Source organism: Microtetraspora fusca (assembly GCF_001570365.1).
In the GTDB taxonomy this organism is placed as follows: domain Bacteria; phylum Actinomycetota; class Actinomycetes; order Streptosporangiales; family Streptosporangiaceae; genus Microtetraspora; species Microtetraspora fusca.
In genome coordinates, this window is sequence record NZ_BBYK01000086.1 from 1 (window position 1) to 43,611 (window position 43,611).

38 protein-coding genes and 1 riboswitch are annotated in these 43,611 nt (G+C 72.1%); of the genes, 24 read left to right on the forward strand and 14 right to left on the reverse strand.

All coding sequences use genetic code 11. The features are described from left to right. Window positions 1–618 precede the first annotated feature (618 nt). Together AWQ68_RS38040 and AWQ68_RS38045 are read right to left on the reverse strand one after the other, a co-directional pair. Window positions 619–855: a helix-turn-helix domain-containing protein gene (locus AWQ68_RS38040; RefSeq protein WP_218007221.1), complete on the reverse strand. Its 237-nt coding sequence runs from the start codon at window positions 853–855 to the stop codon at window positions 619–621. A gap of 104 nt (window positions 856–959) precedes the next feature. Further along, the gene (locus AWQ68_RS38045) at window positions 960–3,890 is read right to left on the reverse strand and encodes an AfsR/SARP family transcriptional regulator (protein WP_169809065.1); all 2,931 of its coding nucleotides are present in this window, start codon (window positions 3,888–3,890) and stop codon (window positions 960–962) included. A 194-nt stretch (window positions 3,891–4,084) separates the two neighbouring features. On the opposite strand from AWQ68_RS38045, the gene AWQ68_RS38050 reads away from it, so the two are divergent. The 4 genes from AWQ68_RS38050 (at window position 4,085) to AWQ68_RS38065 (ending at window position 10,359) form a co-directional block, all read left to right on the forward strand. Further along, entirely contained in the window at window positions 4,085–5,113 is a 1,029-nt protein-coding gene (locus AWQ68_RS38050; RefSeq protein ID WP_066950904.1) for a pyridoxal-phosphate dependent enzyme, read from the forward strand. 61 nt (window positions 5,114–5,174) lie between these two features. Continuing rightward, window positions 5,175–5,909: a rhomboid family intramembrane serine protease gene (locus tag AWQ68_RS38055; RefSeq protein WP_066950907.1), complete on the forward strand. Its 735-nt coding sequence runs from the start codon at window positions 5,175–5,177 to the stop codon at window positions 5,907–5,909. A gap of 97 nt (window positions 5,910–6,006) precedes the next feature. Further along, on the forward strand, window positions 6,007–7,224 hold the full coding sequence (locus AWQ68_RS38060) for a DUF418 domain-containing protein (RefSeq protein ID WP_066950909.1): 1,218 nt from the start codon (window positions 6,007–6,009) through the stop codon (window positions 7,222–7,224). Between the two features lie 324 nt (window positions 7,225–7,548). Beyond that, window positions 7,549–10,359: an FAD-binding and (Fe-S)-binding domain-containing protein gene (locus AWQ68_RS38065; protein WP_066950912.1), complete on the forward strand. Its 2,811-nt coding sequence runs from the start codon at window positions 7,549–7,551 to the stop codon at window positions 10,357–10,359. Window positions 10,360–10,571: 212 nt separating this feature from the next. On the opposite strand, the gene AWQ68_RS38070 is transcribed toward AWQ68_RS38065, so the two are convergent. The 5 genes from AWQ68_RS38070 to AWQ68_RS38090 form a co-directional block, all read right to left on the reverse strand. Beyond that, window positions 10,572–11,216, reverse strand: a complete 645-nt coding sequence (locus tag AWQ68_RS38070) for an HdeD family acid-resistance protein (protein ID WP_084464863.1) — start codon at window positions 11,214–11,216, stop codon at window positions 10,572–10,574. Between the two features lie 219 nt (window positions 11,217–11,435). After that, a complete protein-coding gene (locus AWQ68_RS38075) occupies window positions 11,436–12,065 on the reverse strand; it encodes a GAP family protein (RefSeq protein WP_066950915.1) in 630 nt (209 codons plus the stop codon). Between the two features lie 45 nt (window positions 12,066–12,110). Further along, the gene (locus tag AWQ68_RS38080; protein WP_066950917.1) at window positions 12,111–13,340 is read right to left on the reverse strand and encodes a cytochrome P450; all 1,230 of its coding nucleotides are present in this window, start codon (window positions 13,338–13,340) and stop codon (window positions 12,111–12,113) included. Window positions 13,341–13,400: 60 nt separating this feature from the next. Then, a complete protein-coding gene (locus AWQ68_RS38085; RefSeq protein WP_066950920.1) occupies window positions 13,401–15,014 on the reverse strand; it encodes an FAD-dependent oxidoreductase in 1,614 nt (537 codons plus the stop codon). Between the two features lie 126 nt (window positions 15,015–15,140). Continuing rightward, window positions 15,141–16,199: a LacI family DNA-binding transcriptional regulator gene (locus AWQ68_RS38090; protein WP_066950923.1), complete on the reverse strand. Its 1,059-nt coding sequence runs from the start codon at window positions 16,197–16,199 to the stop codon at window positions 15,141–15,143. 161 nt (window positions 16,200–16,360) lie between these two features. Between AWQ68_RS38090 and AWQ68_RS38095 the strand changes: the two genes are divergently transcribed. Genes AWQ68_RS38095 through AWQ68_RS38125 form a run of 7 tightly spaced genes read left to right on the forward strand, consistent with a single transcriptional unit; the run spans window position 16,361 to window position 24,707 of the window. Beyond that, window positions 16,361–17,980 carry an ABC transporter substrate-binding protein gene (locus AWQ68_RS38095; protein ID WP_066950926.1) on the forward strand — a complete coding sequence of 540 codons (1,620 nt, stop codon included), beginning with the start codon at window positions 16,361–16,363 and terminating at the stop codon, window positions 17,978–17,980. A gap of 8 nt (window positions 17,981–17,988) precedes the next feature. After that, window positions 17,989–18,939 (forward strand): ABC transporter permease, encoded by a 951-nt coding sequence (locus tag AWQ68_RS38100; protein WP_066950929.1) that lies wholly within the window; start codon window positions 17,989–17,991, stop codon window positions 18,937–18,939. Continuing rightward, window positions 18,936–19,799 carry an ABC transporter permease gene (locus AWQ68_RS38105; RefSeq protein WP_066950932.1) on the forward strand — a complete coding sequence of 288 codons (864 nt, stop codon included), beginning with the start codon at window positions 18,936–18,938 and terminating at the stop codon, window positions 19,797–19,799. Before AWQ68_RS38100 ends, AWQ68_RS38105 begins: the two co-directional genes overlap by 4 nt. After that, window positions 19,799–20,767 (forward strand): ABC transporter ATP-binding protein, encoded by a 969-nt coding sequence (locus AWQ68_RS38110; protein ID WP_066950934.1) that lies wholly within the window; start codon window positions 19,799–19,801, stop codon window positions 20,765–20,767. Before AWQ68_RS38105 ends, AWQ68_RS38110 begins: the two co-directional genes overlap by 1 nt. Continuing rightward, window positions 20,760–21,635: an ABC transporter ATP-binding protein gene (locus tag AWQ68_RS38115; RefSeq protein ID WP_066950937.1), complete on the forward strand. Its 876-nt coding sequence runs from the start codon at window positions 20,760–20,762 to the stop codon at window positions 21,633–21,635. The genes AWQ68_RS38110 and AWQ68_RS38115 overlap by 8 nt, the downstream gene beginning before the upstream one ends. Beyond that, on the forward strand, window positions 21,632–23,047 hold the full coding sequence (locus AWQ68_RS38120) for an amidase (RefSeq protein WP_066950938.1): 1,416 nt from the start codon (window positions 21,632–21,634) through the stop codon (window positions 23,045–23,047). The genes AWQ68_RS38115 and AWQ68_RS38120 overlap by 4 nt, the downstream gene beginning before the upstream one ends. Window positions 23,048–23,078: 31 nt before the next feature. Next, window positions 23,079–24,707: an amidohydrolase gene (locus AWQ68_RS38125; protein ID WP_066950941.1), complete on the forward strand. Its 1,629-nt coding sequence runs from the start codon at window positions 23,079–23,081 to the stop codon at window positions 24,705–24,707. Between the two features lie 236 nt (window positions 24,708–24,943). On the opposite strand, the gene AWQ68_RS38130 is transcribed toward AWQ68_RS38125, so the two are convergent. Beyond that, on the reverse strand, window positions 24,944–25,843 hold the full coding sequence (locus AWQ68_RS38130; RefSeq protein ID WP_218007222.1) for an NmrA/HSCARG family protein: 900 nt from the start codon (window positions 25,841–25,843) through the stop codon (window positions 24,944–24,946). A 148-nt stretch (window positions 25,844–25,991) separates the two neighbouring features. Here AWQ68_RS38130 and AWQ68_RS38135 point away from each other — a divergent pair, with 148 nt between their 5' ends. The 4 genes from AWQ68_RS38135 (at window position 25,992) to AWQ68_RS38150 (ending at window position 28,547) form a co-directional block, all read left to right on the forward strand. After that, on the forward strand, window positions 25,992–26,600 hold the full coding sequence (locus AWQ68_RS38135; protein WP_245656521.1) for a TetR/AcrR family transcriptional regulator: 609 nt from the start codon (window positions 25,992–25,994) through the stop codon (window positions 26,598–26,600). A 178-nt stretch (window positions 26,601–26,778) separates the two neighbouring features. Further along, window positions 26,779–27,288 (forward strand): GNAT family N-acetyltransferase, encoded by a 510-nt coding sequence (locus AWQ68_RS38140; protein WP_245656523.1) that lies wholly within the window; start codon window positions 26,779–26,781, stop codon window positions 27,286–27,288. A 417-nt stretch (window positions 27,289–27,705) separates the two neighbouring features. Beyond that, entirely contained in the window at window positions 27,706–28,053 is a 348-nt protein-coding gene (locus AWQ68_RS38145) for a hypothetical protein (RefSeq protein WP_157546421.1), read from the forward strand. A 26-nt stretch (window positions 28,054–28,079) separates the two neighbouring features. Further along, window positions 28,080–28,547: an archease gene (locus AWQ68_RS38150; RefSeq protein WP_066950952.1), complete on the forward strand. Its 468-nt coding sequence runs from the start codon at window positions 28,080–28,082 to the stop codon at window positions 28,545–28,547. Between the two features lie 95 nt (window positions 28,548–28,642). On the opposite strand, the gene AWQ68_RS38155 is transcribed toward AWQ68_RS38150, so the two are convergent. From AWQ68_RS38155 to AWQ68_RS38175, 5 genes are all read right to left on the reverse strand, one after another. Beyond that, the gene (locus AWQ68_RS38155) at window positions 28,643–29,557 is read right to left on the reverse strand and encodes a GlxA family transcriptional regulator (protein ID WP_066950955.1); all 915 of its coding nucleotides are present in this window, start codon (window positions 29,555–29,557) and stop codon (window positions 28,643–28,645) included. After that, window positions 29,554–30,105 carry a cysteine hydrolase family protein gene (locus tag AWQ68_RS38160; RefSeq protein ID WP_066950957.1) on the reverse strand — a complete coding sequence of 184 codons (552 nt, stop codon included), beginning with the start codon at window positions 30,103–30,105 and terminating at the stop codon, window positions 29,554–29,556. The genes AWQ68_RS38155 and AWQ68_RS38160 overlap by 4 nt, the downstream gene beginning before the upstream one ends. A gap of 202 nt (window positions 30,106–30,307) precedes the next feature. Further along, on the reverse strand, window positions 30,308–31,111 hold the full coding sequence (thiD, locus tag AWQ68_RS38165; RefSeq protein ID WP_218007223.1) for a bifunctional hydroxymethylpyrimidine kinase/phosphomethylpyrimidine kinase: 804 nt from the start codon (window positions 31,109–31,111) through the stop codon (window positions 30,308–30,310). Further along, a riboswitch (TPP riboswitch) is annotated at window positions 31,103–31,197 on the reverse strand. It overlaps the preceding gene by 9 nt. Before the next feature lie 139 nt (window positions 31,198–31,336). Next, entirely contained in the window at window positions 31,337–31,864 is a 528-nt protein-coding gene (locus tag AWQ68_RS38170; RefSeq protein WP_066950960.1) for a P-loop NTPase family protein, read from the reverse strand. A gap of 88 nt (window positions 31,865–31,952) precedes the next feature. Further along, window positions 31,953–32,879 (reverse strand): pseudouridine-5'-phosphate glycosidase, encoded by a 927-nt coding sequence (locus AWQ68_RS38175; RefSeq protein ID WP_066950961.1) that lies wholly within the window; start codon window positions 32,877–32,879, stop codon window positions 31,953–31,955. 133 nt (window positions 32,880–33,012) lie between these two features. On the opposite strand from AWQ68_RS38175, the gene AWQ68_RS38180 reads away from it, so the two are divergent. From AWQ68_RS38180 to AWQ68_RS38195, 4 genes are all read left to right on the forward strand, one after another. Continuing rightward, window positions 33,013–33,939, forward strand: a complete 927-nt coding sequence (locus AWQ68_RS38180; RefSeq protein WP_066950964.1) for a LysR family transcriptional regulator — start codon at window positions 33,013–33,015, stop codon at window positions 33,937–33,939. A 117-nt stretch (window positions 33,940–34,056) separates the two neighbouring features. Next, window positions 34,057–34,743 (forward strand): urease subunit gamma, encoded by a 687-nt coding sequence (gene ureA / locus AWQ68_RS38185; protein ID WP_066950966.1) that lies wholly within the window; start codon window positions 34,057–34,059, stop codon window positions 34,741–34,743. Next, window positions 34,743–36,386: an urease subunit alpha gene (locus AWQ68_RS38190; protein WP_066950969.1), complete on the forward strand. Its 1,644-nt coding sequence runs from the start codon at window positions 34,743–34,745 to the stop codon at window positions 36,384–36,386. Before ureA ends, AWQ68_RS38190 begins: the two co-directional genes overlap by 1 nt. An 18-nt stretch (window positions 36,387–36,404) precedes the next feature. Beyond that, on the forward strand, window positions 36,405–37,385 hold the full coding sequence (locus AWQ68_RS38195; protein ID WP_066950993.1) for an agmatine deiminase family protein: 981 nt from the start codon (window positions 36,405–36,407) through the stop codon (window positions 37,383–37,385). A 97-nt stretch (window positions 37,386–37,482) separates the two neighbouring features. Here AWQ68_RS38195 and AWQ68_RS38200 read toward each other — a convergent pair whose 3' ends face one another. Next, window positions 37,483–37,998, reverse strand: a complete 516-nt coding sequence (locus AWQ68_RS38200) for an NUDIX domain-containing protein (protein ID WP_066950971.1) — start codon at window positions 37,996–37,998, stop codon at window positions 37,483–37,485. Window positions 37,999–38,115: 117 nt separating this feature from the next. Here AWQ68_RS38200 and AWQ68_RS38205 point away from each other — a divergent pair, with 117 nt between their 5' ends. The 5 genes from AWQ68_RS38205 to AWQ68_RS38225 all read left to right on the forward strand — a co-directional run bounded on the left by AWQ68_RS38205 (window position 38,116) and on the right by AWQ68_RS38225 (window position 43,517). After that, window positions 38,116–39,252 (forward strand): ADP-ribosylglycohydrolase family protein, encoded by a 1,137-nt coding sequence (locus tag AWQ68_RS38205; RefSeq protein ID WP_084464867.1) that lies wholly within the window; start codon window positions 38,116–38,118, stop codon window positions 39,250–39,252. 219 nt (window positions 39,253–39,471) lie between these two features. After that, the gene (locus tag AWQ68_RS38210) at window positions 39,472–40,968 is read left to right on the forward strand and encodes an alpha/beta fold hydrolase (protein WP_169809066.1); all 1,497 of its coding nucleotides are present in this window, start codon (window positions 39,472–39,474) and stop codon (window positions 40,966–40,968) included. A 127-nt stretch (window positions 40,969–41,095) separates the two neighbouring features. Continuing rightward, a complete protein-coding gene (locus AWQ68_RS38215) occupies window positions 41,096–42,322 on the forward strand; it encodes a sensor histidine kinase (protein WP_066950976.1) in 1,227 nt (408 codons plus the stop codon). Next, window positions 42,313–42,954, forward strand: coding sequence for a response regulator (locus AWQ68_RS38220; RefSeq protein ID WP_066950978.1), 642 nt, complete (start codon window positions 42,313–42,315; stop codon window positions 42,952–42,954). Before AWQ68_RS38215 ends, AWQ68_RS38220 begins: the two co-directional genes overlap by 10 nt. A gap of 23 nt (window positions 42,955–42,977) precedes the next feature. After that, window positions 42,978–43,517, forward strand: coding sequence for a hypothetical protein (locus tag AWQ68_RS38225; RefSeq protein WP_066950981.1), 540 nt, complete (start codon window positions 42,978–42,980; stop codon window positions 43,515–43,517). The last annotated feature ends 94 nt before the right edge of the window (window positions 43,518–43,611 follow it).

The window sequence follows — 43,611 nt, forward strand, 5'->3', positions numbered from 1 at the left end:
AGCTCGCGCCGGGCGATGCCGCGCGGCTCGGCCGCGGCCTCGGCGCGCAGGCCGCGCAGCTCGTCTACGGGGATGCCCAGGCGGCGGGAGTCGGCGTGTTCGGAGGCCAGCCGCTTCAGCGCGCGCAGAGAAGAGGTTCGGGGCATTGGGGGGTGTCCCTCCTGATCGTGTTGCGGAACAGAATGAAGATCAGGAGCCGCCGAGAGAAGTTAGCAACCTGTAGCCGATCGCGATGATCAATTGACATTACGCCGCATCTTCGACTGGGCGGCGATGTGATAAAGCGGGCGACGAGCCCGGAGACGCCTGACCGGCTCGATCTCCGTCGCCGGGCGGCACGGGGCTGCGCTTCTTTGCGGGCTGAATCACGCTGGTGCGTCGGCTCCGTCCGCTGTAGTTATCGCGCCCGCCCCAGCTCGCGCCGGCTCCAGAAGGGCGCACCACATTTCCCGAGGGCGGCCTCGGCGCCACGGCCACGCTGCTGCACGGCGGCGGCACATCCACAGGAGCGCCGGACCCCCACGGCCTCCCGCCGCGGGTCCCTACCCGGGGACGGCGCCGAGCAGGATTGCGAGGGCCGGGGCCAGCCCCGCGGTCCCGAACAGGAGCCAGGCCACGTCAGTCCCGGCGGCCGGGGATCCAGCCGCGGCGGGCGCACTCGGCGCCGGCCTGGAAGCGGCTCTCGACGCCGAGGTGGTCCAGGAGCTCCGACACCCTGCGGCTGTAGGTGCGCGGGGAGATGCCGAGGCGGTTGCTCGCCGTCTGGTCGGTCGCGCCGGTGAACAACTGCGTCAGCACGGCATGCAGGTGGTCGGGCAGAACTCTCCGGAACATCTCGTGTCGCGGATCACCCATTGACGTCTTCCTCTCCGCCGGGCCCCCGTCACACTCGTGTCGAACATCGGTCACGGTACGAAGAGATCGTTCCGGTGTCCTCTACGTCCGCTCTTTCCGCGCTCTCACAGCTCTTCGCGCGCCTGTTTCGTCCGGGCCTCCCAGAGGGCGAAGCCGAGTTCCTCCCACAGGAGCGCCGCCTGGTCGAAGCAGTCCTTCGCGCGGGCCGCCTCGCCCTCCTCGCCGTACCGGACGCCGAGGTGGTGCAGGGTCATCGCACGGCCGTACCTGTCCCCCACGGCGACGAAGATCTCCAGCGCCCGGGACAGGGCGGCGTGCGCGGCGTGCTTCTCGCCGCAGGCGCCGTACAGCGCGCCGAGGTCGGCGAGCGCGGCGGCCTCCCCGATCGGGTCGCCGCACTGGCGGAACAGGTCGAGGCTGCGTTCCAGGAGCGGCCTGGCCGGCGCGAGGCGGCCCATGGCGACGTGCAGCGCGCCGCGGTGGCGCAGCACGAGCGCGCCGCCCACCAGGTCGCCGAGGCTCTGGAACAGGCCGCCGCTCTCGTCGTAGCAGCGCAGGGCGACGTCGAAGCGGCCGAGGTCGCGGTGGACGGAGCCGAGCGTGTCCAGGGCCCGCGCGGCGCCGGCGAGGTCCTCGTGCTCCCGGAACACCGCGAGGACGCGGCGCAGCGCGCGCAGCGCCGTGCCCAGCCGCCCGGTCCTGCAGTGGGCGAGGGCGGCGCCGCACCAGGCGTGCGCCGCGCACCGGGGCTCGCCCAGCTCGGTGAAGATCCCGGCGGCGTTCTCCAGGCACCGCACCGCGTCGGCGTACCGGTCGAGGTCGAGGTACAGCTCGCCGAGCGAGCGCAGCAGGTGCGCCTCGCCGAACCGGTTCCCGGCCGCGCGGACCGTCTCCAGCGCGTGCAGGTTGACGTCCAGCCAGGCGTCCCTGTGCCGGCGGACCTCAAGGAACCGGCTGAGGCAGCAGCAGATCTCCCAGGCCGTCGCGTCCAGGCCGCGGGCGCAGATCTGGTCGGTCACGCTCGTCAGCGTCTGCCGTTCGGACTCGAACCAGGCGAGCGGATCGGCGAGCAGCCGTTCCACCTCGAGGTCCGGCATCGGCGTGCGGGGCGCGGTGCCCCGGGCGAGCCGGGCGAGGCCGCCGGGCAGCCGGGCCTGCGCCCGCTCCACGAGGAACAGGAACCGGCCGAAGACCCGCTCCAGCGCCGGGCGCACGACCTCCTCGGGCTCCTCCTCCGCGCGCTCCCTGGCGTACAGGCGCAGCAGGTCGTGGATCCGGTAGCGGACGACCCCGGACTCCTCCACCCCCGCGACGTCGATCAGCCGGACCTCGACCAGGTGCTCCAGCTGCTCCTCGGCGAACGCGTCGCCGGTCCCGAGGAGCGGCCCGGCGACCCAGCCGGCGAACGTCGGCGCGTCCAGGAGGCCGAGCAACCGGAAGAGCCGGGCGGTCGGCTCCCCCAGCCCCTGGTAGCTGAGCGCGACGCTCGCCCGTACCCCGATCTCACCGGCGACCAGCGCGTCGAGCCGGCCGTGCTCGTCGTCGAGCAGGTCGGCGAGCCTGGCCAGGCTCCAGTGCGGGCGGCTGCCCAGCCGGGCGCCCGCCGTCCTGATCGCGAGGGGCAGCCGCCCGCACAGCTCGACGACGCGGTGGGCCTCGGCCCGGTCGCGGGCGCGCTCCGCCCCGACGGTCCGCTGGAGCAGCTCCACCGCCTCCTCCTCGGCGAGCACGTCGAGGTCGAACGGCCGCGCGTTCTCCAGCCCGCCCACCCTGCGCCGGCAGGTGACGATCACCGCAGGGCCGTCCCCGGCCGGGAGCAGGGGCCGGATTTGCCCCTCGCTTCCCGCGTTGTCCAGCACGAGCAGGACCCGGCGGCCCGCCATGTGCGCGCGGTAGAGCGCGCAGCGCTCCCCGGGGTCCTCGGGGATGTCGCCGTCCCGGACGCCGAACCGGTGCAGCAACTGGGCCAGGACGGCCGCGGGCTCGGCCGGCCGCCGGTCGAGCCCGCGCAGGTCCACGAAGAACTGCCCGTCGGGGAAGCGCTCGCTCAGCAGGTGGGCCACGTGGACGGCGAACGCGGTCTTGCCGACGCCCGCGCGACCGGTGACGGCGGCGACGGGCAGCGCCGGGCCGTCCGGCGAGCCGGACAGGAAGCCCGCCAGCGCCTCGACCGTCGCGGCCCGGCCGGTGAAGTCGGCGACGTCGGGGGGCAGCTCGCGCCGGCCGGGACCGCCCCGGGCCATCGGCACGACGGGCGCCTTGGGCGCGGCCAGGTCGAGGTGCGGCGCCGAGGTGAGGATGGCGCGGTGCAGCTCCTGCAGCTGCACCTTGGGTTCGAGGCCCAGCTCCGCCACGAGCAGGCGGTGGCCGTCCCGGTAGGTCTCCAGCGCCTCGGCCTGCCGGTCGGAGCGGTACAGCGCGAGCATGAGCTGGCCGCGCAGCCGCTCGTTGAGCGGGTGGCGGGCCACCAGGATCTGCAGCTCGGGCACGAGCTGGCGGTGGCGGCCGAGGGCCAGGTCGGCCTCCACCCGCTCCTCCACCGCGACCATCCGCAGCTCCTCCAGCGTGGCCGCGGCGGCCCGTACGCCCGCGACCTCCACGTCGCTGAAGGCGGGGCCGCGCCACAGGGCGAGGGCCTCCTCCAGGAGGCGCGCGGCCGCCTCGACGTTCCCTCCCGAGAGGAGGGCGCGCGCGGTCTCCACCGCGGCTCCGAACCGACCGAAGTCCAGCGACTCGGGGTCGGCCAGCAGCATGTAGCCCCCGGGCCTGGTGACGATCTGCGAGCCGTCCGCCCGGTCGCCCGAGCCGTTCATCAGGGTGCGCAGCCGCCAGACCCGCGTCTGGATCTGGCCCAGGGCCGTCTCCGGCGGCTCCTCCCACAGCTCGTGGATGATCTGCCGGACCGGTACGACGCGATTGGCGTTGAGCAGCAGAATCGCCAGAAGTCCCCGCTGGGTGCTGCCGCCGGGCGTCCGCGTCCGGCCGTCCACGGAGATCTCCAGAGGGCCGAGCGCGCGAAAGTTAACGCGATTCACGAACAGATCATGACAAAGTGACGCAATCTGTGAAGACCCATACTCCACATGTCTCGGCATTAGCAGAAGGCATTTCTAGCCAACGGGACACCGGCGGCCCCACTCGGTTGGCGAGAAGTCGCCAACGCCCTTCCCGATCTCCTCGCGGAACTCGATCCTGCAGGTGAACAACCGAGGAGTCATGAGGTGCTGCGATGGTGTCCCGCCTGGAGATACTCCGCTCCGCGCTGGTCGGCACCCCCGTGGCCCTCCTCCGGGTGAGCCTGCGCGGCCGCACGCACGGGGTGCTGCTGAAGCTGGAGAGCGGCAACCCCACGGGATCCATCAAGGACCGCACCGCCGCCGGCCTGCTCATGGCCCTGGACCGGACCCGCCCGCTCACGCCCGGGACGGTGGTGGTCGAATCCACCTCGGGCAACCTCGGGCTCGGCCTCGCCCGGCTCCTGGCGCACCTCGACTGCCGGTTCATCGCCGTCCTCGACCCCAACACGCCCCGCGCGACGCGGCGGGCGCTCGCCGCGAGCGGTGCGGAACTGCACGACGTGGACCGGCCGGACGGCCGCGGCGGCTACCTGCTCACCCGCCTGCAAGCCGTACGCCGGCTGCTGGAGGAGAACCCCGGCTACCGGTGGACCGACCAGTACGACAACCCGGCCAACCCCCAGGTCCACCGGGAGACCACCGGCCCCGAGATCGCCCGGCAGGGCGGCCCCGAGCTGGACGCGGTCTACATCGCCGTCTCGACCGGCGGCACGCTGGCCGGCGTCGCCGCGCACCTGCACGGCCTGGGCCGGGGTGTGCGCGTCGTGGCCGTCGACGCGGAGGGCTCCCTCGCGACCGGCCCCGCCGCCGGCCCCCGCCTGATCAGCGGCATCGGCGCGAGCCGCCGGTCGCTCTTCCTCACCCCCGGCACGTACGACGACGCGCACCGGATCCCGGACGGCGAGGCGATCGCGCTCTGCCGCATGGTCCGTGCCGACACCGGGCTCGGGCTCGGCGGTTCGAGCGGCAGCGTCGTCGCCGCGTGCCTGCGCGACCTCGGCTCCCCCGGCCCGCCGCGGCACCCGCTGTGCCTGTGCGCCGACGCCGGCGACACGTACGCCGACACGCTCTACGACGCCGGCTGGCTCGCCCGCAACCGGCTCGCCGAGGCGACCGCCGAGGCCGAGGAGAAGCTGCGCGCCGAGGGCGTGCGATTCCACCTGGAGGGCCCGTGCCGGTGAACGCCGGCGAGCCCGCGTCGGCCGCGCCCGGCCCTCCGACGAACCCCCCGAAGGAGACCTCATGAGCAACGACCAGGTGACGGGCGCCCCACGGGAGCAGGCGGCGGAGCCCGGCGCGGCGGCGGGCGGCGGAGGCGGAGGCGAGCGCCGCCTCGTGATGAAGGCGCTCATCGCGATCAACGCGATGGTCGCGCTGATCACCAGCGTCATGATCGTCGCCGCCGACGGGTTCTCGCCGTCCGGCCTGCTGCTCGACGGCGTCAGCTCCCTGCACGAATGGGGCGAGATGAGCGGCCGGGCCGTGGACGGCGGCGAGTACTGGCGGCTGGTCACGACCATGTTCCTGCACTACGGCCTGCTGCACCTGCTGGCCAACATGGTGCTGCTGTGGCTCGCCGCCCGGAAGCTGGAGCCGGTCCTGGGCTCGGGCCGGTTCCTCGTGGTCTACCTGCTGTCCGGGCTCGGTTCCTCGACCGCGATCTACTACGCCGACCACTCCGTGCTCACCGCGGGCGCCTCCGGCGCCGTCTTCGGGCTGTTCACGGCGCTGCTCGTGGCGAGCCTGCGGCTGAAGCTGAACCTGTGGCTGCCGCTGATCCTGCTGGCGTTCGGCGTCGTCACCACCTTCGCGCTCCCCGGCATGTCGGTCGCGGCGCACGCGGGCGGCCTGCTGGTGGGGGCGGTCGTGGCCTGCGGGTACCTCCTCGCCCGCCGCGACGCGGTCAGGCTCGCCGTCCCGATCGCGACGGCCGTCGTCCTGCTGGTCCTGGTCGCGCTCCAGCCGGTGCTCGCCTGACCCCGGCCTCCGCCGGGACCGCTGCCCGGCCCCGGCGCGCCCGAGGCCCCGCCGTGAGGGCCTCCCGACCGGCCCCCTCCCGCCAGGAAGGACACGCATGAGCACGCTGCCCCAGAACCCCCCGATCTCCCAGGTCTCCTCGGTGCGCCGCCTCGCCGAGGTGGACATGCTCCGCGGCTTCGCCCTCTTCGGCATCCTCGTCGTCAACATCTTCTACATGGCCTCGCCGTACGGGACGTACGGGGTGCCGGACCCGCAGTTCGTCGGGCCGATCGACACGATCTCCCGGCTGGTGGACGACACGTTCTTCACCGAGAAGTTCTACCTGTTCTTCTCGTTCCTCTTCGGCTACTCGTTCATCACGCAGATGGAGGCGGCCGAGCGGGCCGGCGTCTCCGTGGTGAAACGGTCCCTGCGCCGCTTCGGCGCGCTCTTCCTGCTGGGCGCCTTCCACGCGATCGTGCTGTGGCGGGGCGACATCCTCACCGTCTACGCCGTGCTCGGCCTGATCCTGCTCGCCATGCGCAAGGTCGCCCCCCGCACCGCCGTCAAGGCGGCGATCATCGTGCTCACCGCCTTCGTCGTGATCTACCTGCTGCTCGCCGGGTTCGCCTGGTGGGCCGAGTCCGTCGGCAGGAACACCGCGGTCAACGTGTTCGACAACCCGCAGGAGATGATCGCCGGATATCGCGGCGGTCCGCTCGACGTCGTCAAGGAGAACCTCACGCTGCTTCCGGGGATGCTCAGCGGGCTCTGGTTCATGCAGGGCGGCAGCGCGCTGGCGATGTTCCTGCTCGGCTTCGCCGCGGGCCGGGAGCGCAAGCTGGAGAACCTCCCCGACCACTGGCTGACCAGGGCGCAGTGGGTCGGCTTCACGATCGGCGGCCTCGGCTCCCTCGCCGTCGCGCTCAGCCACCTCGCCCACGGCGCCGACAGCGGCGTGTACGTCTCCCTCGACCTGGCGGTGACGACCGTGGCGGCGCCGCTGCTGGTGGCGGCCTACGCGGCCACGCTGCTGCGGGTCATCCGCGCCCACCCGGCGGTCGGCAGGGCACTCGCCCCCGCGGGCCGGATCTCGGCGACCAACTACGTCGGCCAGTCCCTGGTGACGGCGCTGCTGTTCACCGGGTACGGCTTCGCGCTCTTCGGCAAGGTCTCGCCTCCGCTGCTGATCGGCATCGCGGCGGCGATCTTCGCCGTCCAGCTCGCGGTCAGCGCCTGGTGGACGCGCAACCACCGGTACGGCCCCGCCGAGTGGTGGCTGCGCTCGGTCACCTACGGCCGGACCCGCCGCCCGGCGACCGCCCGCGGATAGCCGACTGCGGCCGGAACACGGCGGCGGGGACCCCCTCCCCGGTATTGATTGGCCTCGCTGCGCTCGGCGGCTCGGGGCGCCTTGAGGCGATGTCTTCCCTCGTCGCTCGGAGTCGCTCGTTCCTCGCTCCCCACTCGCTCCTCAGTCCAGACACCGCCGCGCCCCTCGCGACCCGCCCGTGTGTTCGACGTCACCTGTCGGCCGGGTAATCTATGTCGGCCTCGCGGATTCACCCCCGACACCGACCCGGAGATCCACGTCGACCCGCGCCGACAGGCGAGGCGGACAGCCGCCTCCGGACGAACGCAGACGAACGAAGAGATCATGAGCGTCACCCACTCCGAAACGCCGCGGCGACTTACCACGCCGGACCCCGCCGTTTTGGCGGCCGTCCAGGCCGCCGTGCCGGGGATCACCCGCTCGCGGGTGAGCGACCGGCTGGGCATGGCCCACGACGCCTCGCACTACCTGCTCACCCCGCAGGCGATCCTGGTACCCGAAAGCGCCGAGCAGGTCGCCGCGATCATGCGGACCGGCCTGCCACTGACCTTCCGTTCCGGCGGCACCAGCCTGTCCGGCCAGGGCGTGAGCGAGCACCTGCTCGTCGACACCCGCCGCAACTTCCGCGGCATCGAGGTCCTCGACGACGGCGCCCGGGTCCGGGTGCAGCCCGGCGCCGTGCTGCGCCAGGTCAACGCCCGCCTCGCGGCCTACGGCCGCAAACTCGGGCCCGACCCGGCCAGCGAGTCGGCGTGCACGATCGGCGGCGTGGTCGCCAACAACTCCAGCGGCATGACGTGCGGCACCCACGCCAACACCTACCAAACCCTCGAATCGCTGACACTGGTGCTGCCCAGCGGCACCGTCATCGACACCGGCGCGCCCGATGCCGACGCGCGACTGCGCGCGCTCGAACCCGAGCTGGCCCGGGGCCTGGAGCGGCTACGCGACCGGGTCCGGGACGACGCGGAGTCGCTGCGCCGGATCAAGGCCCAGTTCTCCCTGAAGAACACCATGGGCTACGGACTCAACAGCTTCCTCGATCACGATTCGCCGGCGCAGATCCTCGCCCACCTCGTGGTCGGCAGTGAGGGGACCCTCGGCTTCGTCGCCGAGGCGGTCCTGCGGACGGTGCCGGCGAACCGGCTCGCCGCGACCGGCCTGCTGGTCTTCCCCACGCTGCGGGAGGCCATGGCCGCGATGCCCGAGATCGTCGCCGCCGGGCCTGCCGCGGTGGAACTGCTCGACGCCGAGTCGCTGCGGGCGGCCCAGACCGACCCGAAGGCCGACGACGTCCTGCGCACCCTGGATGTACGGTCGCACGCCGCTTTGCTGGTGGAGTGGCAGGAGTCGGACCCGGAGTTGCTCGCCGAGCGTGAGCGGGAGGCCGAGCGGGCCTTTGGCGGCCTGTCCCTGTCCGCGCCGGCCCGCCTGAGCAGGGACACCGGCGGCCGCGCCGCCCTGTGGCACATCCGTAAGGGCCTGTACGCCTCCGTCGCCGGGGCCCGCCCCAGCGGGACCACCGCGCTGTTGGAGGACGTGGCCGTCCCCGTGCCCGCCCTGGCCGACCTGTGTGACGAGCTGGCCGAGCTGTTCGCCCGGTACCACTACGAGCGCAGCGTCATCTTCGGGCACGCCAAGGACGGCAACCTGCACTTCATGCTCAACGAGCACTTCGGCACCGACCTGCAGCGTTACGCCGACTTCACCGAGGACATGGTGGAGGCCGTCCTGTCCCGTGGTGGCACGCTGAAGGCCGAGCACGGCACCGGCCGGGTGATGGCCCCGTTCGTGCGCCGCCAGTACGGCGATGAGCTGTTCGAGGTGATGCGTGAGGTCAAGCGGCTGTGCGACCCGGCCGGGACGCTGAACCCGGGTGTGCTGCTGACCGAGGACCCGCGCGCGCACCTGCGTGACCTCAAGCCGGTCGCGACGGTGGAGCCCGAGGTGGACCGGTGCGTGGAGTGCGGTTACTGCGAGCCGGTCTGCCCGAGCCGGGACCTGACCACGACCCCGCGTCAGCGGATCGTGCTGCGCCGCGAGCTGGCGGCGGCCGAGGCGGCCGGTGACCACGCGCTCGCCCGCCAGCTCAGCGAGGAGTACGGTTATGACGCGGTGGACACCTGCGCGGTGGACGGCATGTGCGCCACGGCCTGCCCGGTGTTCATCAACACCGGTGATCTGACCAAGCGGCTGCGCGCCGAGCGGCACGGCCGCGTGGCGCAGACCGCCTGGAAGAAGGCCGCCGATCACTGGGGCGCGGTCACGCGGGCGATGGACCTGGCCCTCGACGCGGCCGCGGTCGCGCCGCCCGCCCTGGCCGAGGGGGCCAGCCGGGCCGCCCGCGCTGCCGTCGGCGCGGACGCGGTGCCGCAGTGGAGCCGTGACCTGCCCCGCGGCGGGACGCCGCGTCGGCCGTCCCCGGTCTCGGAGGCGGACGCCGTCTATGTGCCGTCCTGCCTGAACACGCTGTTCGCGCCCGCGGACGGAGGCAGCGGCGTCATGGCCGCGCTGCACCGCCTCGCGGAGCGCGCCGGCCTGCGCCTGAGCGTCCCGGAGGACATCGCCGGCCTGTGCTGCGCCACGCCGTGGTCGTCGAAGGGCTTCACCGGAGGCTACGAGGCGATGCGCCGCCGGGTGCGAAAGGCGCTCGTGGCGGCCACCGACGGCGGCCGGATCCCGGTCGTCAGCGACGCCGCCTCCTGCACCGAGGGGTTCGAGCGGCTCGTCGCCGCGGCCTCGCCCGCCGTCCAGGTGCTCGACGCGGTGACCTTCGCGGCCGAGCGCATCCTGCCCCGGCTGCCCGCCGCCCGCCGCCTTCCCTCGCTGGCCCTGCATCCGACCTGCTCGTCGGTCCGGCTCGGCCTGGACGCCGCGATCACCCGCCTCGCCGAGGCGGTCGCGGAGCAGGTCGTGGTGCCCGACGGCTGGCAGTGCTGCGCCTTCGCCGGCGACCGTGGCCTGCTGCACCCGGAGCTGACCGCGTCGGCCACCCGCGCCGAAGCGGCGGCGGTGGCGGAGGGCGACTACGCGGCGCACGCCTCGGTCAACCGCACCTGCGAGATCGGGATGACCCGCGCCACTGGGAAGACCTACCACCACCTGCTCGACCTGCTGGACCAGGTCACCGCCTGACCCCAAGGTCACACTCCCGGACGCGCCTCGCTGGCCGCCGTCCGTGACGGGCGGCGCCTGCTCAAGGGACCCGGGTGAGGCGGACGAGGGCGCCGGCGTGGTCGGTGCCCGGCAGTTCGAGTGGGAGACCGTGGGCCGGCAGGACGGCTCCGTGGTGGATCGTCCCCGTGTCGTCGCGATAGCGGGCGTCCGAGTGGCTTCGAGGGCTGGATCTAGATCGTTCCGAACGGAGCCCCGGGAGCGCCCGCGTCCGTCAGCCGCCGGTCGAGGCGCCGGATCCACAGGGTGATGGCCACCGTCAGCGCACCCCAGGTGATGAGCCACAGGCCGAAGGTCCACGTGATGGCCACCAAGGTGATCCCGGGCCACAGAAGCAGGGCGAGCCCCATGAGAGCGGACAGGACCGCCAAGGCCGCCGCCCAGCCGCGCCCGCGCACGGACCGGTCGGTCAGCGCGATGACGAGCCCCACGATGCCGCTGATCAGCCAGAAGAGGCCGAAGAGGAGCGCCAGGATCGCGGCTGTGTGGAACGGGTCGCGCAGGACGAGCACGCCGACGACGAACGACAGCACGCCCAGCAGGGTGAAGAGGACGCGGCTGGCGCCGCTCACCTCGACCGCGACGACGGCCTGCGCTGTCCGGTACACGCCGTGGATGATCAGCTTCAGGCCGAAGAGGACGGCCACGACACCGATGGTGACGTTCGGCCACACCACGATGGCCACACCGAGCAGCACCGAGAGGATGCCGGCGGCCACTCCTATGCCCCAGACGCCCGTCGCCAGCCGTATGGTCAGCCGGTCGAACGCCGGTCCGCCGGCCGGTCCCGCCGCGCCCGGGGGTGTCGATGACGCCATGTGTTCCTCCTTGTCCGAGGGGCCCCGCCGCGGTCCGCCGGGCGGAGAGCGCCCGCGGAGCCCGTCCCCGGGGCCCGCTGTTTCAGCTGCCACGGTTGGCACGGCCTACGCCCCGCGGCCGCTCATTTTCCGGTCTCCGCTCACCGACGCTCCGGAAGCCCAGGTGGCGCGGACGCCGACGACCGGCAGCGGGCGCCCGTACGGGCCGGGCGACGCGGCTCACAGGATGAGCGCGATGAAGATCAGGCAGGCGAAGATGTTGATCAGCCAGCCGTGGGACTCCATCCACTCCCGGACCTTCGGCATGGCGCGTTCGGCGCGCCCGCGAAAGAGCAGGAGCCCCAGCAACGGCAGCGCCGCGACCGCCACCGTGGCCCCGATGAACGGCAGCACCGCGGCCGGCCCGGCACCGGTCTGCGCCAGGTTCGCCCCCACCGTCAGCATGACCAGAATGTCCGAGGGCATCAGCAGGATCACCAGGAAGCCGGTCGTGAACGCCTTCCACGGATCCGCCCCGAGGAGCTCCCTGAGCCACTTCGGCGGTTCCGCCGTGTCCCGCCGCACGTAGTTCTTCACCGCGACGGCGAGCAGCAGGGCGACGAGGCCGATCTGGACGGCGGTTCCGACCGATGATCCGGCACGGGAGGCCGGGGCCGGCGAGATCTCGCCGCCGATCAGCCCGAACAGGCCGCGGGCGATGGCGACGCCCACCGTCGTCGCGGCGGCGACGCCCACGAGGAACGCGAGCGAGCACGCGCGGGCGCGTTCGGCCGTCACCAGGATGATGGCGCACATGATCTGCGGTCCCATCATCATGGTGACGGCCAACGGGAGCACCTGGAGATTCACGGCTCTCCCCCTCCGCCGGGCCCGTCGGTCGTCTCCGCGCGCCGCTCACGTCCCCGGAGACGGGACGATCCCGTCGAACTCGATGAGCAGGTGCCTGGGTCCACGCAGCGCCGCGTTCTCCCGGTAGGGCGGCGGGTCGGCGACCAGCCGGGGGTTCTCCAGCCGGGAGGCGAGCGCGGACAGCGCGAGCTGCGTCTCCAGGCGGGCCAGCGGAGCGCCGAAGCAGAAGTGGATGCCGCCTCCGAAGCCGAGGTGTTCCTTGTCCGCCCGGTCGGGGTCGAACCGGTCCGGCTCGGGGAAGCGCCCGGGGTCGCGGTCGGCGGCGGCGAGCACGAGCGTGATCGTCGCTCCCTTGGGGATGGTGGTGCCGGCGATCTCGATGTCGTCCAGCGCGATGCGCTGGGGCAGCATCTGCACCGGCGGCTCGTAGCGCAGCAGCTCCTCGACCAGAGGGACGACGCGGCCGGGGTCGCGGCGCAGCCGGTCGAGCTCGGCGGGGTGGCGCAGCAAGGTCAGCATCCCGTTGGTGATGAGGTTGACGGTGGTCTCGTGACCGGCGACGAGCAACAAGGAGGCGGTGCTCAGCAGTTCGTCGCGCGACATGGCCCCTTCGGCGCCGTCGTCGGTGACCAGCGCGGACAGCAGGTCCCCGGACGGCTGCCGCAGGCGGGCCTCGGCCAGCTCGTTCAGGTACGCGCGCAGCTCCAGGCCGGCCTCCACGCGCCGCCGCTCCGCGGCTGCCCCGGCTCTCGGGTCGATCGCCTCGACCAGCGCCGAGGCCCACACGCGGAAGCGCGACTCGTCCTCGGTCGGCACGCCGAGCAGCCTGCAGATCGCCGTGACCGGCAGCGGGTAGGCGAAGTCGTCGACCACGTCCACCTGGGTCCGGCCCGCGAAGCCGTCGATGAGACCAACCACGATCTCGGAGAGCGCGCCCCGCAGGCCCTCGACGCGTCCGGGTGAGCGAGGCGGCCCGAAGTGCCGCATCGCCACGCGGCGGATCCGGTCGTGGTCCGGTGGATCACGACGGATGAAGGCGGGCGGCAGGCCGGGCAGGCTCTCCTCGCCCGCCGACCCGCCGCCGGCGACGTCTTCCTCGCGGATCGAGCTGATCCGCGGATCGTGCAGCAGCTCGACGATCTCGCGGTAGGTGCTGACCACGTAGCGGCCGTCGTCGCGCACGACCGGGGTCTCGCGCAGCTCGGCGTACAGCGGGTACGGATCGGCGCGGTTCGAGTAGTCCAGGATCCGCTTGAAGACGGACCTCTCGGCCATGGCGGCGCTCCTCGGCTTCGGGGCGGTCCAGATGTATACGGTGCAGCGCCGGCGCGGCGGTCACTGCGGGCGGCGCACCAGTGTGGCCCGCCGCTCGCTCGGGTCGTGGCCGGTCACCACGACGGTGGCGCCCTGGGCGACCCCGATGCGCGGCGGCACCTCCGCGGGCACCGGGAGCATCTCGGCGGGCCGGCCGACCATGGCGAAGTCCGGCGGGAACGGCGCGGCCCGCTCGATCATCCGCTGGTAGAACTCCAGCCACATGGCCTGGTCGAACGTGACGGCCGCGGTGACGCGCCCCCGGTACCCGTAGACCGCGACGAAGCGGCGCTCGGCGACCGAACCCTGCGCGATCACGACCTCGTCCGCGAACGTCGGCACCCCGACGGACTTGATGTTGATTCCGAACTGGTTGGACCAGAACACCGGCAGGGCCAGGTGCGCCCACCGCCGGGTCTGGTCGCTGACCATGTTGTGCGCCGCGATCTCCGCCTGGGCGACCGCGTTGCCCCAGTGCTCCAGGGCCAGGAACTGGAACTCGTACGCCGGATGCGGGAAGCGCGCGATGTCCCCGGCGGCGAAGATGTCGTCGGTCACCACCCCGTTGATGTCGAAGACGCGGCAGCCCGCGTCGCAGCCCACGCCCCAGACTCCGGCGGCCAGCCCCGCGTCCTCCAGCCATTCGACGTTGCGGACCGCGCCGAGGGCGACCACCGCCGTCTCCGCCTCCAGGGTGGTGCCGTCGGACAGGCGCGCGGCGCGCAGCCGCCCGTCCGCGTCGGCGTCGAGCCCCATGACGGTGGTGTCGCAGCGCAGGTCCACGCCGTGCTCCCGCTGGATCTCCGCCGCGATCCCGCCGATCACCTTGCCCAGCGCGCCGGCGAGCGGCGCCGCTCCCCGCTCGGCGACCGTCACCGGCCGGCCCAGCTCCCGGCAGACGGAGGCGACCTCCGACCCGGTGAATCCGGCGCCGATGACCAGCACCCGCCCGTTCCCGGTCTCGAGGCGCCGCCGCAGCCGGGTCGCGTCCTCGATCGTGCGCAGCACGCACACGCCGTCCAGCGCGGCCTCCGCCTCGTCGGGCCACGGCCGGGCACGCGCGCCGGTGGCGATCAGCAGGCGGTCGAACTCGACTTCCCGGCCGTCGGCGAGGCGCACCCGCTTGCCGGCCACGTCCAGGCCGGTCGCCCGCTGCCCCAGCAGCCATTCGGCGTCCAGGTCCCTCAGCCGGGGCAGCGTGGTGTGGTCCAGGGGCATCCGGCCGGTCAGCACCTGCTTGGACAGCGGCGGCCGGTCGTACGGCTCGTGCGACTCGTCCCCGATCAGGGTGAGCGAGCCGGTGAAGCCGTCCCTGCGCAGCACCGCGGCGGCCCGCACGCCGGCCAGCGACGCGCCCACGATGACGATCCGCCCGGAACGCCGGAACCCGTCCCCGGCGTCGGCGGCCGGATACGGGTACGGCCGGGGGCCCGGGACGTGCCCGGCGAGCCGGTCGACGTGGATCGCCTGGACCGGGCATGCCGCCTGCGCCCGCAGCACGTGCTCCCGCTGCTCGTCGCTCGGGTCGGGGTCGTAGAGCAGCGCCTCCTGCCCGGGCATCGCGAAGACGCCGGGCGCCGCGAAGACGCATTGCCCGTACCCCTGGCATCGGGTGAGATCGACGACGACGCGCATCGGGCACCTCCCTGCGCGCAGTGCAATCGGCGGCCGGCCACACGGCCGTGATCCGATTTACAGCGGTATGTCGAGAACCCAGCGGAAAGCCCGGGCACAGGACGCCCTTACCCCGGTCACGCGGGTCTATCCCCGCCGCGCGCCCCGCCGCTCGGGGACGGCCGAGGACGCGCGGACTCGGAAGTCGGCCGAGAACAGGTGGCCGGGGTCGCCCTCGCGGCCTTCGAGGCGGTCGACGAGCAGGTCCACCGCCGCTTGGGCGGTCTCGCCGGGCAGGAAGCTGAGCGTGCTGATCGGCGGGTCGGTGTAGCACGCCGCCGAGTCCTCCGTGGTGCAGACCAGCAGCAGGTCGCCGGGGACGGATCGGCCGAGCCTGCGGATCGTGTCCAGCAGGAGCGGCGGGCTGAGCTCGACCAGGGTGAACAGGGCGTCCGGCGGGGCCGGGGCGGCGAGCAGCTCGGTGACGGCCTGGAGCGTGTGCTCGACGCCGGGGGCGGGCAGGCAGGCGATCCGGGGCTCGCGTCCCCGCTCGGCGCACCACTCGTGGTACGCGCGGACGGACTGCTGGTGGAAGCAGGCCGTGGTCGCGCCGGCGACGACGGCGATCCGCTCGGCGCCCGCGGCCTCCAGGTGATCGAGGACCTGGCGTACGGCGGCGCCGTAGTCGAAGTCGACCCACCGGCCGGCCTCCCGCGTCTCGACCGGGACCTCCGCCAGGGCCCGGCGGTCGGCGACCACGGGGACGCCCGCGGCGAGGAAGTCCCGGACCATCGGGTCCCCCTCGACCGGGTCGATGACGAACACGCCGTCCAGCGGGATGTCCAGCCAGCAGTCGTCCGGCCCGTAGGTGGGCAGCAGGACGACGCCGTATCCGTGGGCGAGGGCCGCCTGGGTCGTCGCGGTGACGATCTGGGAGAAGTAGGCCAGGTCGGCGTAGACCCAGGGCGTCTCGACGTACTCGCGTGCCGCGAGGCCGAGCAGGCGGGTGTGCCCGGCGCGCAGCAGCCGTGCCGTGGCGTTCGGACGGTAGCCGAGGGCCCGGGCCACCTTCTGCACGTGCTCGCGCGTGGCCGCGGGGAGCCGCCCTGCCCCGTTCAGCGCGTCCGACACGGTCGTCTTGGAGACCCCGGCGGCGCGGGCCACGTCCACGAGGCGGACCCTCGGTGTGCGGTCTGACTGGCTCATGAGCGCGATCCTGTCATCCGGGCGGGCGCTCCGCCACCCGCCTGTATGCATTGCAGAATCGTTCCGCCGAACCCTTGTGCAGGAACGTTCCTTCACGAATACTCACAGCCACCTCTGCCGCACACCTGATCGTTGCGGCCCGTTCAGAAAGAGGTGGTCTGATGCGCACCTCCCGCTTCGCCGCCGCGACGACGCTGCTCGCACTCGCGGTCGCCGCCTGCGGCGGCGCCTCGCCCGCCGGCGAAGGTGGCGACTCCGCCGCATTCGAGATCACGAAGGACACCGCGCCGGCCAGGGGCGCCGTGGACACGGTGACCTGGTCGCTCTACGCCGAGCCGCAGTCCCTGGACTACGCGTACGCCTTCGACTACCACCCCAACACCGTGCTCGCCAACGTGTGCGAGCAGCTCATGCGGATCACTCCCGACCTGAAGGTGGAGCCCGGCCTGGCCGCCGCCGCGGCCAACCCCGACCCCAAGCGCTGGGTCTACACGATCCGCGACGGCGTGAAGTTCCACGACGGCTCCGCGCTCACCGCCGACGACGTCGTCGCCAGCATGCGCCGCCACATGGACCCCAAGGTCGGCTCGTACTGGGTCTCCGTCTACCAGAACGTCGACAAGATCGAGAAGACCGGGCCGATGGAGGTCACGGTCCATCTGAAGAAGCCCGACCAGCTCTTCAACGAGGAGATGGGCACCTCCGCCGGAACCATCGAGAGCGCCGCCTCACTGGCCAAGGAGGGCTACGGCACCCCGGACGTCGGAGTCGACTGCACCGGCCCCTTCTCGTTCGAGTCGTGGCAGAAGGGCCAGTCGATCACCTTCAAGAAGTTCGCCGACTACTGGGACAAGACGCTCGAACCCAAGGTGAACACGCTCAAGATGGTGTTCATCCCGGACCCCGCCGCCCGCGTCAACGCGCTGCTCGCCGGCGAGGTCGACGGCGGCTACCTGCTGCCGCCCCCCGGATTCGCCAAGCTCCGCACCGCCACCAACGGCGCGCTCTACTTCGGCCCCAACACGACGGCCGTGAGCCTGATCCCCACCGACCTCAAGGGCACGCTCGGTGACGTCAAGGTTCGCAGGGCGCTGTCCATGGCGCTCGACCGCGACGGGATCATCAAGGCCGCCGCGGGTGGAGCCGGCACACCGGCGAAGGCGCCGGGCGCCATCGGCGCCTGGGGAATCGCCCCTGACGCGGCCAAGGAGTACTACGCCGAGCTTCCGGCCCTCACCAGGGACGTCGCCGGGGCGAAGAAGCTGGTCGAGGAGGCCGGCGCCTCCGGCAAGAAGGTCGTGATCGCGACCAGCACGCTCTCGCCCGACATCAGCGTCATCGCCAACGCGGTGCAGTCGGCGGGTCAGGCCATCGGCCTGAAGGTCGAGCTGAAGGCGGTCGCCCCCGAGGCCTACACGGCGCTGTTCTCCGACCCGAAGGCCCGCGAGGGCATCGACCTGGTCATGACGATCTGGTACGACTCCACCCCCGACCCGCTGGAGTTCTACGGAATCCTGCGGACCGGGGACTTCTCCAACTACGGCGGCTACTCCAACCCCGAGTACGACGCCCTGGTCGACGAGGCCAACGCCCAGGCCGATCCCGCCGCACGCGCCGCGACGGTCGCCAAGCTGCAGGAGATCGCCGTTCGCGACGTCGTGTGGATCCCGCTGTACGAGCCGCCGCACACCATGTTCCTGAACAAGCGGCTCACCGGCGCGCCGACCAGCATCTCCCAGCTCGTCTACCCGTGGGCGGCTCGTCTGGGTTCGGCCGGTTGAGTCCGACCATGGCAGGCTTCCTCCTCCGCCGGATCGGCGGGATCGCCGTGACGTTGCTCGTCACATCGTTCCTGGTCTTCGGTTCGGTCCACCTCGCCCCCGGTGATCCGGCGTCCTTCCTCCTGGGAGGGCGCTCGGCGTCACCGGCCGCCGTCGCGGCCATCAAGGCGCAGTACCACCTCGACGACCCGTTCCTGGTCCAGTACACGAAGTGGATCGGCGGCGTCGTCACCGGCGACTTCGGCAAGTCCGCGACGTTCCGGCAGGACGTGGGCGGCCTGATCGCGGCCCGGCTGCCGACGACGCTGCTGCTCATCGGCTATGCCGGCGTGCTCATCCTGGTCGGCGGCCTGGCCTTCGGGGCGCTGGCCGCCCTGCGGCGGGGCGTCGTCGACCGGGCGGTCCTCGTCGGCACGGGCATCGCCACGGCCACCCCCTCGTTCGTCGCCGCGATCGGGCTGATCTCGCTGTTCTCCGTCCAGCTGGGCTGGTTCCCCGCCTTCGGCAACGGCGGCGGTTTCGGTGACCGGATCTACCATCTGACGCTCCCGGCGGCGGCGCTCGCCCTGACCTTCGTCGGCCTGCTGGCCCGGGTGACCCGTACGTCGATGCTGGAGGAGCTGGGACGCGAGCACGTCGAGGTGGCCCGCTCACGCGGGGTGCCCGGCTCGGACGTTGTACGGCGGCACGTGCTGCGCAACGCCCTCGGCCCGATCACCACCGTGACCGGAACGATCGTGGCCGGCCTGCTGGTCGCCACCTCGATCGTGGAGACCGCCTTCGGTCTCTCCGGGGTCGGCCAGTTGCTCGTCAGCTCCGTCACCGTCAAGGACTTCCCGGTCGTGCAGGCCGTCAGCCTGCTGGTGGTGCTGGCCTTCGTCACCGCCAACCTCGTCGTCGACCTGGTCCACCCGCTCATCGATCCCCGCCTGTCCCACGCGAAGGGAGGCGGAGCATGACCGCCGTGCCCCTCCAGCGGCGCAGATTGCTCGCGCCGCTGGCCCGCATCGCGGGAGGCGACAAACTGGTCACGGCCGCCCTCGCCGTGCTCGCCGTACTGATCGTCGCGGCGGTCTTCGCCCCGTGGATCGCGCCGCACGACCCCGACGCCGTGGACCTGTCCGCGACGTTGAGCGGCTCCACCCCCGAGCACCTGCTGGGCGCGGACCAGTCCGGCCGCGACGTCCTGTCCCGGCTGATCTTCGGCGCCCGTACGGGACTGCTCGGCCCGCTGGTGGTCGTGATCGTCTCGACGCTGCTCGGCATGTTGATCGGGGTGGCGGCGGCCTGGCACGGCGGGGTCGTCGACTCCGTGCTCTCGCGGGCCATGGAGCTCATCTTCTCCTTCCCCGCCCTGCTGCTGGCCATCATCCTGGTGGCCGTCTTCGGCGTCGGGCTGACCGCGCCGGTGATCGCGATGAGCGTCGCCTACGCCCCGTACGTCGGCCGGCTGGCCCGCAGCGTGGCCCTGCAGGAGAAGGCCCGCCCCTACATCCAGGCGTACAAGGTGCAGGGCTGGTCCGGCTGGGTGATCTGCGTGAAGCACCTGCTGCCCAACATCGCTCCGCTGATCCTCGCCCAGTCCGCGATCAACTTCGGGTACGCGCTCATGGACCTCGCGGCGCTCTCCTTCCTCGGCTTCGGTGTGCAGCCGCCCACCGCCGACTGGGGCGCGATGATCAACGAGGGCTCCCCGTCCCTGCTCCAGGGCGCGATGCTCCCCGCCCTCGCCCCCGGCGTCGCCATCGTGATCACGGTGGTCGCGTTCAGCATCGTCGGCGAGTCCATCGCCGACCGCGTCGCACGGCGGGAGCAGTGATGACCACCCGGCTACTGGAGATCGAGAACCTGACCGTGCGGCTCGCGGCCGGCAAGGCCGCGCGCCCCATCCTCGACGGGGTGTCCCTGCACGTCGAGCGCGGCGAGGCTGTGGGGCTCGTCGGCGAGTCCGGATCGGGCAAGTCCGTCACCTGCCGTTCGGTGCTGGGGCTGCTCCCCGAGGGCTCGCGGGCCTCGGGCGGCGTGCGGGTGGACGGAGAGGACATCCTCACGATGTCCTCCACCCGGCTTCGCGACCTGCGCCGCCGCGGCGTCTCGATGATCTTTCAGGATCCTCGGGCCTCCATCAACCCGATGCGCAGGATCGGCGACTTCGTCGCCGAGGGGATGCGGGCCGGCGGCGTGCCGCAGAAGGACGCTCTCAAACGGGCCGAGGAGTTGCTGGAGTCGGTCGGCATCCGTGAGCCGCGCGCGGCCCTGCGCAGGTACCCGCACGAGTTCTCCGGCGGCATGCTGCAGCGCGTGATGATCGCCGGCGCGCTCGCCGGAGGGCCCCGGCTGCTGCTGGCCGACGAGCCCACCACGGCGTTGGACGTCACCACCCAGGCCGAGGTCGTCTCGATCCTCACCGGGCTACGGGCCGAGCGCGACATGGGGATGCTCTTCGTCACCCATGACCTGGAGCTGGCCGCCGCGATCTGCGACCGCATCTACGTGATGTACGCGGGCCGGATCGTCGAGGCGCAGTCCACCGAAGGGCTCTTCAGCCGGCCGCGTCATCCGTACACCTCGGGGCTGCTGGCCGCGACCCCGCGTCTGGAGTCGGACCAGCCGCCGCACGGCGTCCCCGGGCGCCCGGTGTCACTGGCCGAGGCTCCGAGCGGATGCGCCTTCGCGGCCCGCTGCGCCCACGCCCGGCCCGGCTGCACCGAGCACGAACCCGGCCCACGGGAGATCGACGGCGCCCAGGTGGCCTGCCTGCGCGCGGAGGAGCTGATCCATGACTGAGTACGCGCTGGAGGTGGAGCACCTGCGCAAGACGTTCGGCGAGCACGTGGCCGTCGACGGTGTCTCCTTCGCGCTCCGGCCCGGCGGCTCCCTGGCCGTCGTCGGCGAGTCGGGATCGGGGAAGACGACGACCGCGCGGATGCTCGTCGGCCTGGAGCGACCGGACTCCGGCCGGATCCGCGTCGCCGGTCGGGACCGCTCGAACGCGGCCCGCGGCAGGGCGACCCGGCTGGCCCGCGCCCGCGAGATCCAGATGGTCTTCCAGGACCCCTACCTCTCGCTCGACCCGCGCGTCACCGTCGCCGCGTGCGTCGAGGAGCCGCTGCGCCTGCACTTCGCGATGACCCCGGCGGAACGGCGGGCCCGCCGCGACGAGCTGCTGGCGCGGGTCGGCCTCGGCGAGCGCGAGGCGGACGCGCTGCCCAGGCGGCTGTCCGGCGGCCAGCGCCAGCGGGTCGCCATCGCCCGCGCGCTGGCGACCGAGCCGAAGGTGCTGATCCTGGACGAGGCGACCGCCGCCCTCGACGTGTCCATCCAGGCCCAGATCCTCGACCTGCTGGCGGAGATCCGCCGCGACACCGGCGTCGGCTACCTGTTCGTCACGCACAACCTGGCGCTCGTCCGGCACGTAGCCGACGACATCCTCGTGCTCTACCAGGGACGCGTGGTCGAGTCGGGGCCGACCCGTGACGTGCTGACCGCCCCCGAGCATCCGTACACCCGCCTGTTGCTGCACTCCGTGCCGCGACCCGGGTGGGACCCCGCGGGGATCGCCGCCGACCGGCGCGCCCTCGCGACCGCGCTGCGGAAGACGCCGCCCGCCCCCGCCCCTGACCGGGCCTCCGAGAGAAGGAGTGTCACCCCATGACCGACCTCGCCTACCTGCCCGCGACCGAGGCCCTGCGGCTGTTCCGGTCCCGCGAGCTGTCCCCCGTCGAGCTGGTGACCGCCGTCATCGAGCGCGCCGAGGCCGTCGAACCCCAGGTCAACGCGCTCAGCGAGCGCACTTTCGAGGAGGCCCTCCTCCAGGCGAAGCAGGCCGAGCGCGCCTACCGCGACGGCTCGCCGCGCCCGCTGGAAGGGCTCCCCATCGCGGCCAAGGACGAGCAGCCGATCGCCGGCCGTCTCGCCACGGACGGCTCGCTCGCGTACGCCGACCACGTGGCCGAGGTGACCCACCCGATCATCGAGCGGATCGTGGCCGCCGGCGGCATCATTCATGCCCGCACGACGACGCCCGAGTTCTGCTGCGCGGCCTTCACGCACTCGAAGCTGTGGGGCGTCACCCGCAACCCGTGGAACCCCGACTACTCCCCCGGCGGCTCCTCGGGCGGCTCCGGCGCGGCGCTCGCCTCCGGTACGGCCACTCTCGCCACCGGCTCCGACATCGGCGGCTCGATCCGGATCCCCGCCGCCAACACCGGCACGGTCGGCTTCAAGCCGCCGTACGGCCGGGTGCCCGCGATGGCGCCGTTCAACCTGGACCACTACTGCCACGACGGGTCGATGGCCCGCACCGTCGCCGACTGCGCGCTGCTGCAGAACACCATCGTCGGCCCGCACCCGCATGACGTGGTCTCGCTCCGCCCGGCCGTGCACATCCCCGACCGGCTCGGCGACGTGACCGGGATGCGCATCGCGTACGCGCCGAACCTGGGCGACTGGGAGATCGAGCCGGAGGTCGCGGCCAACACCGAGGCCGTGGCCGACGCGCTGCGGGAGGCCGGGGCGATCGTCGAGGAGGTCGAGGTCGGGCTGCGCCGCGCCGACGTCTTCAGGGCCGTCTTCATCCATTTCGGCGCCATCTTCGGCCCCATGGTCACCCGGGTCGCGGCCGAGCACGGCGACCTGCTCAACCCCTACGCCCTCGCTTTCGCCGCCGACGCCGCGCGGGCGATGGAGGAGCCCGGCGCCTTCCTGACGGGGCTGGAGATGGAGGCGGCGATCTACCGGCCCATCGGCGAGCTGCTCGACCGCTACGACGCGCTGATCTGCCCGACCACAGGGGCGCCGGGCCTGCGCGCGGGCGAGGAGTACGTCGACACCAAGCTCAGCGTGAACGGCGTGGAGCTCGACAACTACCTGGAGTACTCGCTGACGCCGGTCTTCAACATCGCCAGCCGCTGCCCGGTGCTCAATGTCCCGTCGGGTCGCGCCTCCAACGGCGTGCCGACCGGCGTGCAGATCGTCGGCCGCGGCTACGACGACGCGACCGTCTTCCACGTCGGCGCGGCGGTCGAACGCGTCCGGCCCTGGGCGCACCGCCCCGAGTCGCTGTGATCCCTCCGCTCACGTCCCAAGGAGAAACCGCATGACCACCCCCGCCGACCTCGTCTTCCTCGGCGGCCCGGTGCACACGCTCGGACCGGTCCGCACCGCGGCCACGGCGGTCGCCGTCCGAGACGGCCGGATCGTCGCCGTCGGCGCGAACCCGGACGTCCGGCCGCTGATCGGCCGCGCCACCGAGGTCGTCGACCTGGCCGGACGCGCCCTGCTCCCCGGCTTCCAGGACGCCCACGTGCACCCCGTCCTGGCCGGCCTCACCATGATCCGGTGCGACCTGCACGACGCCCGTGACGCGGACGAGGCGGTCGCCGCCGTCCGCGCGTACGCCGAGGCGAACCCCGACGCCGAGTGGATCAGCGGAGGCGGCTGGTCCATGGAATGGTTCCCCGGCGGGACGCCGAGCAGGCATCTGCTGGACGCGGTGGTGCCGGACCGGCCCGTCCACCTGATCAACCGGGACGGCCACGGCGCCTGGGTCAACACGCGGGCGCTGGAGCTGAGCGGCGTCGACGCGGGCACGCCCGACCCGGCCGACGGGCGCATCGAGAGGGCGGCCGACGGCAGCCCGCAGGGCACGCTCCACGAAGGCGCGTCCCACCTGGTCGGTCGGCACGTCCCCGAACCGACCGCGGACATGATGCTGCGGGCGCTCCAGGCGGGCCAGCGGCGGCTGCACACGGCCGGCGTCACCGCCTGGCAGGACGCGATGGTCGATCCGAAAGTGCAGCGCGCCTACGTGGCCGCGGCCGAGTCCGGGCTGCTCACCGCGCGGGTGGTCGGCGCGCTCTGGTGGGACCGCGACAGGGGCGAGGAGCAGATCCCCGAACTGCTCGCGCGCCGAGGTGAGGCGGGCCGGTTCCGCGCCACCAGCGTGAAGATCATGCAGGACGGGGTGGCGGAGAACTTCACCGCCGCGATGACCTCCTCCTACCTCGACGGGTGCGGCTGCCGGACCGGCAACCGGGGGATCAGTTTCGTCGCCCCGGAGGCGCTGCGCGGGTACGTCACCCGCCTGGACGCCGAAGGCTTCCAGGTCCACGTGCACGCCGTCGGGGACCGGGCGGCCCGAGAGGCGCTGGACGCGTTCGAGGCGGCACGCGCGACCAACGGCGCGAACGACCACCGTCACCACATCGCCCACCTGCAGGTCGTGCACCCGGACGACGTGCCGCGGTTCGCCGCCCTCGGCGTCACCGCCAACATGCAGCCGCTGTGGGCGGCGCACGAGCCGCAGATGGACGAGCTGACCATCCCGTTCCTCGGCCCCGAGCGGGCGGCCTGGCAGTACCCGTTCGGGGATCTGGCCCGCGCCGGCGCCTCGCTCGCGGCCGGGAGCGACTGGCCGGTCAGCAGCCCTGATCCGCTCCTGGGCATCCACGTCGCCGTCAACCGGTGGCTCCCCGGCGAGCGCGCGGAGGCGTTCCTGCCGGAGCAGCGCCTCAGCCTGACGGCCGCCCTGGCCGCGTACACGATCGGCACGGCGCGGGTGAACCACCTGGACACTGGGACCGGCACCATCGAGAAGGGCAAGCTCGCCGACCTGGTCGTCACCGACCGCGACCCGTACGCGATCCCGGCCGGCGAGCTCGCCGAGACGTCGGTGCTGGCCACGTACGTCGAGGGCCGCCTCGTCCACACCGATCCGGCCTTCTGACGGTTTCCCGTGAAGACGCGCGGGCGAGGACGGCGCGACCTCGCCCGCGTCACGGCTCACGGCTGGACGGCTCGGCGGCGCTCTCCCGCACCGGGGCGAGCACGAGTACGAGGCGCGGCTGTGCGGCGGTTGGGCAGGGTCGCCGCTGCCGTGGTGCGGGCCAGTTCGGCGGTTTGAGCGCGGTCGGGGCTCGCCCGCCCAGATCCCAATGCGCCCGAGGGCGTGCTCGCGGGCTCTCACGGCTGCTGCTCCGTGGTGCGCCGGGTGGCCAGGAAGGCGGCGATCTGGGCAGCGCCAGTACGCTCCAGCCAGGTGCGCAGATCCATCGCCCCGGGGTGCATCCGGCGAGTGGCGGGGATGTCCGCGCGGTAGCCGCGTTCGTTGAGCCACTCGTAGGCGAACGCGAAGTCCTCGCTGAGGGCCCGGATCGCGTCGATCGGGATCTGGGCATACGGCAGCGGGTGTCCGAGCGCGCGCTCGATGGCCGCGGCGATCTGGACCGGCGTGAGCTCGTCCGCCGCCAGCGCGACCGCGCGGCCGATCCACTCCTCGGGCCGGGAGAACGCCAGCGCGGTGACGAAGCCGACATCGTCCACGGCCATGATCTGCTGAGGAACCTCGGGCGCGAGGGCGGTGGTCAATGCTCCGTCTTGCAGGGCGTATCCGCTCGTGAAGTTCTCCATGAAGGAGACCGGCCGCAGGATCGTCGCGGGTAAGCCGAGTCCGGCGATGTGCTGCTCGATCCGCCACTTGCTGATCAGGTTCCGCGGCAGCGTTTCGCTACCGTGACGGTCTGCGCCGGCAACCGAGGTGAAGACGAAATGCTCGACGCCGACGGCGTGTGCCGCCTCGGCAACGTTGATCCCCCAGCGGACCTCGTCGTCGGCGCTGAAGCCCGGCGCCGTGCCGGGAGAGCCGACGGTGGGCTGGACGCTGAACATGCCATAGGCACCGTGCGCTGCGGAGATCAAGGAAGCGACGTCCTCCATCTGCCCCCTCACGATGTGCGCGCCGATGCTCGCGAGCGCCTTGGCCGGCGCCCCGTCCGGATCACGCGTCAGCGCGCGCACCTGCCAACCGCTGCTCAGCAGGTGCTGTGTCACCGCCCGGCCCTGCAGACCGGTCGCCCCCACCACGACGATGGTCCTTGCTGTCGATTCCACGTCTCTCCTCGACCTCGTCCATGCCGACGAAGGCCGCATCCCCATAACTGGGGTGGCCCTCCGGTTACCGCTCGATACGATATGGAGGACCACCCCAGTTAGCAAGCCGTCAGGAGACCCCGTGCCCAAGGACGCAACCGCCCCGGCTCCGCGGCCCATGCGTGCCGACGCGCGCCGCAACTACAACCGCATCGTGGCCGCCGCCGAGACCGTCATCGCCGAACACGGCGCCGAGGCGTCCCTGGAGGAGATCGCCCGGCACGCCGGAGTCGGCTCGGCCACCCTCCACCGGCACTTCCCCACCCGGCAGGCCCTCCTGGAAGCCGTCTTCAAGAGCCGAGTGGAGGCCCTCTGCGCCAAGGCGCACGACCTGCTCTCCGACACCGACCCGGGAACCGCGCTCGTTACCTGGCTCCGCGCCGTCGGCGCACACGCTGTAGCCAACCGCGGCCTCGGGGCCTCACTGATGCGCGGGGCCCGCCACGGCGACCCAACCTTGGGAAACACCTGCCACACAATGATCGTCAGCGCCGGCGACGAACTCCTTGCGTGCGCCCGCCAAGCGAAGGCCGTACGCCCCGAGGCCACCATCAGCCAACTACTCAAACTCGTCAGCGCCATCGCCCTGGCCACCGAGGAGGAACCCGACGGCCCAACCCAGGCCGACCAACTGCTCAACCTCGCCCTCGACGGAGTACGCCTTCACCGAACGTCCCGGCCTCACGAGTGAGGCTCGACAAGAGCCCATGGTTGCCACGAAGAACTCGTTCCGGCAGAGCGCTGGTGATCCCAATCAATTCAGATGCGGATTGCCTACGGAGCCACGCCCATCCTCGGTCGCCCTTACTGCAAATTGATCGCAACTACTTTCTCTAGGCAGCAGGCTCCGGGCCCAGTAGGGTGATCGCGTGATCAGTGACGTGACGGTGTTCCCGGCCTCTCTGAACGACGGGGATGTGGTGGGCGAGATCCACGCGGAGTCGTGGAAGTCGGCCTACGCAGGCTTCTTCTCTCCGGAGTTCTTCGCAGAGGCGGTGCGGCAGCGCCGTCACAAATGGCATGACGTGCTCGCCGACAGCAAGGGGACGATCATGCTAGCCGCCCTGAACGGGCGACCATTGGCCTTCTCCTACTTCGGATCCTCGGCCGAGCGGCCGGAGGCGGCGGAGATCTTCGGCTTCTACGGCCACCCGGACGGCTGGGGAAGCGGTGTCGCGCGCGTCCTGATGACCGCTTCCCTGCAGAGGATGCGCGAGGACGGCGCCAGGCGGGTCCATCTGTGGACGCTACGGGACACGCCTCAGTCCCGCCGCTTCTATGTCAAGTGCGGCTTCACGGAGTCAGGCGTGGTCCGCGACCACGACTACGGCGACGGCAACCCGATCGAGCAGGTCGAGTACGAGCTGATCCTCCGCTGACAGCTCCAGCGTTTCCCCTTCTCGGTCGCCCCGAAGCGGCCCGTTTCCTTACCGCCCGCACGCTTGCGCTTTCACGTCGAAATTTCCGGCCGAATTCAGCCATTCGTATGGCGGTGCCCGATTCCCCGAATGCGTACGCGGGAACCACGACGCGACGCCGTGGGGGGAATACCTGGGGCGCGAGCGGTAGACCGACCGCGCACCGGGGACGCGACTCGCCCTCGGCAAGGGACTCCCTACTAGCCCTCGACCGGCCCGCAATCGCCGCCGAATCAACACGGCGTATAATTTGAATTAAAGAAATATACCCCCGCCGAAAACCACTCCCCCGCCGAAAACGGCCGGGACGTCGAAAACGAAGGGGGTGCCGGCGAAGAAAGCACGCCGCATGCCGTCCGGGAAAAGGTCGGAGAAACCATGAGGAGATACAAGGTCAGAACATTGATAACGCTGCTGCGTACGGAGGAGGGGGGACTGAAACACGAATTACCCAGCCCCACGCAGTCACTGGTGGTCCACGTACGCCGCCGCGAAGGGACCAAGATCCGTAGCCGCCTGTTCGAAACGGCGATCACGACCGACGACGACGAGCCGTTGATCCCCGGCGACAAGGATCGCTTGGTCACCATCCTCGTGACGGACGACAAGGCGAGCGAATATCTCCAGCCGGGTCAGCGATTCGACCTCTGGCCCGAACATGATCTGGGAGCCGGGTTCGGGAAGAACGTCGGGACGGGCATCGTCTCCCGGCGCGTGTTCGTCTGATCCGCGGAGTCTCGTATCCACGAATCATGCCCGACGGCGCCGGGCCGGCCGAAGAAGGGGTGGACAGCGTGAGCAGTGGGCACCGGGTGGTCCCGCACACAGCCGGCATCGCGCTGGAGGCGTGGGCGGACGGCCGGGAGGAGTGCCTGGCCGAAGCGGCACGGGCAATGGTGGAGACCTTCGCCGATGTCGGTGACGCGGTGCCGGACCGCTGCGACACCATCGCCCTGGCCGAGGAGACCGACGAAGAGCTTCTCATCGCACTGCTGGACGAGGTCGTCCGCGAGGTTGAGAGGTCCGGCCGGGTGGCGGTGGACGTGTCGATCGACGAGCGGACGGGCGCCACCGAGGGGCAGGTCGAGATGCGGCTGGCGACCGTCCCGATGGAGAGGGTCGTCCGAGCCGGCGCGTCACCCGCGCCGATCAGCAGCGAGGGCCTGCGGTTCGGCCGCGAGGCCGGGATGTGGCACGCCCACGTCGTGATCGGCCTCTGATCGCGGAAGCCGTTCCGTCTGCTCCGGGGAGGCGGACGGCGGCGATCGTCGCGATCGGAGACGCGGCGGTGACCGCGAGGGCGTCGCGGCAGTGGTCAGAAGAGCACTCTGGCGCGGAGGCGGCGCAGCATCCGGGCATCCTCGAAGCCGACCTCTCTGGCCGCGGTTTCCACCGTCATGCCACGGCTGACCAGGTGCTCCGCGCGTTCCAGCCGTAGCGTCTGCTGGTAGCGCAGCGGGGTGAGCCCACCGGCGGCGCGGGTGAACAGCCGGGTCAGGGTGCGTTCACTCACGCCGGCGGAGGCGGCCAGGTAGGCGAGCGGCAGCGGCTCGGTGTACCGCGCGTCGATGAGGTCCTGTACGCGGTGGACGGTGTCGTCCAGGTGGGAGCGGTGCCGCAGCATGGCACTGGCCTGCGGCTCGTGGCCGTTGCGGCGGGCGTAGACGACCATGGCCCTCGCCACCTGGGCGGCGAGGGCCGGGCCATGCCTGACGGCCAGCAGGTGTAGCGCCAGGTCGATGCCGCTCGCGATGCCCGCCGAGGTCACCACCCCGTCGTCGGCGGTGAACAGCACGTCCCGCATCACGATCGCCCGGGGATGCCGGGCCGCCAACTCGTCCTGGAGTTCGTGGTGCGTGGTGCACCGGCGCCCGTCCAGCAGCCCCGCCTGGCCCAGCGCCTCCGCCCCGGCGCAGACGCTGGCGACGGTGCCGCCGACGGCGTGGTGCGCCCGCAACCGCTCCAGCGCGGCCGGACTCAGTTCCGGCCCGCCACGGAGTGTGGGCGCCCGCCAGCCCGGCACCACGACCAGATCGTCGGGGCCCGGCTCCGGCCACTCGGTGTCCGCGATCAGCGGCAGGCCCTGCGCGCTGGGCACCTGCTCCTGCTCGGCGACATAACTGAGCAGGTAGGGCTGCCCGAAGTCCGCCGCCGTACCGAAGGCCTGGGCCGGCCCGGCCAGGTCGAGCAGGTGGACACCGGGCAGCAGGACGAAGACGACACGGCTCACGCGTCGGATGCTCCCAGCTCCGCCTCCAGTTCGGCCACCGTGGCGATCCGGGCGAACCGGTCGCGGAGGACCGCCTCCGTACGCTCGATGATCGCGTCGGCGCCGAGGTCACCGATCGGGTTCGTCGTGGTGGCGTCGGTGACGAAGACCATCCGGTAGCCGAGGTCGCTGCCCACACGGGTGGTGGTCTCCACACACTGCTCCGTGCGGATCCCGCAGACCAGCAGTTCGCGTACGCCCGCCCCGGTCAGCAGCTGTTGCAGGTTGGTGGTGGTGAAGGCGTTGTGGGAGGTCTTGCGCAGCACCGGCTCGCCGGGCCGCGGCCGCTCCAGCTCGTCGAGCAGGCGCACGTGCCCCAGGGCCGGGTCGAACACGTCCCCGCTGCCGGGTTCCACGTGCAGCACCCAGACCACCAGGTCGCCGTTGGCGCGGGCGAGGCGGACCAGCCGGTTGACCGGATCCGCGATCTTGGGGTTGGCGATCTGCTCCCACAGCGGGCGGGCACGGAAGGACTCCTGGACATCGATCACGATCAGCGCTCGGTTCATGTCCCTCATTCTGACCAGGGACGATACCGGAACGGCAGGCCCGATCTGGCCCCGTACCGGAACGATCCGGTCATCGGCGCCCCCGGCCCACACCATAGGGCGGCGTTCCGGGAAGGGACCAGGAAAACCGGAGCTCCTCATAGCGGGGCGCTTTTCCGGCTGGGGCGCGGGGCTTCCCAGATAGGACGTCCCGCGCTCGGGCTCACCAGATCGCGTGGAAGTGGTGGACCGGGCCGCGGCCGTGGCCGACGCCCAGAGTGTCGGCGGCGCGCAGCGCGCCGGTCAGGTACTCCTTGGCCGCGCGGACGGCGGCGAGCCAGTCCGCATGACGCGGCCGCAGCGCCGCGATCGCCGAGGACAGGGTGCAGCCGGTGCCGTGGGTGTTGCGGGTCGCGACGCGCGGCGCGGAGATCTCGATCACGCCGTCCCCCTCGCTGAAGACGTCCACGCAGACGTCGCCGTCGAGATGACCGCCCTTGAGCAGCACCCGCCGCGCCCCCAGCGCGTGCAGCCGCTTGACCTGCTCGCGCATCTCCTCGACGCCGGCCGCCTGGGGCTCGTCCAGCAGATCCGCCGCCTCGGGCAGGTTCGGCGTGATCAGGTCGACCCGGGGCAGGAGCTCCTCGCGCAGCGCGGCCACCGCGTCCTGTGCCAGCAGCCGGTCGCCGCTCTTGGCCACCATCACCGGGTCGAGCACCACGTACGGAGGCGAGAACCGGTCCAGCGCCGCCGCCACCGCCCGGACGACCGCGGCCTCCCCCAGCATGCCGATCTTCACCGCGTCCGCCGGGACGTCGGTCAGCAGAGTGTCCAACTGGGAGTCGACGAACGCGGCGGGCACCTCGAGGATCTCGCGTACGCCGGTGGTCGTCTGCGCGACCAGGCCGGTGACCACCGCCATGCCGTAGCCGCCGAGCGCGGAGAAGGTCTTCAGGTCGGCCTGGATACCCGCGCCGCCGCTGGGGTCGGTACCTGCGATCGACAACACCTTGGGGATGGCAGTCAACGATGACGTCCCTTCGCTAGTGCGAACTAGATCAGGTTCGACGGGTGTGATCTCAGCCCGATCCCCGGGCACCCCGCGTCGCGAGCAACCGTAACAGAGCGCCGAGCGGGGTCGATCTTCGCCCCTGACGCCGCGGGCGCGGTGGATCGGCCGCCCGCCCATCCCCCGGCAAGCGAGGCGCGGAACCCCGCCGCCGGGACGGCCGGGGCCCGTAGCGGCGGTGCGTCAGAGCCGGGAGCCCGCCGCGATCTCAGCCCTCCATCGGCGGACGGCCCTGCTGGAGCGCAGGTGGACGACGGTGAGATCGGGATGCCGGACCACGCGCTCGGCCGTCTCGCGTCTCCTGCGTTCGTACTGTGACCAGGACCAGCGGATGGGATGTCCGGGGTCCAGCCAGTCGCTGAAGCCCTCGCGGTTGCCGTTCCACAGCTCGCGCCGCGTCACCGCCCGGACGATCGAGCGCCACACGACGCGCCGCGTCACCGTGAGCCGGGGCAGGTCAAGCCAGACGACCGTGTCCGCCCGCTGCCACAGCAGATCCCCCAGGTCGTTGTGGTACTGGTCCTCGGTGACCCAGCGCGGTCCCGCCGAGAACGCCTCCACGTCGGACCGGAACTCCGGCCGCTTGCGCCAGCCCGGTCCGTGGTGCAGGGCGTCGAGCTCGTACTGGGGCGACTCCAGCGTCGCGGACAGCGCCGCGGCCAACGTCGTCTTCCCAGATCCGGAGATGCCGGAGATCAACACCCTGTCCATGGCACCTAATCTGGCCTATCCCGCCGCGGCAGGTCCAATCGCCGCCGCCCGCCCCGGGCTGAGGCGGGGTATCGGCCCGCCGGGCCGGCTACGCCCGGGCCGTCTCGGCGGACAGCGCCGCCGCGACCTTGGCGGCGAGCGCCACATTGCCGCGGTAGACGTCCACGTTGACCTCCAGGCTCCGCCCGCCCGTGTCCCGCTGGATGAAGTCGAGCAGGAACGGCGTCGCGGCGTTGCCGCCGATCCCCTGCCTGTCGGCCTCCGCCCAGGCGCGTCGCAGCACGTCGTCGAGCACCTCCGGCGGCAGCTGCCGCGACTCGTCGACGGGGTTGGCGAGCAGGACCGCCTGCCGCAGCCCCAGCTCGTCCCGGGCAGAGATGATCTTCGCGGCCTCCTCGGGAGAGTTCACCGAGTAGTGCAGCTCGTATCCGGAGTCGGAGACGTAGAAGCCGGGGTAGCGGCGGGTCCCGTACCCGATGACGGGGATGTTCAGCGTCTCGAACCGCTCCAGGGTCGCCCCGATGTCGAGGATCGACTTCACACCCGCGCTGATGATCGTGATGGGGGTCACGGCCAGCGTGGTCAGGTCCGCCGACTCGTCGAACGTCTCCGACGCCCCCCGGTGCACGCCGCCGAGCCCGCCGGTCGCGAAGACCCGCACGCCGACCCGGTCCGCCAGGTACGCGGTCGCCGCGACGGTCGTCCCGCCGTGCCGTCCGAGCCCGGCGACGACCGGCAGGTCGCGCAGGCTCACCTTGTCGATGTCGTCGGTCTCCGACAGCGTCGCGATCTGCTCGGCGGTCAGCCCGACCGTGGGGACGCCCGCGAAGACGCCGATCGTCGCGGGGACGCCGCCCTCCGCCCGGATCCGCTCCTCCGCCTCCAGGGCGACCGCCAGGTTCCGGGGCCGAGGCAGCCCGTGGGTGAAGATCGTGGATTCGAGCGCGACGACGGGCGCGCCGGCCTCCAGCGCGCGGGTGACGTCGTCGGAGACGTGGATCGCAAGACGTGACATACGTTCAGACCTTCTTCGAGCAGACCTTCTTCGAGCCGCCCACGAAGCGTCACGTGAGCATGGGCTTCCCAGGCTAGAGAGGCATTCGGTCAAGAACCAGAATGAAAAACGCGGTCTGCGATAGCTTCACGCTATGAAGTTCACCCTCCGGCAGGTCGAGGTCTTCCTGGCCGTCGCCGACTGCCTCCACTTCGGCCGCGCCGCGGAGAAGCTGCACATCTCGCAGCCCACGGTGAGCCAGGAGGTCGCCCGCCTGGAACGGGCCGTCGGCCTCGCCCTCCTCGACCGCAGCCGCCGTACGGTCGCGCTGACCCCGGCGGGCAGGGTCATGGCGTCCGAGGGCCGCCTGCTCCTCGACCAGGCGGGCTCCCTCATCGGGAAGGTCCTGCTCCACGAGGACTCGAGGATGAACACCGCCCGCCTCGTCGCGTCGCCGAGCGTGGTGAACCGCCTGCTTCCCGCCGTCATCAGCCAGGCGGAGACCGACCTTCCCACCCTGAAGATCGATGACATGTCCGTCGAGACCGGCGCCGTCTCCTCGACGCTCGCCGCGGAGCTGGCCGACATCGGCCTGGGGCGCTTCCTCGACGACCTGCCCGGCTTCCGCACGGAGACGATCGCCGACGAGCCGGTCCACGTCGCGATCAGCCGCGCCCATCCGGCCGCCGGGCTGCCCGCCGTGGCCCTGCGCGACCTTCAGGACGTGCCGCTGCTCCTGTGGCCGAGGGAGCAGCATCCGAGGTACTACGACTTCATCCTGGCGATGTGCGCCGATCGGGGGCTCGAACCGCACGTGCTCATGAGCCCGCCGAGGATCGTCGGCTCCCGCCTCTACCTGCTGTCGCAGGGGCGGGCGTTCTCGCTCGTGCCGGGCTCGACGACCGGCCACCTGTCCGGGGACGTCGTCGCCGTCCCCCTTCAGGAGCGGGCGACGCTTCCCCTGGAGATGCAGTGGCGGTCGGACGACCGGCGACCGCCGCTCCTCGCGCTGCGCGATCTCATCCGCACGAAGGGGGCGGAGCTGGCGGACCGTACGGGGGTCGGCGAGGCGGCTCCCTGACGACGAATCCCGGACCTGCCCTCGGCGACAAAACTTGAGTAGGATTCAAATTCCATCGGCCCGCCGGCCGGTGTCTTCGTGAGGCCGCGCCGCCCCCTATCCGATCCGGAGGAAGACGTGAGACTGACGCCCACAGAGCGGGATCGGCTGCTGCTGTTCACAGCGGCCGAGCTGGCCCGCTCCCGGCGGGCCAGGGGCTTGCGGCTCAACGTGCCCGAGGCGACCGCGCTGATCGCGGACACCGTGTGCGAGGCGGCCCGCGCGGGCGCGCGGTTGGCGGACGCGATCGAGGCGGGCCGCGGTCTCCTCGGCCCAGACGACGTGCTGCCCGGCGTGCCCGACATCGTGACCGAGATCCAGGTCGAGGCCGTCTTCGACGACGGCACCCGGCTCGCCGTCGTCACCGACCCGTTCGGCGGCGGCTCGCTCGGCGACGACGCCCCCGGCGCGGTCCTGGCCGCCGAGCCCCCGGCCGGCGAGGAGGAGCCGGTGGAAACCGTCGAGATCGAGGTGGTCAACACCGCCACCGTCCCGATCAGCGTGACCTCGCACTTCCACTTCTTCGAGGTCAACCCGCTGCTGCGGTTCGACCGCGCCGCCGCCTACGGCCGCCGGCTGGCCGTCCCCGCGGGCTCCACGATCCGGTTCGACCCCGGCGCCCGCCGTACGGTTCCGCTGGTCCCCATCGGCGGCGCGCGGGTGGCGATCGGCTTCGCGGGCCTGGTGGACGGCCCGCTGGACGCGCCCGGCGCGTTCGAGACCGCGATGGAGCGGGCGCGGGCCTGCGGATATCTGGGGGCGTGATGAGTCTGTACGGCTACCGCAAGGGCGACCGGGTACGGCTGGGCGACTCGGGACTGGTCGTCGAGGTCGAGCACGACTCGCAGAAGCGGGGCGAGGAGTTCCTGGCCGGGTTCGGCAAGACCGCCAGGGACGGGCTGCACCTGAAGGCCGCCTCCGTACGCGACACCTGCGACCTGGTGATCAGCAACGTGCTGATCCTGGACCCGGTCCTGGGCGTGCGCAGCGCCTCGATCGGCGTGCGCGAGGGCCGGATCCACGCGATCGGCCGCGCCGGCAACCCCGACACGCTCGACGGCGTGGACGTGGTGGTGGGCACCGGCACCACGATCGTGTCGGGCGAGGGCCTGATCGCGACGGCCGGCGCGATCGACACCCACGTCCACCTGCTCTCGCCGCGGATCATGGAGGCGTCGCTGGCCTCCGGCGTGACGACGATCATCGGCCAGGAGTTCGGCCCGGTGTGGGGCGTCGGGGTGAACTCGCCCTGGGCGCTGCGGCACGCGTTCAACGCCTTCGACGCCTGGCCGGTCAACATCGGCTTCCTGGCCCGCGGCTCGTCCTCCCACTCCGCGCCTCTCGTCGAGGCCCTGGTCGAGGGCGGCGCGTCCGGCTTCAAGGTGCACGAGGACATGGGCGCGCACACCCGCGCCCTGGACACCGCCCTGACCGTCGCCGAGGAGTACGACGTCCAGGTGGCGCTGCACACGGACGGGCTGAACGAATGCCTGTCCGTGGAGGACACCCTGTCCGTGCTCTCCGGGAGGACGATCCACGCGTTCCACATCGAGGGCTGCGGCGGCGGGCACGTGCCCAACGTGCTCAAGCTGGCCGGGGTGCCGAACGTGATCGGCTCCTCCACCAACCCGACGCTGCCGTTCGGCCGCGACGCCCTCGCCGAGCACCACGGCATGATCGTCTCGGTGCACGATCTCAAGCTCGACCTGCCCGGCGACGCGGCGCTCGCCAGGGACCGGATCAGGGCGGGGACCATGGGCGCCGAAGACGTCCTGCACGACCTGGGCGTCATCGGCATCACCTCCTCCGACGCGCAGGGCATGGGCCGGGCCGGGGAGACCGTCAGGCGCACGTTCGCCATGGCCGGCAAGATGAAGGCCGAGCGCGGCGCCCCCGACCGGCACGACAACGAGCGCGTGCTGCGCTACCTGGCCAAGCTGACGGTCAACCCCGCCATCGCGCACGGCCTGTCCCACGAGGTCGGCACGCTCGAGGTGGGCAAGCTCGCCGACATCGTGCTCTGGCGCCCGGCCTACTTCGGGGCCAAGCCGCAGCTCGTCCTGAAGGCGGGCTTCCCCGCGTACGGCGTGACCGGCGACCCGAACGCCTCCACCGACGTCTGCGAGCCGCTGGTGCTCGGCCCGCAGTTCGGCGCGCACGGCGCGACCGCCGCCGACCTCTCGGTCGCCTTCGTCGCGCAGGCCGCCGCGTCCGGCGACCGCATGCCCACCCGCAGGCGCCGGGTCGGGGTGCGCGGCACCCGCGGCATCGGCCCCGCCTCGATGGTGCACAACGCCCGCCTGGGCCGCGTGGACGTCGATCCGCACGGCCGCGTCTCCCTGGACGGCGAGCCGGTCGAGTCCGGCCCCGCCGACTCCGTTTCCCTGAACCGTCTCTACTTCCTCTGAGGAGCGATCCCCGTGTTCATGCCGCCGGAATGGCACCCGCACAGTCGTACCTGGATGTCGTGGCCCGTCGGCTACGCCCTGGACCGGCCGGAGGCGTCGTACCGGGCGTGGTCTGCGGTCGCCAACGCGATCGTGCGCCACGAGCCCGTCACGATGCTGGTCGACCCGTCCGAGCGGGCGTCCGCGGCCGCCTGGCTCGACCCGCGGGTCGAGGTGATCGAGCAGCCGCTCGACGACTGCTGGATGCGCGACAACGGCCCCACCTTCGTGTTCGACGGCGGGCGGCTCAAGGGGATCGACTGGACCTTCAACGGCTGGGGCTGGGCCCCGCACGAGAAGGACGACCTGGTCGCCGCGTCCATCCTCGACCGGGTGGGCGTGCCGCGCCATCGCACCGCGATGGTCGGCGAGGGCGGCGGCATCCACGTGGACGGCGAGGGCACGGTCATCGTCACCGAGACCGTCCAGCTCGACCCCCGCCGCAACCCGGGCTGGACGAAGGCGGACGCCGAGGCCGAGCTGCGCGCCCTGCTGGGCGTCGAGAAGGTGATCTGGCTCCCCCGCGGCCTGACCGCCGATTACGGCGGCTACGGCACGAACGGCCACGTGGACCTGCTGGCCTCGTTCGTACGGCCCGGCCTGGTGCTCTGCCACGTGCAGCCCGACCCGGCGCACCCCGACCACGAGGTCACCCGGGAGAACCTCGCGATCCTGCATGCCGCCACGGACGCCAAGGGCCGCCCTCTTGAGGTGATCGAGCTGCCCGCCCCCACCGTCCTGGAGGCGGACGGCAAGCTCGTCGACTACTCGTACATCAACCACTACCTCGCCAACGGCCTGGCCCTGCTCTGCTCCTTCGACGACCCGAGGGACGCCGAGACCGCCGACCTCTTCGCGAAGCTCTTCCCCGACCGCGCGATCGCGTCGGTCGACGCCCGCGACATCTTCGCGCTCGGCGGCGGCATCCACTGCATCACCCAGCAGCAGCCCGCGACCTGACCCGCACGCCCCGGCCGGTTTCCCACCCCGAAACCGGCCGGGAAGCACCACCCGCGCGGCGTCGGCCTCCGTAGGACCCGGTTCGTACAGGCGCGGGCTAGCGTGCGGGGGCCGCGAGGTGGGCGAACTCGGGGTGATGCCAGGGGAGCCGGACCGGCTCCGTCGGGATCTCACCGGCGTAGAGGCGCTCCAGCACGCCCGCCAGCCCCCAGGGGACGACGTTCTCCGTCGTGGCCCGGATCTCCGTGAACGGCCACCATCGGTGCCCGGTGATGTACGTGCGCTCGTGGCGTTCGAGACCCGCCGAGTCCAGGTCGAAGGCGGGCGCCCGGAGGAAGAAGAACGACTCCACGGAGAACCGGATCCGGCCGTCCCACTCCGCCCTCCAGTGGCCGGAGGTGGTGGCGACGACGGGCCCCAGGTCCTCCGGCGCGACCCGGTGGCCGGTCTCCTCGCGCAGCTCACGCGCCGCCGCCACGTTGAGCGGCTCCCCCTTGGCGATGCCGCCACCGGGGGTGAACCAGATGGCCTCCACGCTGCTGAAGAGCAGGAGCCGGTCGTCGTCGTCCGCGAGAAGAACCCGCGCGGTCGGGCGCTTGATGAAACGAGGCATGATCGGAGCCTAAACGGACCACTTTCGCGGGTGACGCGGCTCACCCTCGCCCCTGCCGGGCCGCGTGATGTTCCGTGATGCCAACCAGTGGGATACCCGGACAACGTGAAGGAGAGCATGGATTTGGACGCCAGGGCACGAGACGCGGCATATCAGGGCAGTGCGCCGGAAGAAGCGGGGACGGCAGGCGGCGTACGGCACTTCGGGGACAGGGTCCGGGGGTGCCTACTGGGCGGAGCGATCGGCGACGCGCTCGGCGCGCCCGTGGAGTTCGACTCGATCGCCGCGATCCGCCACGTCCACGGCGCGGCCGGGGTGACCGATCTCGTGCACGACCGGCGTGGCGCCCGCGGCCTGATCACCGACGACACCCAGATGACGCTCTTCACCGTGGAGGGGCTCATCCGCGCCCGGAGCCGGGACGTCGGCGGCGCGGAGGTGGCCGTCATCCGCAACGCCTACCTGCGCTGGCTCGACACGCAGGACCACCGGCTGCCGCCGCCGGCCGACGGCCTCGTCCGCACCGGCCGGCTTCGTGAGGAGGCGTGGCTGTACTCGCGCCGCGCTCCCGGAAACGCCTGCCTGTCCGGACTGCGCTCGGAACTCGGCCCGCTCGCGGCTCCCGGGATGCCCGGACCGGTCAACCCGGGGTCCAAGGGGTGCGGCACGGTGATGCGGTCCGCGCCGTTCGGGCTGGCCGCCGCCGATGCGCGCCGCGCCTTCCGGCTCGCCGCCGAGTGCGCCCAGATCACCCACGGGCACCCCACCGGCTATCTCGCCGCCGGGGCCTGCGCGGCACTCGTCTTCTTCCTCGTACGGGACACGCCGCTGGAGCGGGCCGTCGACAGCACCCTCGACCTGCTCGGCACACACCCCGGCCACGGGGAGACCACCGCCGCGCTCCGGGCCGCGGTCGCCCTGGCGGCGAAGGGGGACCCGTCGCCCGAGGCGGTCGAGTCCCTCGGCGGCGCGTGGATCGCGGAGGAGGCCCTGGCGATCGCCGTCTACTGCGCCCTGGTCGGCGGGGAGGACGTGGAGCGGGCGCTGCTGCTCGCGGTCAACCACTCCGGCGACAGCGACTCCACCGGCGCGATCTGCGGCAACCTCCTGGGCGCGCGGTACGGCGAGGCCGCGCTCCCCGGGCGCTGGCTGTCCCGGCTCGAAGGCCGTGACTCCATCGCGCGGCTCGCCGACGACTTCGTCACCGCGTTCACCGGCGGCGACCTCCCGGCCGACGCCTATCCCGGCTGCTGATCGGGGCCGACGCCTTCTTGAACTCGATCGGCGACCCGAACCCCGGCCCTCCCTATGCGATCGGGGTCGGCAGGCCCGTCGGGCCGGTGGCCGACGATGAAGGCGGCGAGGCCGTGGAGGTGGGGCTGGGCGCACGTGCGAAAGGTGGGGTGTGCCTCACCTTGTTTTGGGATGCCTCGGCCATGTCACCGGGCCGGTCGTGATCTCTACGGTGAGCGCATGACAAACCGAACGAAACGGCCGGTCAGACCGGCACCGGTCCGCTCCGCATATCGGGTGAAGACCGTGCCGGTCGCCCTGTCGGCCCTGTCCGCGCTCCTGGGACTGACCGTACTGCCGGCAGCGGCCCAGGCCGCCCCAGCCCTCACCTGGAAGGCCTGCCCTTCCGGCCAGGGCCCAGTAGAAATGGAATGCACGGCGATCGAGGTGCCGGTGGACTGGTCCGCGCCGGGTAAGGCCACGATCAAGCTGGACCTCGCCCGACTGCCCGCCACCGAGCCGTCGCTCCGCCTCGGCAGCGTTCTCGTCGTGCCCGACGGCGGTCCGGGGATCCAAGGCGTCCTCTCCTCGGCTTCGGAGTCGTTCACGAAGTTGCGCCGGCACTTCGATGTCGTCGGCTACAACCCGCGTACCAGTGCGGCAGGGCGCTATCTGCCGCCCTCGTGCGGGGTTCCCGGGCTGCCGCTCAACGACCCGCGTGACCGCGCCGCGTACGAGGCCCAGGCTGCCGCCCTGGAACGCCTGGTCGATCGGTGCCGCCAGGACGACACGACCGGCCTGGCCGACCACCTGGACTCGGAATCGGTGGCCAGGGACATGGAGGCCATCCGAACCGCCCTCGGCCAGGACAGGCTCACCATGCTGGCCTTCTCCTACGGCGGGGTTCCGGCCGCCGCCTACGCGCGGCTTTACCCTGGGCACGTCCGAGCAGTGGTTTTCGACAGCACGCCTGACTCGACGGTGGGCTGGCGCGGTATGGAACGCGCGCAACTTCGCACGACTGAGGCGGCGTTCAAGCGCTTCACCACCTGGTGCGCCGGTGACGACGCGTGCGCCCTGCGAGGGCGGAACGTGCGCACGCTCTGGCGCAAGCTGATCAAGAGCACCGGCCGCAGGCCCGTCACGTACGCCTCCGCCCGGCTGGGCGAGATCAGACTGACCGATTTGCACCTCAAGGCGCTGGCCCGGACGGTCCTCCCCGTTCCGGAGAAGGCGCCGGAGTTCGCCGACGCGCTGCTCAAGGCGAGCAAGGGCGACTTCGCCTGGTTCGGCGAGCAGGTCCTGGGCATCTCCGCGAGCTGGAGCTCGCCGGGCGCGGCGGCGACCCGGTGCCCGGATGGCCTGGTCAGGCTGGGGTACGAGGCGCTCGTCAGCGACCGCCGTTACAGCGAGCGGATCTCCCGCGATTTCGGCGGCGGAGTCGGCACCGGGCTGGAGGCCCTGGCCTGCTCCGGCTGGCGGCACCGGCCGGTGAACCCGCCACGCCCCCTACCGGCCGGCCTGCCTCCTGCGCTGGGTCTCGGCGGCGACCGTGACTTCCCGGTCACCGAGCTCCTGGTGAGGAGGATCCCCGGCTCGGTCACCGTCCGCTATGACGGCCCCGTCCACGTCGCCTATCTGCGGGCGAAGGACCCGTGCGTGACGGGGTACGCCGACCGGTATCTGACGGCGCTGACCTTGCCCCCCGCGGGCACCCTCTGCTCGCCCCGGCAGTGATGACACAGCGGAAAACCTGCCCATACGCTGCTCGGGCCGCGACTCGGGGAAAGGTGGGGTTTACCTCACCTTTTTCTGGGATATCCGGGTCATGTCGTCGAGCCGTGCCGATGCCTAGGGTTGGCGCATGACCACTCCCTGGGACCGGATTCGGAGCCACTGGTCGTCGCCGACCTGGCTCCGTACCATCCACGTGACGGCGGGCGTCCCGATCGCGCTCATCTCGATGGCAGCGATCTTGGGGCTGGGCGCGCTGTCGATAGTACTGGCGTGGACGGTCGTCGTCCCCCTGGTCGCACTGCTGATCCTCACCCGGATCGTGCCGCTGCTCACCTGGCTGCAGCGCACCCGGTTCGCCGCCTTCCTCGACCAGGACATCCCCCCGCTACCGCGTCTCCCCCGGGACGGGAGCCCCCTCAGACGGCTTCTCCTTCAGACGCGATCGGGCAGCCTGTGGCGGCAGATCGCCTATCACCTGGCGGTCGGGCCTCTGATCGGCGCGGCGGGCTTCCTGTGCGGGGCCGTGGCATGGTCGGCCTGCCTGGTCGCAGCCGTCATCACCGTGCAACTCCTGCTGGCCGGAGGCGACTGGACCACCATCCTGCCCGCGGCGAGCGCACTCGCGCTGTTCGTGGTGGTGCCGTGGCTGCTTCGAGGGATCACCGCGCTCGACACGCTCGCGGCGCGCGCGTTGCTTGGTCCCAGCGTGAAAGACGAGCTGGTCAGGCGGGTGGAGACGCTGCGGGAGAGCCGGGCCGAGGTGGTCGAGGCCGCCGACGCGGAACGTCGCCGGATCGAACGCGACCTGCACGACGGCACGCAGCAGCGGCTCGTGTCGCTCGCCCTCAAGCTCGGCATGGCCCGCAGCGCCTTCACCGACCTGCCCGAGCCCGCCCGCCAGGTGATCGTGCGCTCGCACGAGGAGGCCAAGCAGGCGTTGAAGGAACTGCGCGACGTCGTGCAGGGGTTGCACCCGGCCGTGCTCAACGACCAGGGCCTGGACGCGGCGCTGTCCGGCATCGCGGCGCGCGCCCCCTTTCCCGTGCGGCTCAGCGTCGACGTGCCGGAACGCGCCTCTCCCGTGATCGAGGCGGTGGCGTTCTTCGTCGTCTCCGAAGCGCTGACCAACGTCGCCAAGCACGCACGGGCCTCCGAGGCCGAGGTCAGCGTGCGCCGCGACGGCGACGTGCTCCGCCTCGTCGTACGCGACAACGGCCGAGGAGGCGCCGATCCCGCCAAGGGGTCGGGTCTGCGCGGACTGGCGCAGCGTTCGGGCTCGGTGGACGGAACGCTGCGCATCGACAGCCCGAGCGGTGGCCCGACGACGATAGAGGTGGACCTGCCGTGCGCGTAGTGCTCGCCGAGGACTCCGTCCTCCTCAGGGAAGGCCTCGTCTGGGTCCTCGGATCCGCCGGTATCGAGGTCGTGGCCGCGGTGTCCGACGCCGAGGGGCTGCTGCGGGCGGTGGACGACCAGGAGCCCGATCTCGTCGTCACGGACGTGCGGATGCCCCCGTCGCACACCGACGAGGGCCTGCGCGCGGCGTTGCTGCTGCGCCACCGGCGGCCGAAGCTGCCCATCCTCGTGCTCTCGCAGTACGTCGAGGAACGCTACGCGACCCGGCTGCTGTCCACGGCGACGACCGGCATCGGATATCTGCTCAAGGACCGGGTGGCCGACGTCGCCGAGTTCCTGGACTCGCTGCGCCGGGTCGCCGCGGGCGGCACGGCCCTGGACCCCGAGGTGGTCGCCCAGCTGCTGGTGCGCCGGCACAGCGACCCACTGGACCTGCTGACCCGCAGGGAGTACGAGGTGCTCGCGCTGATCGCGGAGGGACGGTCCAACGCCGGCATCGCCGAGGCCCTCGTGGTCTCCGAAAGTGCGGTCGGCAAGCACATCAACAACATCTTCGCCAAGCTCGGGCTCTCCGGCGCCGAGAAGGATCACCGGCGGGTGCTGGCCGTGCTGCGATTCCTGAAGATTTGAGAGGCGACATGATGCGAAGAGCGGTGCGGACCAGTTGGATCGCCGCCGGCGCGGCGGTGACCGTGTCCGCGGTGGTGGCGATGGCGTTGGCGGCGTGGGCGGAGATCCGCGTGCCCCACAGCTACGACTTCTCCTTCCCCGGCTCCTACCGGTCGTCGGTCCTCGATCAGAGTGGAACCGAGACGAGGACCGTGACGTACGCCATCACCACGCCCCAGATCATCGTGGACGTCCGGGGCAGGGTCGAGGTTCGGGTCGCTCCGGGCGTCCCCGGACGCCTCTCCGTCAAGCGGGAGACGACCTGGCACGGCGGGTCGCCCTCGATGAGCGAGACCTGGGAGTCAGGGAAGACGCTGCGGGTCGAGGTGACCTGCTCCCGGGACCTGGGGCGGGTGGATCCCGGCTGTCGCACCGTCTACACCTTGAGCGCGCCCCCCGGCGTCGGCGTGCTGGTGACGACACCCGACTGGACTGTGCCGTGCCCGCCGACCGAGGCGGAGGTGACCTGCGGCCCCCACCACAAGCCCCAGGTCACAGCGCCCGAAAGCCCCGATGGCGCGTAGCGCCGACGTTCCTCAACCCTGATCCCCATAGCGAACGGCGGCCCCCGGAACATCTCCCAGGAACCGCCGTTCACCCTGCTTCTACTTGAAACCA

Excerpts from the sequence above, each read along its gene's own strand:
- AWQ68_RS38050 (WP_066950904.1), top strand. The coding sequence starts at position 4,085 with ATGGTGTCCCGCCTGGAGATACTCCGCTCCGCGCTGGTCGGCACCCCC.
- AWQ68_RS38125 (WP_066950941.1), top strand. The coding sequence starts at position 23,079 with ATGACCACCCCCGCCGACCTCGTCTTCCTCGGCGGCCCGGTGCACACG.
- AWQ68_RS38090 (WP_066950923.1), bottom strand. The coding sequence starts at position 16,199 with ATGAGCCAGTCAGACCGCACACCGAGGGTCCGCCTCGTGGACGTGGCC.
- AWQ68_RS38110 (WP_066950934.1), top strand. The coding sequence starts at position 19,799 with ATGACCACCCGGCTACTGGAGATCGAGAACCTGACCGTGCGGCTCGCG.
- AWQ68_RS38040 (WP_218007221.1), bottom strand. The coding sequence starts at position 855 with ATGGGTGATCCGCGACACGAGATGTTCCGGAGAGTTCTGCCCGACCAC.
- AWQ68_RS38105 (WP_066950932.1), top strand. The coding sequence starts at position 18,936 with ATGACCGCCGTGCCCCTCCAGCGGCGCAGATTGCTCGCGCCGCTGGCC.
- AWQ68_RS38210 (WP_169809066.1), top strand. The coding sequence starts at position 39,472 with ATGACAAACCGAACGAAACGGCCGGTCAGACCGGCACCGGTCCGCTCC.
- AWQ68_RS38205 (WP_084464867.1), top strand. The coding sequence starts at position 38,116 with ATGGATTTGGACGCCAGGGCACGAGACGCGGCATATCAGGGCAGTGCG.
- AWQ68_RS38120 (WP_066950938.1), top strand. The coding sequence starts at position 21,632 with ATGACCGACCTCGCCTACCTGCCCGCGACCGAGGCCCTGCGGCTGTTC.
- AWQ68_RS38170 (WP_066950960.1), bottom strand. The coding sequence starts at position 31,864 with ATGGACAGGGTGTTGATCTCCGGCATCTCCGGATCTGGGAAGACGACG.
- AWQ68_RS38215 (WP_066950976.1), top strand. The coding sequence starts at position 41,096 with ATGACCACTCCCTGGGACCGGATTCGGAGCCACTGGTCGTCGCCGACC.
- AWQ68_RS38150 (WP_066950952.1), top strand. The coding sequence starts at position 28,080 with ATGCCCGACGGCGCCGGGCCGGCCGAAGAAGGGGTGGACAGCGTGAGC.
- AWQ68_RS38145 (WP_157546421.1), top strand. The coding sequence starts at position 27,706 with ATGAGGAGATACAAGGTCAGAACATTGATAACGCTGCTGCGTACGGAG.
- AWQ68_RS38095 (WP_066950926.1), top strand. The coding sequence starts at position 16,361 with ATGCGCACCTCCCGCTTCGCCGCCGCGACGACGCTGCTCGCACTCGCG.
- AWQ68_RS38055 (WP_066950907.1), top strand. The coding sequence starts at position 5,175 with ATGAGCAACGACCAGGTGACGGGCGCCCCACGGGAGCAGGCGGCGGAG.
- AWQ68_RS38195 (WP_066950993.1), top strand. The coding sequence starts at position 36,405 with ATGCCGCCGGAATGGCACCCGCACAGTCGTACCTGGATGTCGTGGCCC.
- AWQ68_RS38070 (WP_084464863.1), bottom strand. The coding sequence starts at position 11,216 with ATGGCGTCATCGACACCCCCGGGCGCGGCGGGACCGGCCGGCGGACCG.
- AWQ68_RS38175 (WP_066950961.1), bottom strand. The coding sequence starts at position 32,879 with ATGTCACGTCTTGCGATCCACGTCTCCGACGACGTCACCCGCGCGCTG.
- AWQ68_RS38115 (WP_066950937.1), top strand. The coding sequence starts at position 20,760 with ATGACTGAGTACGCGCTGGAGGTGGAGCACCTGCGCAAGACGTTCGGC.
- AWQ68_RS38065 (WP_066950912.1), top strand. The coding sequence starts at position 7,549 with ATGAGCGTCACCCACTCCGAAACGCCGCGGCGACTTACCACGCCGGAC.
- AWQ68_RS38085 (WP_066950920.1), bottom strand. The coding sequence starts at position 15,014 with ATGCGCGTCGTCGTCGATCTCACCCGATGCCAGGGGTACGGGCAATGC.
- AWQ68_RS38100 (WP_066950929.1), top strand. The coding sequence starts at position 17,989 with ATGGCAGGCTTCCTCCTCCGCCGGATCGGCGGGATCGCCGTGACGTTG.
- AWQ68_RS38200 (WP_066950971.1), bottom strand. The coding sequence starts at position 37,998 with ATGCCTCGTTTCATCAAGCGCCCGACCGCGCGGGTTCTTCTCGCGGAC.
- AWQ68_RS38190 (WP_066950969.1), top strand. The coding sequence starts at position 34,743 with ATGAGTCTGTACGGCTACCGCAAGGGCGACCGGGTACGGCTGGGCGAC.
- AWQ68_RS38060 (WP_066950909.1), top strand. The coding sequence starts at position 6,007 with ATGAGCACGCTGCCCCAGAACCCCCCGATCTCCCAGGTCTCCTCGGTG.
- AWQ68_RS38080 (WP_066950917.1), bottom strand. The coding sequence starts at position 13,340 with ATGGCCGAGAGGTCCGTCTTCAAGCGGATCCTGGACTACTCGAACCGC.
- AWQ68_RS38160 (WP_066950957.1), bottom strand. The coding sequence starts at position 30,105 with ATGAACCGAGCGCTGATCGTGATCGATGTCCAGGAGTCCTTCCGTGCC.
- AWQ68_RS38180 (WP_066950964.1), top strand. The coding sequence starts at position 33,013 with ATGAAGTTCACCCTCCGGCAGGTCGAGGTCTTCCTGGCCGTCGCCGAC.